This is a genomic window from Streptomyces sp. NPDC008150 (genome assembly GCF_042956945.1).
Lineage (GTDB): Bacteria > Actinomycetota > Actinomycetes > Streptomycetales > Streptomycetaceae > Streptomyces.
On record NZ_JBIBHJ010000004.1, the window covers coordinates 115,072 to 172,742 of the forward strand.

Genomic DNA, 57,671 nt, shown 5'->3' on the forward strand with positions numbered 1-57,671 from the left:
GCGCCCAGAAGAACGGACCCATGTCCAGCGGCAGTCCGGCGGCCACCAGGGTGTGCGCCACGATCGGGGGCACCCCCTGCCGGGACACCGCGGCCTGCTCGAACCGGAAGACGCCGGGCCCGAAGGCCGCCGCCAGTTCCTGCGCGACACCCTCCGGCGGGAGCGGCGGCGCCGGCGGCACGTGCGGCAGCGGCGCGCGCACCGGGACGAGCCGGGCCGGACCGTCCGCGACCTGGTGCAACTCGCCCTGGTGCGCCAGGAGTTGCTGCATGCCCTGCTGACGGCTCGCGTGGTCCGTGCCGTACGGGGCGATGCTCGCCAGCCGCGCCTGCGGCCACTGCTCGCGGATCATCCGCGCGCAGTAGGCACCGGGCAGTTCGCAGGACTCCAGCTCCGTGTGGAGTTCGAGGACCTGGTCCGGCGGGACGTTCATGGCGCGCAGCTCGTGGAAGATCTGCCACTCCGGGTGCGGCGTGCCCGGCGCGGAACGCCGGATCAGCTGCTGCTCGGAACCGTCCTGCGCGCGGTAGCGCAGGACGGCCTGGTAGCCGGGTCCCACGGTCGGCACACCGGCCTGCTGCGGATAGCCGTACGCGGGTGCCTGCGCGCCGGGCGGCGGCGGGACGGCACCGGGCGGCAGGTTCTGCGGCAGGCCCCGGGGCACGCCGGGCGGCGGCGGGGGCGCGCCGGGGCCGCCCGGCACGGGCGGGGCGAACACCGTCTCCGCGTGGTGCACGGCACCCGGCACCGACTGCGCACCGGGCACACCGGGGGCGCCGGGAGCACCCGGGGCGCCCGGCGGCGGGAAGCCGCCCGCCTGCGGGCCGGGGTCGGCGAACATCGTCGCCGCGTGGTGCACCCCGCCGCCCGGAGGCGTACCGGCACCGCCGGGAGGAGCGGGCGGACCGGGGGGCGCGGGCGGACCGGGGGGCGCGGGCGGACCGGGCGGGTTCGGCGCGCCGGGTCCCTCGGGACCGAGCGACGAGACCAGCTGGGTCGGCTGGTACCCCCCGGCGGGCGCGCCGGGCGGCGGCACCGGCGGGCCCGGTTCGGCGGGCGCGGACGGCCGGGCGCCCGGGACGCCGGGGGCGCCGGGCGGCGGCGGGGTGGTCGAGACGCCGCCCCGCCTGGCGCGCGGCGGGGGTGCCGCCTTGCTCGTGGCGGCGTCGGCGATGTCCCCGGCGTTCGGCGCGAGGTGCCGCGCGGGAGCGGCCGGAGGCGGCGGCGTCCCCTGCGGGGCGCCCTGCGGATACCCGTACGGCGCTCCGGGCCCCGGCGGGGGCGGGGGCGTCTGTCCCGGGAGCGGAACGGGGGGCGGCGGCGACTGCGGCGGCGACTGCGGCTGCGGCTGCGCGAAGGCCGGGTCGCCGACCGCGGGTGCCAGTGCGGTGGGCGGCAGTTGGCTGCCGCCGGCGATCAGCGCCGTACGGTCGTCGGCACCGGCGGGCGGCGGTGTGCGGTCCGGGCGGACGTCCACCGGCTGGGCCGCGAACACGGTCTGCGGCAGGGGCACCGAACGGTCCTCGCCGGAATCGGCGTTGGTGTCCGTCCCGGCCCACGGGGTCGCCCCCGGCGGCACACCGGGAACGTCGGGCGCGGCCGCGGGGGCCGGCACCGCCGCCGGGGCGGCGCCCGGACCCGTACCCGCCCCGGGGGAGGCGGAGCTGCCCGCCCGCCGGTCCGGGATCCCCAGCCGGTCCGCCGCCTCCTGGAGCCACTCGGGCGGGCTCAGCAGGAACGACGTCTGGTTCAGGTCCACCCGGGCCGGCGGCGCGGGAGGCGCGTCCTCGATCTCCCTACGGCCGTACTCCTCCTCGTAGCGCCGGATCACCTCGCCCACCGGCAGGCCCGGCCACAGCGAGGCCTCGCCGCTGTCGCGGGCCAGCACCAGGCGCTGGGCGCCCCCGTCGGAGCGCGGACCGTCCGCGCGGTCCTCCGCCCACACCACGAACCCGAGGTCGAACTCCCGTACCCGCACCTCGCGGTGCTGGTACGCGGGCAGGTCCCCGTTGATCCACTCCTCGGCGCGCTCCTGCGCCTGCGCGTACGTCACCATCGCGTCGTCACTCCCCCACCGTCGACAGCGGCACGGCGCGCGCGAAGCCGCCGTCCACCATCAGGTTCGCCACGGTCTCCAGCTCGGGCGGACTGCCCGCGAGCCGGGACAGGAACTGGTCGAAGTCGTCGCCGCACGGCAGCAGCAGCCGCTCGACGCGCTCGGCCGGCGGCATCGCCGGGTCGGTGTCGCGCACGTCGTCGTACAGGCAGAACCAGACCGAGCCGAGCCGTTCGCCGCGCACCTTCACGGCGAGCATGCCGCCCTGCACGAACGACACGCACAGGTAGTCCTTCGTGAGGTGGTCGCGCAGGCACTTGTTGACGTACACCAGGTCGTTGACGGCGGCCTCGTCGCGCACCGTGAAGAACGGCTGGTCGATCAGCATCCCCAGCTCGGCGTCGAGCGCCGTGCCCACCGGGGCGCAGCCGCCGGCCGCCTTGAGGAACGACCGGTACGCGCCCGGGAGGCGGTAGCCGAGGTCCTCCTCCACGCCCTGCACCTGGGCCTCGGTCACCGCGACCGACGCCTTCGGCAGCGCGAAGTGCGCGGGACGGGTCTCCTGGAGCGGGCGGGTGCCGCGCTTGGCGTGGTCGACGCGGGCCGTCGCGATGCCGCCGTGGTGGCGCAGCAGCGCCTTCACCTCGACGGGCACGAGTTCGAGACGGCGGCCGCCGGCCACGTGGTGCCAGGTCCAGCCGTGCGGGGTGGCGACCGAGGGCACCGTGTCCCACAGTTCGTGGCCCGACGCGGACAGCGCGGCGTTCGCCGACACGTAGTCCGTCAGGCGCAGTTCGTCGACGCCGAAGCCCTCCGGGGGCTCGGCGATCTCCACCGCCGCGCGCGCGTAGGGCGAGAAGTCCGGGTAGCCGTGCTCGTCGACACGTACTCCCCTGGGGTGTCGCCCGGCCCGTACGGGATCGGGGAAGTGCACGTTCTGTCCGGCGTACGCCGCGTTCGGCGGCGCGGTCCGGTCACCGGCCTGGCCGCCGGGAGGAGCCCCCAGCCCGAGCCGACCTGTCGTCATGGCGGTTGCCCCCTGCGGCACTCTGTACGAATCCGTGACGGCACCATCGGCCCGCCCCGGCCCGTATCGACTGACTCCAACGCGTTGACCGCACGCACGGCCGTGCGGGACAGCCTATGCGGTACGACGGCACCGGTCACCGGCCCTCCGTTCGAGTGACCGCCCGTCACAGCGCCGTGACAGCGTGCCCGGAACGGACGTCCCACGCGCCCCCAGCTACCGCACCAGCCACGCGGTTTGGCAGTCTGGTTCCTCCCAGGGGGACGCACGGGAGGGGAGAACGACCATGACCGGGACGCAGACAGAGCCCCCGACATCGCCGCGAAAGGGGACGTCGGGAGACCCCAGGATCGGCTGGAGCACCACGGAAACCCCGCATGCTCCCGTACTTCTCCACCGCCGTGACGGCATCCTTCCCACGGTCGCCGCGGCGCTGTCCGTGCACGGCGCGACGCTCACCGGGACCGCCGCGCGCGGTGACCAGCCGCCCGCGCTCCACCCGTTGGTGCAGGACTTCCTCGACACCCTCACCAGCGCGCAGCGCGACCGGTTCACCGGCCGGTGCGCGGAGGCCGTCCTCGTCTCCCGGCACCTGACCGCCGCCGACACCGCCCGCAGCAAGCGCGCCGCGCGCAAGCCGATGACCAACGGCGAGGCCCGCAAGGCGCTCAAGCACGGCAAGCTGACGACCCGGCGCATCCGGGAGGACGGCGACCCGCTGCACGGCACGTTCGCCGCCCCGTGCCGCGCCTGCGCCGCGCTCTGCGCGCACTTCGGCGTCCGTGTCGTCGACCCGACGCCCGAGGACGGCTCCCCCGGTTCCTGAACGCCCGACGCCCCCGATCCGTATCTCACCGTCGAGACCGCGGACCCCGACGAACCAAGGACAGATGCACCCCGAGCGCACCACCACCCGCTTCCCCGCACCCGTCGACGCCGCGCTGCGCGCCGCCGGCTGGCAGCCCGGACGCTGGGACATAAAGCAGGCCGAGATCTGGGCGGACACGCTGCGCGAGCACACCTCGCCCGCGGGCCACCGGCACGCCGTGTTCCCCGCCGCCGTCGAGGCGTGGGCGGAGTTCGGCGGCCTGCGCCTGGGCCCGGCGGGCACGGGCCGTCAGGTCGCGCCCGCACGGCTGCACCTCGACCCGCTGCACGGCCTGCACCTGGCGCGCACGCTGGGCGACCTCGGCCGCGCGCTCGGCACGGAACTCAGCCCGCTGGGCGAGGAGACGGACTCCCGGGCCCTGCTGGCCATCGACACCGAGGGCCGCGTCTACACGCTGGACCACACCGGCGACTGGTACGTGGGCCCGGAGATCGACACGTCCCTGGCCGCCCTGGTCGCGGGCACCGAACCGTCCCGCCTGACGACGGCCTGACGGCACGCGCCCCCCCGCGCCGGGCCGGGCCGGCGGCCCGGTGACTCAGCCCGCCCCGGCGGAGCGCTACGCCGCCGGGATCACCGCCGACACCCGGAAGCCCCCGGCGTCCGTCGGGCCCGACACGAAGACGCCGCCCAGCGCGAGGACCCGCTCCCGCATGCCGAGCAGGCCGTTGCCGCCCGAGGGGAGGCGGGCCGCCGTCACCGAGGCGGGTTCCGGGGGCGGTTCGTTCTCCACCTGCATCGCGATCTCCGCGCCCCGGTGCGCGAGCCGTACGTGCGTCTTGGCGCCCGCCGCGTGCTTGTGGACGTTGGTCAGCGCCTCCTGGACCACGCGGTACGCGGTCTGCTCGATCCGCGCCGCGTACCCGCGCAGCTCGCCCTCCACGGAGAGGTCCACGACCATGCCCGCTGCGGCCGACTGCCCGACCAGTTCGTCCAGTTCCGACAGGCACGGCCCGCCGTCGCCGCCGGCCGGCGCGGGCGCGTCCGGGTCGGCGCGGTACGCCGCCGCGGCGGCCGCGGCGCCCACCGCCGCGAGCGGCACCTGGGAGCGGTCGCGGGCCGGCGGGACCCTGGTCGCGCCGCCGCCGTCGTCGCCGCTGCGCCGCAGCACGCCCAGCATCTCCCGCAGTTCGGTGAGCGCCTGGCGTCCCATGTCGCCGACGAGCGCCGCGTTGCGCACGGCCTTCTCCGGGTCCTTGCGGGCCACCGCCTGGAGGGCCGCCGAGTGCACCACCATCAGGCTGACGCGGTGCGCGACCACGTCGTGCATCTCCCGGGCGATCCGGGTGCGTTCCTCGTTGCGCGCCCACTCGGCGCGCTCCTCGGCGCGCTCGGCGAGCAGTTGCAGTTCGCGTTCCAGGCTGTCGGCGCGCTCGCGCAGACTCTCCATCAGCCGGCGCCGCGCCCCGAAGTACATGCCGAGCAGCACCGGCGGCGCGGTGAGCCCGAGCGAGGTGGCGAGCGCCGCGAACGGCACGAACCAGTCGCCCAGCGTCAGATCGCCGCTCGCCATCTCCTGGCGCACCCGTACGAACGTCACGATCAGCGTCCCCACCAGGGACATGCCGGCCAGCACGCCGATGATGCGGCGCGGCAGTTCGGCCGCCGCCAGCGTGTAGAGGCCGACGGCCCCCATCAGGAAGCCCATCTCGGCCGGTGTGACGGCGATGGCGACCAGCACCACCGCGATCGGCCACTTGCGCCGGATCAGCAGCACGGACCCGGCCAGTACCCCGAAGACGACACCCGCCGCCAGCGGCAGGCCCGCGTCCCGCGCGAACGGGACGCCCTCCGCGCCGCACTCCGCGGCCGACACCAGCGCGAGGCCGGCGTCGAACACGGCGCTTCGCCACCGGTCCCACCACCACGGCCCGGCGTGGGCCGCCGTGTGCTCTTCCCCCGTCGTGGTCATGCGTCCAGCGTACGGGCGGGGGCGCACGGATTTCCGGGCAGTTTCGCCGACCGGTCCACACCACTCCCGGGGGACCGCGCGCGGGGGAGGCTCCCTCTGCGTTCCCGGCGGACGCCGCGCACCGGGCCGCGACGCCCGCCGTCCGTCCCGGGCACCGGCGGAGGCATCGGTTCCGCGGCGCGCGCGGGGCACTTTCCGGCCACCGCGCGCGAGGCGTCGCGAGGACCCCGGCGACCGGGCACCGGGCCCCGCGGGCCGCACCGCCGCCGCGCCCCAACTGCCGTGCGCGGGGCGGCGACCCGGGCCGGCGGCGACGGCCGGGGCGGTGCTCCGGCGACCGTCCGGGGAGGTTCCGTCGCACGCGGGGGGCGCGGTACGGCATAGTAGGGGCTGCACTCGTCGGGGTCCCCTACAAGGGACACTTCGGGCAGGCCCTCCCGGGTCGTCTAATGGCAGGACAAAGAGTTTTGGTCTCTTGAATGAGGGTTCGATTCCTTCCCCGGGAGCTTCCGGAAGGCGCATGTCGCCTCTATCACGTACACACCGCATTCGGGCCCCGACAGCTCCGTCGGGGCCCGCTCCCATGTCGTCTCCGAAACGCCCCGGTATCCTGCGGATGTCCGTCCCCACCCGTCGTCCACAGCCGAAGGACATCTCCGTGAGCGCCATTCGCCCGGCAGCCGTCGTCGTACTCGCAGCGGGTGAGGGCACCCGTATGAAGTCGGCCACACCGAAGGTCCTGCACCAGCTCTGCGGCCGGACCCTGGTGGGTCATGTGCTCGCCGCGGCGGGCGAGTTGGCGCCGGAGAACCTCGTCGTGGTCGTCGGGCACGCCCGCGAGCAGGTGACCGCGCACCTCGCCGAGCACCCGGGCGGCGTGCGCACGGCCGTGCAGGAGCAGCAGAACGGCACCGGGCACGCCGTGCGCCGCGCCCTGGAGGAGCTGGGCGGTGTCGTGGACGGCACCGTGGTCGTGGTGTGCGGGGACACCCCGCTGCTGACCGGCGCGACGCTGGACCGGCTGGCCCGCTCGCACGCCGAGGACGGCAACGCGGTGACCGTGCTGACGGCGGAGGTCCCGGACGCGACGGGCTACGGACGGATCGTGCGCGACGGCGCCTCCGGCGCGGTGACGGCGATCGTGGAGCACAAGGACGCCTCGGACGCGCAGCGTTCGATCCGGGAGATCAACTCCGGCGTCTTCGCGTTCGACGGCCCGCTGCTCGCGGACGCGCTCGGCAAGGTCCGCACCGACAACAGCCAGGGCGAGGAGTACCTCACCGACGTCCTCGGCATCCTGCGCGAGGCCGGGCACCGCGTCGGCGCGTGCGTGGCGGGCGACCACCGCGAGATCGCCGGCATCAACAACCGCGTGCAGCTCGCCGAGGCGCGCCGCATCCTCAACGACCGGCTGCTCACCGCCGCGATGCTGTCCGGCGTGACGGTCGTCGACCCGGCCACGACCTGGCTGGACGTCACGGTGACGTTCGGCCAGGACGTCGTGGTCCACCCCGGCACCCAGCTCCAGGGCACCACGCACCTGGGCGAGGGCGCGGAGGTCGGCCCCAACTCCCGCCTGAAGGACACCGCGGTGGGCGCGGGCGCCCGCCTCGACAACACCGTGTCCGACGGCGCCGAGGTCGGCCCGGAGGCCACGGTGGGCCCGTACGCGTACCTGCGTCCCGGGACCCGGCTCGGCGTCCGCTCGAAGATCGGCACGTACGTCGAGACGAAGAACGCGACGATCGGCGAGGGCACCAAGGTGCCGCACCTGTCGTACGTCGGGGACGCGACGATCGGCGACTTCACGAACATCGGCGCCGCGAGCGTGTTCGTCAACTACGACGGGCAGGACAAGCACCACACGACCGTGGGGTCGCACTGCAAGACCGGTTCGGACAACATGTTTGTGGCACCGGTCACCCTCGGGGACGGCGTCTACACCGCCGCCGGGTCCGTCATCACCAAGGACGTACCGGCCGGTTCGCTGGCCGTGGCCCGGGGCCAGCAAAGGAATATCGAGGGCTGGGTGGCCCGCAAGCGTCCGGGAAGCGCCGCGGCGAAGGCCGCCGAGGCGGTGTCCCGGGAGGCGTCGGACGAAAGCTGACCGGAAACAGGCACGTCGCGGACGGCGTACCGTGATAAACGCACAATCCGCACCACACAGCTGAGACGCGCTCTCTTGCCCAGCTGCGAGACCTCTGAGGAGAAAGTGCTGTGACCGGGATCAAGACGACCGACTCGAAGAAGTTGATGTTCTTCTCCGGCCGTGCCCACCCCGAGCTTGCCCAGGAGGTCGCCCACCAGCTGGGTGTCGGCGTCGTTCCGACGAAGGCCTTCGACTTCGCGAACGGCGAGATCTACGTCCGTTACGAGGAGTCGGCACGCGGCGCGGACTGCTTCCTGATCCAGAGCCACACGGCTCCGATCAACAAGTGGATCATGGAGCAGCTGATCATGATCGACGCGCTGAAGCGCGCGTCGGCCCGCTCCATCACCGTGATCGTGCCCTTCTACGGCTATGCCCGGCAGGACAAGAAGCACCGCGGCCGCGAGCCCATCTCGGCCCGCATGATCGCCGACCTGATGAAGACGGCGGGTGCCGACCGCATCCTCACCGTCGACCTGCACACCGACCAGATCCAGGGCTTCTTCGACGGACCGGTGGACCACCTGTTCGCGCTGCCCCTGCTGGCCGACTACGTGGGCCACAAGGTCGACCGCGACAAGCTGACGATCGTCTCCCCGGACGCCGGCCGCGTGCGCGTCGCCGACCGCTGGTGCGACCGTCTCGGCGCCCCGCTCGCGATCGTGCACAAGCGGCGCGACAAGGACGTGGCGAACCAGGTCACCGTCCACGAGGTCGTCGGCGAGGTCAAGGACCGGGTCTGCGTCCTGGTCGACGACATGATCGACACCGGCGGCACCATCTGCGCCGCGGCGGACGCGCTGTTCGCGCACGGCGCGGAGGACGTCATCGTGACGGCCACGCACGGCGTGCTCTCGGGTCCGGCGGCCGACCGCCTGAAGAACTCCAAGGTGAGCGAGTTCGTGTTCACGAACACGCTGCCCACCCCCGGCGAGCTGGAGCTCGACAAGATCACGGTCCTGTCGATCGCCCCGACCATCGCCAGCGCGGTGCGCGAGGTGTTCGAGGACGGCTCGGTCACGAGCCTCTTCGACGAGCACTAGCGGTACCCGCGAGGGCGCCCGCGAGCCGGGTTCCCTTGATCGATTTTCCTGCGGCCTCCCTGGCCGAGTACCCTGACCAGGTTGCTCGGCGAGGGAGGCCGTACCGCTTCAGTGAGGCGGACCAGGTTCTCCGTTATCGACGCGCTCTTCGTAGCAGGCCGTTCGTGGCCGGGTGACCACGTCCGTACCTGTAGCACGAGGAGTGAACATGTCCGAGATCAAGCTTGCCTCCGAGACCCGCAGCGAGTTCGGCAAGGGCGCCGCCCGCCGCATCCGCCGCGACCACAAGGTCCCCGCGGTCCTCTACGGGCACGGCACCGAGCCCGTCCACCTGGTGCTCCCGGGCCACGAGCTGCTGCTCGCCCTGCGCACCTCGAACGTCCTCATCGAGCTGGACGTCGAGGGCAAGTCCGCGCTGGCCATCCCGAAGGCCGTCCAGCGTGACGCCGTGCGCGGCACCCTGGAGCACGTCGACCTGCTCCTCGTGAAGCGCGGCGAGAAGGTCACCGTCGAGATCCCCGTCCTCGCCGAGGGCGAGCTGGCCCCGGGTGCCTTCATCCTGGAGCACGTGCTGTCGACCCTCACGGTCGAGGCCGAGGCCACGCACATCCCCGAGTCCGTCTCGGTCTCCATCCAGGGCCTGGAGGCCGGTGCGGCCATCCACGCCAAGGACATCGAGCTGCCCAAGGGCACCACGCTGGCCATCGACGAGGACGCCGTCGTGCTGCAGGTCCTGGCCGCGCAGGCCGAGGAGCCGGCCGCCGACGCGGACGAGGCCGCCGAGGGCACCGAAGAGGCCTGATCCCCCGGGATCACCGATTGCCGCGTCAGCCGCTGTCCCCGTACGGGGGCGGCGGCTGGCGCGTGTCAGGACCGCAGAGCCGGCGACAGAGCGGAAGAAGGAAGACACGTGACGGCTGACCCCGGCACCCCCTGGCTGATCGTCGGCCTGGGCAACCCCGGCCCCGAGTACGCGGCGAACCGGCACAACGTGGGCTTCATGGTGGCCGACCTGCTGGCCGGCCGGATCGGCGGGAAGTTCAAGCGCGCCGGCAAGGCGCAGGCCCAGGTCCTGGAGGGCCGCATCGGCCCGCCCGGCCCCGCGAGCCGCCGCGTGGTGCTGGCGAAGCCGACGTCGTACATGAACCTGTCGGGCGGCCCGGTGAACGCGCTGCGCGACTTCTACAAGGTCCCGTTGGCGAACGTGGTCGCGGTCCACGACGAGCTGGACATCGACTACGGCGTGCTGCGCCTGAAGCTCGGCGGCGGCGACAACGGCCACAACGGACTGAAGTCGATGACGAAGGCGATGGGCCCCGACTACCACCGGGTCCGCTTCGGCATCGGCCGCCCGCCGGGCCGCATGCAGGTCGCGGACTTCGTCCTGAAGGACTTCTCGGGCACGGAGAAGAAGGAACTGGACTACTTCGTGGACCGCGCGGCGGACGCGGTGGAGGCCCTGATCGCGGAGGGCCTGGAACGGGCGCAGGGCACGTACAACTCCTGACGGCGCACACCGGCGGGTCCCCGCAACCGGGCGCCCGGCAGCCTGAGTTGACTCGCCGCACATCCATGGCCAATGATCACCGCCATGCCTTCCGCCGTCTCCCCGCCCGCCAAGCGCTCGAACCCCGTGCTGCGGGTGAGCCGGGTCCTGGGGACGCTCGCGGTCGTGCTGCTGATCCTCGTCGCCGGCGTCTGGGCGTCCTGGCACAACGCCCAGCAGGTGATGCTGACCAAGGGCCGCGAGAGCGGCACCCTGACGGTCACCCGGTGCGCCGACGACCTCTGCACCGGCCCGTACACCCCCCGGTCGGTGGGCTCCACCGCGCGGCCCCGGGTGGTCATCGACAGGTCCGTCGCCGTGCGCAGGGGTTCGACGTACGACGTGATCGTGAAGCCCGGCACGAACGAGGTGCTGCGGTCCGGCACGGGCGGCGTGCTGCTGGCCTGGCTGCCCTTCGGCGGGGCGCTGCTGCTCGCCGCGGTGCTGGTGGCGGGCGGACTGCGCAAGTCCGGGCTCGCGAAACTGCTGGGTCTCGCGGGCGCCCTGCTGGTGACCGTCACCTTCTTCGCGCTCTGAACTCCCGCCACCGGCACGGGACATGACGAGATGACGGTGCCCCCGGCCCGTACCGCGACCGGGGGCACCGTCAACAGCCCGTCGGTCAGCCGGTGTTGCGCAGGCCGGCCGCGACGCCGTTGACCGTCAGCAGCAGTGCGCGGGAGAGGACCGGGTCGGCCTCCTCCTCGGCCGCGACCGCGTCGCGCTGGCGCTTGAGCAGCGCCACCTGGAGGTAGGAGATCGGGTCCAGGTAGGCGTCGCGGATGGCGAACGTCTGCTTCAGGTCGGGCTGCGCGGCGAGCAGTTCGGACTCGCCGGTGACGTTGAGCACCTCACGCACCGTCAGTTCGTGCTCGGCCTTGACGACGTCGAAGACGTGCTTGAGGTGGTCGGGCACGAGGGTGTCGACGTAGTGCCCGGCGATGCGCAGGTCCGTCTTCGCGAGCGTCATCTCGACGTTGGAGATGAAGTTCCGGAAGAAGTGCCACTGGTCGCGCATCTCTTCGAGCACCGTGTCGAGACCGGCCTCGCGCAGCGCCTTGAGGCCGGAGCCGACGCCGAACCAGCCGGGCACGATCTGCCGCGACTGCGTCCAGCCGAACACCCACGGGATGGCCCGCAGTCCGTCGAGGGAGACGCCCGAACCGGGGCGGCGCGAGGGCCGCGAACCCAGGTGCAGGTCGGCGAGCTGGTCCACCGGGGTGGACGCGAGGAAGTACGACGGCAGGTCGGGGTCCTCGACGAGCGCGCGGTACGCGTGGTGCGCGGCGTCGGAGACCACGTCCATCGCCGCGTCCCAGCGCGCCAGCGCCTCGCCGGACTGGCGGGGCGCGGTGTGCAGGGCGGAGGCCTGGAGGGTGGCCGCGATGGTCAGCTCCAGGTTCTCCCGGGCCAGCGACGGGATCAGGTACTTGTCGGAGATGACCTCGCCCTGCTCGGTCACCTTGATCTCGCCCTCCAGCGTGCCCCACGGCTGCGCGAGGATCGCGTCGTGAGTGGGGCCGCCGCCGCGGCCGACGGTGCCGCCGCGGCCGTGGAACAGGCGCAGCCGCACCCCGTAGCGGTGCGCGACGTCGCGCAGCCGGCGCTGGGCGCGGTGGATCTCCCACTGCGAGGTGGTGATGCCGCCGAACTTGGAGGAGTCGCTGTAGCCGAGCATGACCTCCTGGACGTCGCCGCGCAGGGCCACGAGCCGCCGGTAGGAGGGGTCGGACAGCATGTCCTCCAGGATCGTGTCCGCGGCCTTCAGCTCGTCGGTCGTCTCCAGGAGCGGCACGATGCCGATCTTCGCCCAGCCCGCGTGCAGGTCGAGCAGCCCGGCCTCGCGGGCGAGCACGGCGGCGGCGAACACGTCGTCGGCGCCCTGGCACATCGAGATGATGTACGACTCGATGACCTCGGGGCCGAAGACCTCCAGGGCCCGCTTCACCGTCTGGAAGACGCCGAGGGTCTTCTCGCCCGCCGCGTCCACCGGCGCCGGGGACGGCGCGAGCGGCCGGCGCGAGCGCAGCTCCTTGGCGAGCAGCTTCGAGCGGTACTCGCGCGGCATGTCCGAGTAGCGCCAGGACTCCTCGCCGAGCCGGTCGAAGAGCTGGCCGAGGGCGTGGTGGTGGGCGTCGGCGTGCTCGCGGACGTCCATCGTGGCGAGCTGGAGACCGAACGCGGCGAGCGTGCGGATCGTGCGGTTCATCCGGCCGTCGGCGAACAGGCCGCCGCGGTGCTCGCGCAGCGAGGTCTGGATCAGGGTCAGGTCGTGCAGCAGGCCCGCGGTGCCGAGGTAGTCGCGGCCCGGCACGTGCGGGGTGCCCTTGGCGAGGCGCTCCTTGGTGTTCTCCAGCTTCTGCCGGATGCACGTGGCCTTGAGCCGGTAGGGCTCCTCGGCGTTGAGCCGCTTGTAGCGGGGGCTGATCTCCGGCAGCCGCTCCAGGTCCTCCTGGAGCGAGGTGAGGAGTTCCTCGGTGGCCCCGGTGTAGCGGACCGAGTTGGACAGGAAGCCGCGGAGCTCGTCGATCGTGTCCAGGGCGTCGTTGATGCCGTGCTCGTGCTGGAGGATCAGCACGTCCCAGGTGACCTGCGGGGTGACGTTGGGGTTGCCGTCGCGGTCGCCGCCGATCCAGGTGCCGAACGTCAGCGGCCGGGTGCCCGGGGGCAGCGTCACGCCGACGCGCTCCAGCTCGGCGGTCAGATCCTCCAGGACGTCGCCGACCGCGCCGGCGTGCAGCTCGTCCAGGTAGTAGATCGCGTTGCGGGCCTCGTCCGCGGGTTCCGGGCGGACCACGCGCAGCTCGTCGGTCTGCCACACCAGGTCGATGTTCTCGGCGAGCCGGGTGTCGTAGCGGCGGCGGTCCGCCTCGGTGACCGGGGTCTCCAGGAGTTCGCCGACGCGCCGCAGCTTGTTCAGCACGGAGCGGCGGGCGGCCTCGGTGGGGTGGGCGGTGAACACGGGGCGGACGGTGAGGTGTTCCACCGTCTCGCGCAGGTGCTCGGGGTCGGCGTCCTTGAGCCGGTCGGCGGTCTGCGCGAGCAGGCTGCCCTCGGCGGCCCGGCGGGCGCGCAGCTCGCGCCCGCGGTGCACCTGCTCGGTGACGTTGGCCAGGTGGAAGTAGGTGGAGAAGGCGCGGACCAGCTTGGCCGCGGTCTCCAGTTCGGTGCCGCGCAGCAGCTCGGCGGCGGCTTCACCGTCCTCGCGCGTGAGGCGGCGGACCTTCTCGACGAGATCGAGGAGCTCGGGTCCCTCCTGCCGCACCAGCGTCTCTCCGAGGAGGTCGCCCAGGCGGCGGATGTCGGCCCGCAGCTCGCTGCCGGTCGTCGTGGTCTGGTCGTCGGCACTGCTCACAGGTGCGGCTCCTTGCAGTGTTGAAGCTCGTCTGGGAGGGAACCCGAACGGTCGGCCGCGCAAGCGGTCCTCGTATCACGGAACGGCCGTCCGGGAAGAAATCGAGCGGACCGCGCTGTCCGACCACGTCCAAGGATAGGTCGCCCGACGACGCCGCAGGCTCTCGGGCTCTTGCCGCCGGTACGGGCGCTGCCATACTTACGATGCCGTAGGTTACGGAACCGTAGGAAACGGCACGCGTTTTCCACGGCCCGGCTCCCGCTCATACCCTCGACCCCACAGGGGACGCCCATGACCACGAGTTCCGATCTGATCGAAGACGCGCCGCAGGCGCCCGACGGTCCGACCCCCGTCGCCACCCTGGGCGGCGAGCAGAAGCGCTCGGTCGAACAGATCGCGCTCCTCCTCTTCATCATCATCCCGTTCCTCGCTCTCGTCGCGGCCGTGCCGCTGGCCTGGGGCTGGGGTGTGAGCTGGCTGGACCTCGGCCTGATGGTGTTCTTCTACTATCTCGGCTGCCACGGCATCACGATCGGCTTCCACCGGCATTTCACCCACGGTTCGTTCAAGGCCAAGCGACCGCTGAAGATCGCGCTGGCGATCATGGGCTCGATGGCCGTCGAGGGCCCGCTGGTGCGCTGGGTCGCCGACCACCGCCGCCACCACAAGTTCTCCGACGCCGAGGGCGACCCCCACTCGCCATGGCGCTTCGGCGACGACCTGCCCGCCCTGATGAAGGGCCTGGCCTGGGCACACATTGGCTGGATGTTCGACGAGGAGCAGACGCCGCAGGAGAAGTACGCCCCGGACCTGGTCAACGACCCGGCGATGCGCGCGATCTCCCGTCAGTTCATCCTGTGGACCGCGGTCTCGCTGCTGATCCCGCCGCTGGTCGGCGGCCTGGTCACGATGTCGTGGTGGGGCGCGTTCACCGCGTTCTTCTGGGGCTCCCTGGTGCGCGTCGCGCTGCTGCACCACGTGACCTGGTCCATCAACTCGATCTGCCACGCGGTCGGCAAGCGCCCGTTCAAGTCCCGTGACCGCTCGGGCAACGTGTGGTGGCTGGCGATCCTGTCGTGCGGCGAGTCCTGGCACAACCTGCACCACGCCGACCCGACCTCCGCGCGGCACGGCGTGGAGCGCGGCCAGCTCGACTCCTCGGCCCGCATCATCCGCTGGTTCGAGCAGCTCGGCTGGGCCTACGACGTGCGCTGGCCGTCCCGCTCGCGCATCGATTCCCGCCGCGACGCGGACCCGAGGCGCTCCCGGCGCGAGACGGAGACCGTCAAGGCGGCATGATGGTCGGCGTGGCGACCGACTCCAGCAGCACCGAGGGCAACGACAAGCCGCGGCGCGCGCGCCGCACCCGGATGACCGGGGCGGAGCGGCGCCAGCAGCTGCTGGAGATCGGACGCACCCTCTTCGCCGCGAAGGGCTTCGAGGGGACGTCGGTGGAGGAGATCGCGGCGCAGGCCGGGGTCTCCAAGCCGGTGGTCTACGAGCACTTCGGCGGCAAGGAGGGGCTGTACGCGGTCGTCGTCGACCGCGAGATGCGGTGCCTGCTGGACATGGTGACCGGCTCGCTGACGGCCGGCCATCCGCGCGAACTGTGCGAGCAGGCCGCCTTCGCGCTCCTCGACTACATCGAGGAGCGCACGGACGGGTTCCGCATCCTCGTCCGCGACTCCCCCATCCCGCAGTCCACCGGCACGTTCGCGTCGCTGATCTCCGACATCGCGACGCAGGTGGAGGACATCCTCGGCCGCGAGTTCAAGAGCCGCGGCTTCGACCCGAAACTGGCCCCGCTGTACGCGCAGGCGCTGGTGGGCATGGTCGCCCTGACCGGCCAGTGGTGGCTGGACGTGCGCCGCCCCAGGAAGTCCGAGGTCGCCGCCCACCTGGTCAACCTGGCGTGGAACGGCCTGGACGGCCTGGAGCAGAAGCCGCGGCTGATAGGGCACCGGAAGACCTGAGCCCACCGCACGGAACCGGCCGCGGTCCTTGTCGCCGCCGTGCGTGCCGGACCCCGCGTCCGCGGGCCGGGCCGACGACAGCCCCTAGCCCCTGCCCGGCTCCAGGAACTCCAGCCGGTTGCCCACCGGGTCGGTGCTGTAGAACCGGCGGTGGCCCGGCAGGTCGCCGTCCCAGACCACGTCCGCGCCGTGCGTGGCGAGGCGGTCCGCGAACGCGTCGATGTCCGCCACCCGCAGCCCCGGGTGCGCCTTCGCGGACGGCCGGAACCCCTCCTCGATGCCCACGTGCAGCCGTACCGCGCCCGCCCGGAACCAGCAGCCGCCGCGCGCCGCGAGCACCGGCGGCTTGGGCTCCTCCGTCATCCCGAGCACGCCGGTGTAGAAGGCGCGCAGCAGGTCCTCCGTGCCGGGCGGCGCCGCGAGCTGGACGTGGTCGACGGCGACGAGCACGTCAGGCCCCCTTCCGGGCGACCGCGAACAGCCGGCGGAAGGGCAGCACCGTGCCGTACGCGGCACGCGGGTACGCGGTGCGCAGCAGGTCCCGGTACTCGGCCACGAAGGCGTCCCGCGCCCCGGGGTCGCCGTCGAGCGCGGTGAGCGCGGGGCGCAGCCCGGTGCCGCCGACCCAGTCGAGCACGGCGTCCTCGCCGTCCAGCACGTGCAGGTACGTCGTCTCCCACACGTCGGCCGCGCAGCCGAGCCCGGCCAGCCGGTCCAGGTAGACGGCGGGGTCGTGGACGGAGTCCGCGGCGCGCAGCACCCCGCCGAGCCGCGCCTTCCAGCCTGGGCCCTCGGCGAGTTCGCGCATCAGGACGTGCAGGGGCGCGTCCATGTTGTGCGGGACCTGGAAGGCGAGGGTGCCGCCGGGCGCGAGCCCGTCCAGCCAGGCCGGGAACGCGTCGAGGTGGCCGGGGACCCACTGGAGCGTCGCGTTGGACACGATCAGGTCCCAGGCGCCCTGCTCCGGCGTCCAGTCGCGCAGGTCGGCGTCGGTGAAGTCGATCCGGCCGCCGCCGGGCGTGGGACCCGCGTGGGCGGCGGCGTCGGCGAGCATCTGCGGGGAGTTGTCGTAGCCGGTGATCCGCGCGGCGGGCCAGCGCTCGGCCAGCGTCGCGGTGACGTTGCCGGGACCGCAGCCGAGGTCGGCGACGCGCGGCGCGCTGCCGGGCAGGTCGCCGACGCGGGCCAGCAGGTCCGCGAACGGGCGGGCCCGGTGTCCGGCGTGACGTAGGTACTGGGCGGGGTCCCAGACGGGAGGGGTGGTGGGCACGGGCGCCTCCGGGAGATCGTCGGTGATCGTCGCGCCTCCAGCTTCACACCCCAACTATCTTGACGTCAAGAGACTTGAGATCAAGAGGCATCACTTCAAGAGACTTGAGATCAAGAGGCATCACTTCAAGAGACTTCACGTCGACACAACAACTACACTGATCGTCATGGAGGACGAGGTCGATCGGCTGGTCGCAGCATGGCGCCGGGAGCGCCCGGACCTCGACGTGGAACCGCTGGAGGTGCTGAGCCGCGTGAGCAGGCTCGCCCGGCACCTCGACCGGGCACGCCGACTGGCCTTCGCGGAGCACAGCCTGGAGCCCTGGGAGTTCGACGTCCTGACGGCGCTGCGGCGCGCGGGCAGCCCCTACCAGCTCTCACCGGGCCAGTTGCTGACCCAGACGCTCGTCACCTCCGGCACCATGACCAACCGCATCGACCGGCTGGCGAAGAAGGGCCTGGTGGAGCGGCTCCCCGACCCCAGCGACCGGCGCGGGGTACTGGTGCGCCTCACCCCCGACGGGCGCAACCGCGCCGACGAGGCACTGGCGGGCCTGCTCGACCAGGAACGCGCCCTGCTGGCCGAGCTGTCACGCGCCCAGCGTGGTGAACTGGCGGGACTGCTACGCCAGTTGACCGCCCCGTTCGACAACATCCCCGGCTAGGTCGACGGGACCCACGCCCGCCCGGCGCGCGAGCGCGACCGCGGCGAGGGTGGAGTGCACGCCCAGCTTGCCCAGGACGTTCTGCATGTGGGTGCGCACGGTGTGCGGGGACAGGAACAGCCGCTCCGCGACCGCCTTGCGGCCCAGGCCCGCCACCATGCAGCGCAGTACCTCGCGTTCGCGCGGGGTGAGCGACTCCACGAGCCGTTCGCTCTCGGTGCGGTGCTTGCGCGCCGCGGTCAACTCCCGCAGGACGCCGGTGAGAAGGGCGGGCGGCAGATGCGTCTCGTCGCGCAGCACCCCGCGGATGACGTTCAGCAGCCGCGACAGCGAGCAGTCCTTGGCGACCCAGCCCGAGGCGCCCGCCTGGAGCGCGAGCGCGGCCCGGCGCGGGTCGTCCTTCTCGGCGAGCACGACGGTCCGTACGCCCGGGTGCGCGGAACGGACGCCGGCGACCAGGGAGATCCCGTCCACCAGGCCCTCCTCGTTGCCCTCGCGCACGGGCACGGCCGCTCTGCCCGCCGGGACGTTGCCGCCGAGGTCGGCGTCCACGAGCACGACGTCGAACCGGCGGCCCTCGGTCACGGCGCGCTCCATGCAGCGCACCGCGGCCGGTCCCGAACCGGCGGCGGCGACGTCGACGTCCGGCTCGGCGGCCAGCGCCGCGGCCAGTGACTCGGCGAAGATGCGATGGTCGTCCACGACCAGGACTCGGATGCGGATCACGAAACCCCCTTCCCCACACTCCCGAAGAGCAGGGGATACCCCATGACAGGAGACGACGACCCGCACGGGTCCGACGCCCGAAGCCCTCGCGGGTCCTCCGTCCGTCTCAGGTCCCCGAAGCGGGGCCGCCGCGGCCGCACGGCCGCCGCCGTGCAGGAAACTGCTACCCCCACTTCGGGCGTCGTACCCGACTGTCGCGCCCCCTGATGGCACCGGCCCCCACCGGCGCTGTTCATCAGGGTACGGGCGGAATGCGGCAGCGGAAGGCTATTTGCAGAACTGGCGGCGGGGCCGGTTTAGGGTGAGTCGCATGGTGCGTATCGAGGCGGAAGTCGACCGGGACCGGCGCGAACTGCTCAGGACCAGCCTCCTGGACACCAACACGAAGGCGTCCCCGGTGCTGCGCGCGCTGCGCCAGGACCCCGACGGCTCCCGCGAAGTGCCCCTGCACGTATGGGCGTTGGACGAACGCGACGGCGGGACGCTGGGCGGACTCGTCGGCCACACCTGGGCGGGCTGGCTGCACGTGACGTACCTGTGGGTCGCCGCGGAGCACCGCGGGGGCGGGCTCGGCGGGGCGCTGCTCGCGCGGGCCGAGGACATCGCGCGCGCCGAACGCGGCTGCGGGGCGGTGCGGCTGGAGACGTGGGACTTCCAGGCCCCGGACTTCTACCGACGGCACGGCTACGACGTCGTGTGCGTGATCCCCGACTACCCGCCGGGGATCACGGAGTTCACGCTGACGAAGCGACTGGGCTGAGGGCGGGGGCGGCGGGCGCCCCCGCCCGTCCGCTCAGACCAGGCGGTGCGCGCCCGCGGCGGGCACGGCCTCGAACACGCGCGGCGTCCGGAAGCCCGCCGCGCCGAACGCGCCCTCGACCGCCTTCGTGACGGTCTCCGCGTCGGCCTCCTCGACGAGGACGATCGCCGAGCCGCCGAAGCCGCCGCCGGTCATCCGCGCGCCGAGCGCGCCGGAGGCGTTCGCGGTGTCGACGACGAGATCCAGCTCCGGGCAGGAGATGCGGAAGTCGTCGCGCAGCGAGGCGTGGCCCTCGGTCAGCACCGGCCCGATCGCGCGCGGGTCGCCGGCCTCCAGCAGACCCACCACCCGCTCGACGCGCTCGTCCTCGGTGACGACGTGGCGCACCAGGCGGCGCACCTCCTCCTCGTCGCCGAGCCGCTCCAGCGCGGCGTCCAACTCCGCGAACGGCACGTCCCGCAGGGCGTCGACGCCGAGCAGCGCCGCGCCCTTCTCGCAGCCGGCCCGGCGCTTGCCGTACTCGCCGTCGCTGTGCGCGTGCTTGACCCGCGTGTCGACGACCAGCAGCCGCATGCCCTCGGCGGCCAGGTCGAACGGGGTCTGCCGCTGGGACAGGTCGCGGGTGTCGAGGAACAGGGCGTTGCCCGCCTCGCAGCACGCGGACGCCGTCTGGTCCATGATCCCGGTCGGGGCACCGACGTAGACGTTCTCCGCGCGCTGGCACAGCCGGGCCAACTGCCAGCCCTTCAGGCCCAGTTCGAACAGGTCGTTCAGCGCGAGCGCGACCACGACCTCCAGCGCCGCCGACGACGACAGGCCCGCGCCGCTCGGCACCGTCGACGCCAGGTGCACGTCCGCGCCGGTGACCGGGTGCCCGGCCTCGCGCAGCGCCCACACCACGCCCGCCGGGTACGCGGTCCAGGAGCGGTCGGACTCCGGGGCGAGGTCGTCGAGCCGCAGCTCGACGACGCCGTCGCCCTCGGCGCCTCCGTCGACGTCCGCCGAGTGCAGCCGCAGCAGCCCGTCCGCGCGGCGCGAGACCGCGGCGACCGTGACGTGCGGCAGCGCGAACGGCATCACGAAACCGTCGTTGTAGTCGGTGTGCTCGCCGATCAGGTTGACCCTGCCGGGCGCCGCCCAGACCCCCTCCGGGGCCGTCCCGTACAACCCAGTGAAACGTCCGGCGACCTCGCCGGCGTCAGCCTCGCCCATCCCCTGACCCCTGACCTTCCGTACCTGTACTCGTGCCCGGCCGGCGGTCGCCGGCCGGTGGTCACTTGCGGCGCTGCGCGAACTCCCACGCGTCCGCGACGATGCCCGCGAGGTCCGCGCGCGAGGGCTTCCAGCCGAGCCGGTCGCGGGCGACGGCCGCCGAGGCGACCAGCACCGCCGGGTCGCCGGCGCGCCGGGGGGCGGTGACCTCGGGCACCGGGTGGCCGGTGACCTCGCGGACCGTCTCGATCACCTCGCGCACGGAGAAGCCGTTGCCGTTGCCCAGGTTGCAGATCAGGTGCTCGCCGGCCTTCGCGGCGCGCAGCGCCAGCAGGTGCGCCTCGGCGAGGTCCGCGACGTGGATGTAGTCGCGCACGCAAGTGCCGTCCGGGGTCGGGTAGTCGTCGCCGTACACCGAGATCGACTCGCGGCGGCCCTGCGCGACCTGGAGGACCAGCGGGATCAGGTGCGACTCGGGGTCGTGCCGCTCGCCGCACTCGCCGTACGCGCCCGCGACGTTGAAGTAGCGCAGGGAGACCGCGGCCAGGCCGTGCGCCGCCGCCTCACCGGTGATCATGTGGTCGACGGCGAGCTTGGTCGCGCCGTACGGGTTGGTCGGCTGCGTCGGCGCGGTCTCGACGATCGGCACCTGGTCGGGCTCGCCGTACGTGGCGGCGGTGGAGGAGAAGACGAGGGTGCGCACCTCGGCGTCGCGCATCGCGCCGAGCAGCGCCATGGTGCCGCCGACGTTGTTCGCCCAGTACTTCTCCGGCTTCACGACCGACTCGCCGACCTGGGAGGACGCGGCGAAGTGCAGGACGCCGTCGAAGGACGCGTCGAGCCACCGGCCCGCCTCGCGGATGTCGCCCTCCACGAACGCCGCCCCGGCGGGCACGCCCTCGCGGAAGCCGGTGGAGAGGTTGTCCAGCACGACGACCTCGTGGCCGGCCTCCAGCAGATGCTGGGCCACCACGCTTCCGACATAACCCGCACCACCGGTGACCAGGTACTTGCCACTCATGAACTCGCTACCTCCCGCAGTCGCTGAGCCGCGCGTTCCGGCGGCACGTCGTTGATGAACACGCTCATGCCGGACTCGGAACCCGCGAGGAACTTCAGCTTGCCGGAAGTACGGCGCACGGTGAAAAGCTCGAGGTGGAGGGCGAAGTCCTCGCGGTTGACCCCGTCGAACTCCTCCAGCGCGCCGAACGGCGCCTGGTGCCACCCGGCGATGTAGGGCGTCGGCGGCTGCCCCTCGCCGAAGATCCGGTCGAAGCGCCTCAGCAGTTCCAGGTAGACCTGGGGAAACTCCGCGCGCGCGTCCTCGTCCAGCGCCGTCAGGTCCGGCACGCGGCGGCGCGGGTAGAGGTGCACCTCGTACGGCCAGTGCGCCGCGTACGGCACGAAGGCGACCCAGTGTTCACCCGACAGGACGACCCGCTCACCGGCCTCTTCCCGGGCGAGCACGTCGTCGAAGAGATTGCCCCCGCCCGTCGACTCCTTGTGGGCCGCGAGAGAGCGCAGCATCAGGGCGGTACGAGGGGTGGTGAAGGGGTAGCCGTAGATCTGCCCGTGGGGGTGACCGAGCGTCACACCGATCTCCTCGCCACGGTTCTCGAAGCAGAAGACCTGTTCCACGGAGGGCAGATGAGACAGCTCGGCGGTGCGGTCGGTCCAGGCGTCGAGCACCAGCCGCGCCTGTTCGTCCGTCAGGTCGGCGAAGGAGGAGTCGTGGTCGGAGGTGAAGCAGACCACCTCGCACCGGCCGGAGTCGCCGGCCAGGGAGGGGAAACGGTTCTCGAAGACCGCGACGTCGTAGGACGAGTCCGGGATCTCGCTGAGCCTGCCGTCCCGCGTGGGGCACAGCGGGCACTCGTCGGCCGGCGGGTGGTAGGTGCGGCCCTGGCGGTGGGAGGCGATCGCCACCGCGTCGCCGAGCAGCGGGTCGCGGCGGATCTCCGAGCTGGTGACCGTCGGCTCCAGCGGGCGGTGGTCCACCGCGTCGCGGACCGTGGCGTCACCGAGGTCGTAGTAGATGAGTTCTCGGCCGTCCGCCAGCCGGGTCGAGGTCTTCTTCACGCCGGACTCCTCCGCACCAGGACACCGTCAGAGCGCCCCACCATGTCCCGTCACTCAACACAATCAAACATAACACACCATAATCGATCACGATCATTCTGCGGCCAAGTTCATCACGATCGAACAAAGAACACCACCAGAAGTGTTCAGATTCTGAAAGCGGACGCGTAGGTTCCGGTCAGTTAAGTTCGCGCGACGAAGCGAGTTCTCATGCAAACCCCCACATACCTGGCCGCCGGACTGCGGCTTCCCACCAACTGGCTCGACTACACGATCCTCGGGATCTACTTCGCCGTCGTCCTCGGCATCGGCCTCGCGGCCCGCCGCTCGGTGAAGACCAGCCTCGACTTCTTCCTCTCCGGCCGCTCCCTGCCGGCCTGGGTCACCGGCCTCGCCTTCGTGGCGGCCAACCTGGGCGCCACCGAGATCCTCGGCATGGCGGCCAACAGCGCGCAGTACGGCGTCTACACCGTGCACTGGTACTGGATCGGCGCCATCCCGGCGATGGTCTTCCTGGGCCTGGTGATGATGCCGTTCTACTACGGCTCCAAGGTCCGCTCGGTGCCCGAGTTCCTGCTGCTGCGCTTCGACAAAAGCGCCCACCTGCTGAGTTCGGTCCTGTTCGCCTTCGCGGCCATCCTCATCGCCGGCGTCAACCTGTACTCCCTGGCGATCGTGGTCGAGGCCCTGCTGGGCTGGCCGCAGTGGGTCGCGATCGTCGTCGCCGGTCTCTTCGTGCTCGCCTACATCACGGTCGGCGGCCTCTCCTCGGCGATCTACAACGAGGTGCTCCAGTTCTTCGTGATCCTGGCGGCCCTCATCCCGCTGACCATCCTCGGCCTGAAGAAGGTCGGCGGCTGGGACGGCCTGTCCGACTCCCTGACCAAGGGGCACGGCAGTGACTTCGTCTCCGCGTGGGGCGGCACCGGGATCGGCAGCGAGAACCCGCTCGGCGCCAACTGGCTGACGATCGTGCTCGGCCTCGGCTTCGTGCTGTCCTTCGGCTACTGGACGACGAACTTCGCCGAGGTGCAGCGCGCGCTGTCCGCCAAGAACCTCTCCGCCGCCAAGCGCACCCCCCTCATCGCGGCGTTCCCGAAGATCTTCATCGTCTTCCTGGTGATGATCCCGGGCCTGGTCGCCGCCGTGCTGGTCCCCAAGATCGGCACCTCCGGCTCCGGGCTCCAGTACAACGACGCGATCCCCTACCTGATGCAGGAGCTGCTGCCCAACGGCGTGCTCGGCATCGCGGTGACCGGCCTGCTGGCCGCGTTCATGGCGGGCATGGCGGCCAACGTCTCGTCCTTCAACACGGTGTTCACCACGGACATCTGGCAGAAGTACGTGAAGAAGGACGAACCGGACGCCTACTACCTGAAGTTCGGCCGTCTGGTCACGGTGGTCGGCGTGCTCGCCTCGATGGGCACGGCGTTCCTCGCCTCGTCCTTCTCGAACATCATGAGCTACCTCCAGACGCTGTTCTCCTTCTTCAACGTGCCGATGTTCGTGGTCTTCATCGTCGGCATGTTCTGGCGCCGCGCGTCGGTCAAGTCCGGCTTCTGGGGCCTGCTCGCGGGCACGGTGACGGCGATGGTGAACTACTTCGTCTTCTACAAGCAGGGCATCATCTCCATCCCGTCCGACCAGGGCGCCAACTTCGTCTCCGCGATCGCGGGCTTCGTGGCCGGTGCGGTGGTCATGGTCGCCGTGTCGCTGTTCACCCGGCCCAAGCCGGCCGAGGAGCTCAACGGCCTTGTCTACGGCACCCGTTCACCCGGTATGACGGAGGCGCCCGCGAAGGGCGACGACGCCTGGTACCGCCGTCCCGCCCTGCTGGGCTGGGGTGCCGTGGTGCTGGCCGCCCTCTGCTACGTCCCGTTCTCGTTCTGACCGCGCAAGGATGGATCACCCCATGTCCGAGAACCCCGAGAACCGCGAGCGGCCCGAGTCCGCGGAGAACGCCCTCCAGCGGGAGGTCGCCGAACTCCAGGAGAAGTCGGCGACGGCCGCGAGTCTCTTCGACATCCGCCGCATCATCGGCGGCCTGTTCGTGCTCTACGGCCTGATCGTCGGCATCACGGGTCTGACCGACTCCGACGCCGCCATCGACAAGGCACAGGGCGTCAACATCAACCTGTGGACCGGCCTGGGCATGCTGGTCCTCGGCCTGCTGTTCCTGCTGTGGCTGTTCCTGCGGCCCACCGTGCCGCCCACGGCGGACGAACTGGCGCAGGTCGTCGCCGAGTCCCACGAGGGCCCGAAGTCCGGCGAGTGAGGACGACACCCGAGGGGGCCCGGCGCGACGTGCGCCGGGCCCCCTCGGGCGTCCGGCCCGTGTCCCCGGTACGGGGCCCGCGCGCTCAGCCCTCCGGCGCCGGCTCGTCGTGCGCCGCCGCCGCGTGTGCCACCGGGCCCGCGCGGTCCAGCAGTCCGGTGCGGGCGGCGAGGGCGGCGGCCTCCAGTCGGGAGCCGACGCCCAGCTTCATCAGCACCCGCTGCACGTGCGTGCGGGCGGTGCTCGGCGCGATGCCCATGCCGGCCGCGATGAGCCGCGTGTCTTCCCCGTCCGCGACCCTGACCAGCACCTCCGCCTCGCGCGGGGTGAGCATCTGGAGCAGCCGCTGCCCCTCGTCGTCGGGCTGCGCGACCGGGTTGAGCAGCTCGCCGAAGGCGCCCTGGAGCAACTGCGGCGCGACGGCCGCCTCGCCGGCCCGCGCCTTCATGATCGCCCGCTCGACGCCCTCTATCCGCTCGTCGTGCCGCACGTAGCCCGAGGCGCCGGACGCGAACGCCGCCGCGATGCCGCGCGGACTGGGCACCGGCCCGAGGACGAGGACCTGGACCTGCGGGCGCTCCCGCTTGATCCGTACCACCGGGTCGAAGATCCCCGGCTCGGCGGGCGTCGCGGTGCCCAGCAGGCACACCTCCGGGGCGCGGCTGATCACCAGTTCGGCGGCCCCCGCCGCGGGCGCGGCCGCGGCCAGCACCCGGTGTCCCCGCAGTTTCAGAGCCGAGGCCAGCGCCTCGGCGAGCAGTCGGTGGTCGTCGACCACCATCAGCCGCACTCCCATCGAGCGATCCCCCGTCCCCCTGGATGCCCATCCCGGCCCGGACGCCCGCCCCGGCCGGATGTCCACCGGTCGGGATGCCCACCGGTCCGGACGGACCCGGCCACGGCACCCCCCGCCCTTCGTGTTCCCCGGAAGCTACACGCTTGTTCGACGTTGCGCTCCCCCTACTGGCGAGAAGTGCCCCGGATCGCCGAATTTCGCGTACACACGGTTGCGGAGGAGTACGCGAACGGCCCCGCCCCAGTTCAGGGGCGGGGCCGGGGCGTTGCGGCCGTACCGGTCGATCGTGTTCGGGAGCGGTCAGGCGCCGGTACCGAAGGCGATCGCGAGGTATTCCTTCTGGTCCGCGGACGACGGCTTGTGGGCGAAAACGGCCGACATGTACAAGTGGCCCTGGGAGTAGAGGATTTCGGCATAGTCCGGAAGCATCGTCGACTCCGCGTCGTGGGACTCGCCGGTGGCCGGGTTCTCCAGCAGCTTCGTCTGCTTGAAGGTGCCGCCGTCGATGCTCACGATCTGGCCGCCCTTGTCGTAGGGCGGCTTCTTGTACGCGATCAGGTTGGCGCCGTCCATCCGCAGCGGGGTGATGGTGTACCCGTCCCCGGCGTCGGCGCGCTGGCCGGTCTCCTTGCCGGTGGCCAGGTCGAAGGCCACGACCTCGTTGGTCTGGCTGTACTTGGCCTTCCCGTCGTGCTCCTCGGTCGGCACGTACAGCCGGTCCTTGCCGACCGCGAGTCCGCTGCACTCCTCGATGCGCGTGATGCCGTCGCAGCGCGCCGCGTAGTCGTCGCCGGGCGCGGAGATGCGGGCGAGCAGCTTGCCCGTCGCGTTGTCGACGGAGAAGAAGTCGGAGATCCCGCTGCCGTCGCCGGCGCTGTCACCGACGTCGGCGGCCACCACCAGCGGGTCGGTCGACACCACGCTCGCGTACTCGATCCCTCCGGGCATCTGCCACTCGGAGATCACCTTGCCGCTCTTCGGGTCGATGGTCTGGATGTGCAGCACGCGCTGGTCGTACGGCCCGCACTTGCGCACCGCGACGAGCTTGGCGCCGCCGCCGTACCCGGCGTCGTAGCAGGTGTCCGCGGGCTTGGGGGCCCACAGCGCCTTGCCGGTCGTGAGGTCGAACGCGGCGCCGCCGCTGGTGGAGCCGACCGCGACCGTGCTCGCGCTGACGGTCACGTTGTCCAGGTTGACCACCTGGTCGCCGTTGGTGACGTTCTTCGTCCAGAGCTTCTTGCCGGCGTTCAGGTCGATCGCGGAGACCTCGGTGCAGCCGTGCGAGGGCTTCGCCTTGGTCGGCATCGCCGGTTCGTAGAGGATCGCGGTGAGGCCCGCGGAGCTGGCCTGCCTGCTGGCCTCGCACACCGGCCCCGGCAGCTTGACCGTCCACAGCTGGGCGCCCGAGTCGGGGTCCCTGCCGACGATCTCGGCGACGCCCGACTTCGCGTACACCTTGTCGGTGAGCCAGGAGCCGGAGACGGTCACGGTGTCGTCGTCGGACACCGCCGGCATCGGCACCGTGAACAGCGGCTTGGCCGCCGGGTCGGACGGCGCCTTCTCCGTGCCGCCGGACGCGGTGCCGCCGGTGCCGCCCTTGTCGTCGCCGGTGCTGCCGCCGCCGGTGGGTCCCGCCGAACTGACCTGCGGGGAGTCGTCCTTGCTCGACGAGTACCAGAGGCCGCCGCCGACGATCAGCGCGATGGCCACGACGGCCGCGACGACGATGTACATGCTGGTCCGCGAGCCGCCGCCCTTGCCGGGCCCGGCGGCGGGGTGCGCCAGGGACGGCTGGTTGTAGCCGTGGCCCGGCGGCTGCTGGCCGTACGGGTACTGCTGCCCGTACGGGTTCGGGTTCTGGCCCGGCGGCTGCCCGTACGGGTTCGGGGGCGGCGGCTGCTGGCCGTACGCGGGAGCGGCCGGCGGCTGCTGGCCGTAGCCCGGTGCCGCCGGGGGCTGCTGCGCGTACGGGTTCGGCTGCTGCGGCGCCTGCGGGTAGCCGTAGCCGGGCGGCTGCTGGGGCGGGCCGGACGGCGGCGCCGGGGCCTGCGGCGGCTGGGGCGCGGGCTGCTGCGGGGGCGGCGGGCCGAAGCCGCCGCCCGGGGCGGGCCGCGGGTCCTGGGGCGTGTCCGAACCGCCCTGCTGCGGGGGCTGGTTGGGGGGCGGCGGCGGGGGCTGGGTCATGACGTGCACCTCGTGGGGACGGGGAGGGAAGCGGCGGACGGACGGGGCGGACGGGCCGACGGGGCCGGGCGGGGCCCCTCGCGGCGGCTCACTTGCCGTAGACGATCATCAACTTCTCCTGCGCGGAGTCGTTTCCGGTCAGCCTGGTCGTGGAGAGGTAGAAACGGCCGCCCACCCAGGCGATGTCCCGCGAGTAGAACCCGCTCTCGATCTGGGCCGTGCCCTTCGGGTTCTGGAGCAGTTTCACCGGCGTGTGCGAGGTGCCCGTCGTCGGCACCGACACGATCCGGCCGCCCGCGTCGTAGGACGGCTCGACGTACGCGACGAGCTTCCCGTCCGCCGCCTGGAGCGGCATCATCGACTCGTCGGCGGGGGACTTCACCCGCCACTTCTCCTTGCCCGTGGACAGGCTGATCGCGACGACCTCGTTGGGTCCGGTCGTCGCGGACGTCGGCAGGTACAGGGTGTCCGCGTCGGCGGCGACGCCCTCGCAGCCCTGGAGGTCGCGTTCGAGGATCGCGAGCCCGCACTGCGGCGCGAACTTCTCGTCGACGCCGACCTCGGACCGGAAGGAGCCGTCGGCGTTGAACGTCGAGATGTTCCACGCCTTCTTGTCCTCGTTGGTCAGGTACACCACCAGCGGGTCGACCGAGTAGACGCGGGAGACCTGCCAGCCCTTGGTGACGGGCTGCGTCCACTTCGCGTGGCCGGTCCTCGGGTCGAACTGCTGTATCTCGTCGTGCTCGTTGGTGCCGCCCGCGTCGCAGGAGGCGACCTCGATCAGCCGCGAACCGCCCGCGAAGGCGGCCGGGAAGCACGCGCTGCCGTACTTCTTCTTGTCGAAGAGCTTCTTGCCGCTGTCGACGTCGAACGCGGTGCCCGACTGGGAGCGGCCCACCATCACCGTCCGGCCGCTGAGGGTCAGCTCGACCGAGATGGTGCTGTCGAACAGCGCCCCGTCGGCGACCTTGGCCGTCCAGCCCTTCTTGCCGGTGTCCAGGTCGATCTCCTGGAGCTGGTTGCACTTGGCGCGGTCGCTGGTGCCGCTCATGTACGCCACGACGATCTTGTCGTCCGACGTCTTCTGCGGGGTGGCCGCGCAGATCTTCTGCGGCAGGGTGATCGTGTCCCAGGCCGGCTTGCCGTCGGCGACGCCGAAGCCGAGGACCTGCTTGTACGCCGCCTTCACCGCGGTCTTGCCGGTGATCCACATGCCGGGGGCGTCGGCGCCCGAGGCCGGGGCGTCCGGGGCGCCCTCGTACCAGAGGACCTTCGCCTCGCCCGCCTGGCGGCCGTCGTTGAGGTCGTCCGGGTCGTCGCCGCCGTTGCCGCTGCCGTCGCCGGGGTCGACCGACGCGTCGCCCGACGGCGACGCGGAGGCCTTGGCGTCGTCGCTGCTGCCGGCCACCGGCTTCTTCTCGGCGCCGCCGCCGTCACCGCTCGTGACGGCGAACGCGATGCCGCCGACGACGAGGAGCGCCGCCACCGCCGCCCCGATGATCACCGCGGGGCGCCCCTTGAAGGGGTTGCGGGAACCACCGGACGGCGTGCCGTTGCCACCGGGCCCGAACGGGCCGCCGGGGTACGCCTGTTGCTGCGGGTAGCCGTAACCGGCCTGCGGCGGCTGCCCGTACGGGCCCGGCTGCTGCGGCTGCCCGTAGGGGCCGGGCTGTTGGGGCTGCCCGTACGGCCCCGGCTGCTGCGCCGGCTGCCCGTAGGGGCCCGGCTGCTGGGGCTGCCCGTACGGGCCGGGAGCGGGCTGCTGCGGCTGTCCGTACGGGCCGGACTGCGGCTGCTGCGGCGGCTGTTGGGGGTACCCGTACGGTCCGGGCTGCTGCTGCGGGTAGCCGTACGGTCCCGGCTGCGGGGCGCCCGGCGGCGGTCCCTGCGGTGGCGCGGAGGGCGGTGGGGGCGGCGCGCCGTGGCCCGAACCCGGTGCCGAACCCGGCCTCGGTTCGGGCGAGTTGTCCTCTGGTGCGCCGAATCCGCCCTGCGGCGGCGTGCTGGGCGGCTGAGACATCAGCGCGCTCCCCCCGTTGTCACTGTTTTCTCGCCATGTCCCTGAGGTACGGACGGAGCCGGAGCCGGTCTCGGACAGTTCTCAGGCGGCTCTTTCTATCACCCGCCCGCACATGTGCACGGGCCCGTTCCGCCCCTGTGCCCAAGGGAGAACCGGCCCGTGATGCCGTCGTTACGCGCCTTCACGCCCCCTTCACGCGACGTACGCCGGGCCCCCGCGCGCCCGTCGCCCGGTTCGCTCAGGCGTCCTCGGCGAGTTCCAGCCAGCGCATTTCCAGCTCCTCGCGCTCGTCCGTCAACCCGCGCAGCTCCGCGTCGAGTTCGGCGACCTTCGCGAAGTCCGTCGCGTTGTCGGCGATCCGGGCGTGCAGCTTGGCCTCCTTGTCGGAGACGCGGTCCAACTGCCGCTCGATCTTCTGGAGTTCCTTCTTCGCGGCCCGCTGGTCGGCGGCGCTGCGCTCGGGCACGGCGGTGGCGGCGGCGGCCACCGGTGCCGGGGCGGCGGCCGCGGCCTGCTGCTCCATGCGCTCGCGCCGCTCCAGGTACTCGTCGATGCCGCGCGGCAGCATCCGCAGGGTGGCGTCGCCGAGCAGCGCGTACACGTTGTCCGTGGTGCGCTCGACGAAGAACCGGTCGTGGGAGATCACGATCATCGACCCCGGCCAGCCGTCGAGGAGGTCCTCCAGCTGCGTCAGCGTCTCGATGTCGAGGTCGTTGGTGGGCTCGTCGAGGAAGAGCACGTTGGGTTCGTCCATCAGCAGCCGCAGCAGCTGGAGCCGGCGGCGCTCACCGCCCGACAGGTCCCCGACGGGCGTCCACTGCTTCTCCTTGGAGAACCCGAACGTCTCGCAGAGCTGCCCGGCGGTCATCTCGCGCCCCTTGCCGAGGTCGACGCGCTCGCGCACCGCCTGCACGGCCTCCAGCACCCTGAGCGCCGGGTCGAGTTCGGCGACCTCCTGGGAGAGGTAGGCGAGCTTGACCGTGCGGCCGACCTTGATCCGGCCGGCGGCCGGCTGCTCGTCGCCGTCGGTGCGGGCGGCCTCGCGCATGGCGCGCAGCAGCGACGTCTTGCCGGCGCCGTTCACCCCGACCAGACCGACCCGGTCGCCCGGACCGAGCTGCCAGGTCACGTGCTTGAGCAGCGTCTTCGGACCGGCCTGGACGGTCACGTCCTCCAGCTCGAACACGGTCTTGCCGAGCCGCGACGACGCGAACTTCATCAGCTCGGAACGGTCGCGCGGCGGCGGCACGTCCGCGATCAGCTCGTTGGCCGCCTCCACGCGGAACCGCGGCTTGGACGTCCGGGCGGGCGCACCGCGCCGCAGCCAGGCCAGCTCCTTGCGCACCAGGTTCTGCCGCTTCGTCTCCTCGGTCGCGGCGATGCGCTCGCGCTCGGCGCGGGCGAAGACGTAGTCGGAGTAGCCGCCCTCGTACTCGTAGACGTCGCCGCGCTGCACGTCCCACATGCGGGTGCAGACCTGGTCGAGGAACCACCGGTCGTGGGTGACGCAGACGAGCGCCGAGCGGCGTGTGCGCAGGTGCCGGGCGAGCCAGGAGATGCCCTCGACGTCGAGGTGGTTGGTGGGCTCGTCGAGGACGAGCAGGTCCTGCTCCTCGATGAGCAGCTTCGCGAGCGCGATGCGGCGGCGTTCGCCGCCGGACAGCGGCGCGATCACGGTGTCGAGGCCCTGCGGGAAGCCCGGCAGGTCGAGCCCGCCGAACAGGCCGGTCAGCACGTCCCTGATCCGGGCGTTGCCCGCCCACTCGTGGTCGGCGAGGTCACCGATCACCTCGTGCCGGACCGTCGCGGCCGGGTCGAGCGAGTCGTGCTGGGTGAGCACCCCGAGCCGCAGACCGCCGGAGTGGGTGACCCGCCCGGTGTCGGCGTCCTCCAGCTTGGCGAGCATCCGGATCAGGGTGGTCTTGCCGTCGCCGTTGCGTCCCACCACGCCGATCCGGTCCCCCTCGGACACCCCGAGCGAGACACCGTCCAGCAGCGCACGGGTTCCGTACACCTTGCTGACGTTCTCGACATTGACCAGATTGACGGCCATTACTCTCCTGCTGCCCGGGGGATGGATCGGCCTTCCAGGGTAGTCGGCGCGGGCGCCCCGCCCGGCGGGCGGAGGGGGCGGCCGGCGCGGGGCGGTCCGGCCCCGCGGTCCGGCCCCGCGGCCCGGCCCCGTGCGGGCGCGTTCCTCAGGCGTGGTGGGTGACGGTGGCGCCCCGGGCCGGGGCCGAGGTGGTGCGAGTCGTGCGGCAGGTGGCCGAGGCGGCCAGGGCCCCGGCGACACGGGACGCCGCGTCGGGGTCGCTCACCAGGAACGCCGTCGTCGGGCCCGAGCCCGAGACCAGCGCGGCCAGCGCGCCCGCCCGCAGGCCCGCGTCGAGCGTGGCCGCCAGCTCCGGGTACAGGGAGAGCGCCGCGGGCTGGAGGTCGTTGGAGTGCGGGAGGGCCGCCGCGAGCGCGTCCGTGTCGCCCTTCGCCAGCGCGGCGAGCAGGTCCTCGGACGCCACCGGCGCGGGCACGTCCGTGCCCGCCGTGAGCCGGTCGAACTCGCGGAACACCGCCGGTGTCGACAGTCCCCGGTCCGCCATCGCGAACACCCAGTGGAAGGCGCCGCCGACCGGCAGCACCGTGAGCCGCTCGCCGCGACCGGTGCCGAGGGCCGCCCCGCCGACCAGGCTGAACGGCACGTCGCTGCCCAACTCGGCGCAGATTTCGAGGAGTTCGTCGCGGGAGGCGCCCGTGCCCCACAGCGCGTCGCAGGCCAGCAGCGCGCCCGCGCCGTCCGCGCTGCCGCCCGCCATGCCCCCGGCGACCGGGATGTCCTTGACGATGTGCAGGTGGACGTCCGGCTCGATCCCGTACCGCGCGGCGAGCGCGAGCGCGGCGCGCGCCGCCAGGTTCGTCCGGTCCAGGGGGACCAGCGCCGCGTCGGGGCCCTCGCAGGTGACGCGCAGTTCGGCGGCCGGGGTCGCGGTGACCTCGTCGTACAGGCCGACCGCGAGGAAGACGTTGGCCAGGTCGTGGAAGCCGTCGGCGCGGGCGGCGCCCACGGCGAGCTGCACGTTGACCTTGGCGGGGACCCGCACGGTCACGCTCGCGCTCACCGCTGCCCCCGCTCGCCCTCGGCGGCGGTGCGCACGGCCGGGCGCTGGTGGGCGCCGCGGAGGTCGTTCCGCGGGGCGTCCGCGGGCCGGTGCTCGGCGATGCGCGCGAACTCCTCGACCGTCAGCGCCTCCCCGCGCGCCTGCGGGGAGACCCCGGCCGCGACGAGGGCGGTCTCGGCCGCCGCGGCGGAACCGGCCCACCCGGCGAGCGCCGCCCGCAGCGTCTTGCGGCGCTGCGCGAACGCCGCGTCGACCACCGCGAAGACGTCCTCCTTCGCCGCCGCCGTCGGCACGGGCTCGGCGCGGCGCACCAGCGCGACCAGTCCGCTGTCGACGTTCGGCGCGGGCCAGAAGACCTTGCGGCCGATGGCACCCGCCCGCTTCACGTCGGCGTACCAGTTCGCCTTGACGCTCGGCACCCCGTACACCTTCGAGCCCGGTTCGGCGGCCAGCCGGTCGGCGACCTCCGACTGGACCATCACCAGGGTGCGTTCGATCGTCGGGAAGGTGTCGAGCATGTGCAGCAGCACCGGCACGGCGACGTTGTACGGAAGGTTCGCGACGAGCGCGGTCGGCGGCGGGCCGGGCAGCTCGCGCACCTGCATCGCGTCGGAGTTGACCAGCGCGAACCGCTCGGCCCGCCCCGGCATCCGCGCGGCGATCGTCGCCGGCAGCGCCGCGGCCAGCACGTCGTCGATCTCGACCGCCGTGACCCGGTCGGCCACTTCGAGCAGCGCCAGGGTCAGCGAGCCGAGCCCCGGGCCGACCTCGACGACGACGTCGTCCGGGCGGACCTCCGCGGTGCGGACGATGCGGCGGACCGTGTTCGCGTCGATCACGAAGTTCTGGCCGCGCTGCTTGGTGGGGCGGACACCGAGGACGGCCGCGAGTTCACGGATGTCGGCGGCGCCCAGCAGGGCTTCGGAGGAGGTTTCGGGGGTGGGGCTGCTCACGGCCCCAAGAGTACGGGGCCCCGCGCACCCCTCCGCGCAGTCGCGGCCCCGGGTGGGTCAGCGCAGCCGCGCCCCGCAGTGCGGCCAGGGGCTGGGCCCGCGCCGTACGTACAGCTTCTTCGCGCGGAACGTCTGCTCCGCCGCCGGGGCGTCCTGCGGGCGGCCCGAGCCGCCGAGGCCCTGCCAGGTGCGGGTGTCGAACTGGTAGAGGCCGCCGTACGTGCCCGACGGGTCCACCGCGTCCGGGCGGCCGCCCGACTCGCAGGCGGCCAGGCCCTGCCAGTTCAGGCCGTCGGCGCCGCCCACCGACGTCGGCATCGGCCTGGTGCCGACCTTCACCACCCGCGCGCGCGGCTCGCGCACCACCTCGGCCCGCACGCGGTGGGGCCGCTGCCGCACCCCGTTGACGGAGCGCAGCGTGTACGTGATCCGGCGCAGCCCCGGCCGCCCCGGCTCCTCGACCGACTCGGTCCCCCGGAAGATGGTGGGGTCCTCGACGCGCCGCACCGCGAAGGGGATCTGCTCCTCGCGGACCTCCTGGGTCCCGGTGATCCGCAGCACGGTGACGGTCTGCCCGTCGCGCGGGAAGCTGCCGGCGGCGACCGACGTCGTGTCCTCCCCGCGCAGGGTGATCCCGGCCTCCTCGATCGCCTCGCCGACGGTCGCCGCGTTGGTGCGGACGGTCCGGGCGCGGCCGTCCGCCATGATCGTCACGGCCCGCTCGGTGCGCACGTCGAGCGCGAGCCCGGCGCGGCCGATCGGCTGGGAGCGCGACGCCGACAGGTACGCGCCCTCCGCACGCACCCCCAGCTGCCGGAGCGCCCCCTCCACGGTGTGGGCCGTGGTCCACACCTCGCGCGGGTGCCCGTCGATGGTGAGCCGGACGGGACGCCCGTAGTGGACGGCGACCTCGTCCCCGCCGGCCAGCTCGGTGCCGGGGGCGGGCGCCACCACGTCGTGGGCTCCGACGCGCACGCCCTCCTCGGCGAGCAGTTCGGTCACGTCGTCGGCGAAGGTGTGCAGGGTGCGCGGCCTGCCGTCGACGCTGAGCTCGATCGCCTTGTCCTGCGCGACGAACGCGGTGGTCCCGCCGGCGAGGAACGCCACGACCAGCGCCTGCGGCAGCAGCCGTCGCATGCTCAGGTCGGCGCGCTCGGCGGGCCGCGCCCTGCGCCGGCGTGCGGCGCGCCCCCGCGCGGCGTCGTCCGCGAGCGGTGCGCCCGCCTCCCCGGCCCGCGCGTCCCCCGCCTGGCGCGGCAGCACCGGGCCGGGGTCGCCGGGGGTGCCGGGGGTCTCGTAGGCCGGCCGGTACGTGTCCGCGTACGGCGGCTCGCCGGCGCCGGGGGCACCGGGATCCGCGGCGGCCGGGACGCCGGGCACCCCGGGCGCGCCGAAGGCGTAGGGGGCGCCCGCGGCGGCGTGGGCGCCGTAGGGCAGCGTCTGCGCGCCGTGCAGGCCCGCGTACGCACCGGCGCCGTGGTCGGCGTACGTCTCGGTGTACGCGCCGTCGCCCGCGCCCGGCAGGCCGGGGTCGAGGGCGTGGCCGGGGTCGGCCGCACGCGGGTCCGCGGCGCGCGGGTCCTGCCCGTGCGCGCCGAGGACGCCGCCGTACGCCGCGGGGCCGGGCTCCGGGCCCGCGCCCTGCCCGTGGGGCGCGTACGTCTCGTACGTCTCGAACTGGGAGTTGCTCACGCCGACACGCTCCAGGGAGCCAGAGGGGTCCGGATCGGGCCCCCAGAACCTAGCGGAGCCGCCGTGACTCTCCAAAGCGACGCGACCACGGAGGGTCACGCCGCGGACCTCCGCCGGTGCGCGCGGGCCTCCGGGGCGGGCCGGGTCAGTAGTCGAAGGCGCGGGCGGTGTTCGCCGAGAGGGCCTCCGCCAGTGCGTCCTCGTGGATGCCGCGCACCGCGGCCATGGCGCGCACCGTGACCGGAACGAGATACGGGGCGTTGGGCCGTCCGCGGTACGGCGCGGGCGTCAGGAAGGGCGCGTCCGTCTCGACCAGGACGAGTTCCAGCGGGGCGACGGCGAGCGCGTCGCGCAGGTTCTGCGCGTTCTTGAACGTGACGGTGCCGGCGAACGACATGAAGTAGCCCTTGCGCGCGCAGATCCGGGCCATCTCGGCGTCGCCGGAGTAGCAGTGGAAGACGGTGCGCTCGGGGGCGCCCTCCTCCTCCAGCACGCGCAGCACGTCCTCGTGCGCGTCCCGGTCGTGGATGACCAGGGCCTTGCCGTGCCGCTTGGCGATCTCGACGTGGGCGCGGAAGGACCGCTCCTGCGCCGCCCTGCCCTCGGGGCCGGTGCGGAAGTGGTCGAGTCCGGTCTCGCCGACGCCGCGCACCTGCGGGAGTCCGGCGAGGCGGTCGATCTCGGCGAGCGCGTCGTCGAGCGCCCCGTGGCCGCCGGGCACCCGGGCGCCCTGCCGGGACCATCCGTCGGGGTCCCCGAGGACGATCCGGGGCGCCTCGTTGGGGTGCAGCGCGACGGCGGCGTGCACGTTCTCGTGCGCCGCCGCCGTCTCGGCCGCCCATTGCGAGCCCTTGAGGTCGCAGCCGACCTGGACGACCGTCGTCACGCCCACCGCCGCGGCCTTCGCGAGGCCCTCCTCGACCGTTCCGGACTGCATGTCGAGGTGGGTGTGGGAGTCGGCGACCGGCACCCGGAGGGGCTCCGGGAGCGGCGGTGCCGTGGTCTTGTCGGCGTTCGAAGGCATGCCCCGATCCTACGAAAGGGCGTGCCCGCCCCGGCCGGCCCCGGTCCTGCCCGCCGGGGCCGGCGGCAACGGGGTCAGCTCGCCCGGCGCTGGAAGGGGTGGAGGAGGTCGGACAGGTGCCAGGGCTGGCGCTCGCGGCGCACGTCGGCGAGGACGGTCGTGGTCGCCCCGCCGTCGGCCGGGGCGTCCTCGGCGGCCGGGGCGTCCGGCACGCTCCGGGTCTGCTGCCGGTGCAGGTGGTGCTGCACGGACGACACCTGGCCGGCCCGCATGATGCGGACGACGTGACCGTCGCAGTTCTGGCACGCGGGGCGGCTCAGCGGCGACGGCACGACCCGGCCGTCCGCGACGTACACGACGAACTGGTCGCCGCCGGCGTCCGTGTGGTGCTCGATCTCGTACGACTGCTCCCAGCCGTGCCCGCACCGCATGCAGGCGAAGGAATAGGACTCGTTGACGACGGCGTCCGCCGCGCCGCGGATGCCGGTCTGCCCTGCGATCTCACTCATTCCAGCTCCAGTTGTCCGCTGGACAAGCACCCCCTGCGGGGGGATTCCCCCCGGAATCCCGTGCGTCCCGACGGAGGTGCGGGACGGGTGCGTCCCTGTCTCCAGTGGACGCCTCCGCCGACCGGAAAGCAGCAGGCCTGTCGTCTGTTGGAGCCGATTTGGACTTTCCTTGCCAAACCGGCCCCGGAGGGGCCCCGGCGCTTTGCGTTCGGGGACGGCCCTTTGCCCCCGCATGGGGCGTGCGCTCAGCGGAGGAGCGCCCTGCTCAGCCGGGGCGCCGGGCCGCGCCGGACCGGTCCCCGCCGCGCCCCGCTCAGCCGCCGGCCCCGCCCTTCTCCGCGTTCTTCGCGGCGACCACCGCGTCGAAGACGTCCCGCTTGGGCAGCCCCGCGTCGGCGGCGACCGCGGCGATCGCCTCCTTGCGCCGCTCGCCGGCCTCCTCGCGCACGCGGACCCGGCGCACCAGTTCCGCCGCGTCCAGTTCCTCGGCGCCCTTGTCGGGGGCGCCCTCGACGACGACGGTGATCTCCCCGCGCACGCCCTCGGCCGCCCACGCGGCCAGCTCGCCGAGGCCGCCGCGCTTGACCTCCTCGTACGTCTTGGTCAGCTCGCGGCAGACGGCGGCCCTGCGCTCCGCGCCGAAGACCTCGGCCATCGCGGCGAGGGTGTCGTCGAGGCGGTGCGGGGCCTCGAAGAAGACCAGGGTGCGGCGCTCGTCGGCGGCGTCCCGCAGCCGGGTCAGCCGCTCGCCCGCCTTGCGCGGCAGGAACCCCTCGAAGCAGAACCGGTCGACGGGCAGCCCGGACAGCGCCAGCGCGGTGAGCACGGCCGACGGGCCGGGGACGGCGGTGACCCGGATGTCCCGCTCGACGGCCGCGGCGACGAGCCGGTAGCCGGGGTCGGACACGGACGGCATCCCCGCGTCGGTGACGAGCAGCACGCGCGCGCCGCCGAGCAGTTCGTCGACGAGTTCGGGGGTACGGGCCGACTCGTTGCCCTCGAAGTAGGAGACGACCCGTCCGGTGGTCTGCACGCCGAGCGCCTGGGTGAGGCGGCGCAGCCGCCGGGTGTCCTCGGCGGCGACCACGTCGGCGGCGGCCAGTTCCCCGGCGAGCCGGGGAGGCGCGTCCGCGACGTCGCCGATGGGGGTTCCGGCCAGTACAAGGGTTCCAGTCACACCGCCCATCCTCGCAGGGCCCGGCGCGCCGGACCGCATCCGCCCGAACCGTGCCCGACCGGGGCGGACCCGCCCGAACCGCGCCCCCCGCCGCGCCGCGCCGCGGGCCGCCGCGCAACCGCCACGACGCCCCGCGGGGGCACGCGCGGGCCCGCGGCGGCCCGCGGAGGGGGTCAGGTACCGGACGCTTCGGGACGGGTCGGGCCATGCACGGGACTCACACAGAAGGGTTCCCTACGATGGCGCGGTGACGAGTACCGCGTCCTCGACGGACACCCGGCAGGACCAGGCCATGCGGGAGCAGCGGCCGACGTGGCAGCAGCGGCTGCGCCGTTTCGGATACACGGCGCGCCCGCACACCGACGTCCGCGACCGGCTGGTGCCGCCGTACGCGAAGCCGGGCCCCCGCCTGTGGGCGTCGCTGGGGCTGCCGCCGGTCCTCGTGGACCGCCTCACGCGCTGGTCGGGCTGGGGCGGGCCGCTGCTCGTGACGCTGATGGCGGGCGTGATGCGGTTCTGGAACCTGGGCAGCCCGAAGGCGGTGATATTCGACGAGACGTACTACGCGAAGGACGCGTGGGGGCTCGTCCACCGCGGCTTCGAGGTCAACTGGGACAAGAACGCCAACGACCTGATCCTCCAGTCCGGCGGCCACGTCGCCGTCCCGACGGACGCCTCGTACGTGGTGCACCCGCCGGTGGGCAAGTACGTCATCGGGCTCGGCGAACTCGTCTTCGGCTTCGACCCGTTCGGCTGGCGCTTCATGACGGCGCTGCTCGGCACGCTGTCCGTGCTGATGCTGTGCCGCATCGGCCGCCGCCTGTTCCGCTCGACGTTCCTGGGCTGCCTGGCGGGCGGCCTGATGGCCGTGGACGGCCTCGCGTTCGTGATGAGCCGCACCTCGCTGCTCGACGGCGTGCTGATGTTCTTCGTCCTCGGCGCGTTCGGCTGCCTGCTGATCGACCGCGACAGAGCGCGCGCGAGACTCGCGGCGGCACTGCCCGCCGACGAGGACGGCCGGGTGCGCCCCGACGCGCACACCGCCGACACCCTCCGGCTCGGACTGCGCCCCTGGCGCTGGGCGGCCGGCGTCATGCTGGGCCTCGCGATCGGCACCAAGTGGAACGGCCTGTACGTCATGGCCGCGTTCTGCGTGATGACGCTGCTGTGGGACGTCGGCGCCCGCAAGGTCGCCGGCGCGCGCCGGCCGTACCGGACGGTGCTGGTCCGCGACACGGGGCTCACGTTCGTCGCGGTGGTGCCGGTGGCGATCGCCGTGTACCTGGTGTCGTGGATCGGCTGGATCGTCTCCCCGACCGACGGCACCGGCGGCTACTTCCGCAACTGGGCGGCCACCGACGGCAAGGGCGGCAACTGGACCTGGCTGCCGGACTGGCTGCGCAGCCTGTGGCACTACGAGCACGAGGTCTACGAGTTCCACGTCGGCCTCACCTCGCCGCACACCTACCAGTCCAACCCGTGGAGCTGGCTGGTCGACGGCCGCCCCGTCTCGTACTTCTACGAGTCGCCCTCCCCCGGCACGGACGGCTGCCCCGTCGACGCGGGCCAGAAGTGCGCGCGCGAGGTCCTGGCGCTCGGCACCCCGCTGCTGTGGTGGGCGGCCTGCTTCGCGCTGCTGTACGTGCTGTGGCGCTGGGCGTTCCGCCGCGACTGGCGCGCGGGCGCGATCGCGTGCGGCGTCGCGGCCGGCTACCTGCCCTGGTTCATGTACCAGGAGCGCACGATCTTCTACTTCTACGCGGTCGTCTTCGTGCCGTTCCTGTGCCTGGCGGTGGCGATGATGATCGGCGCGATCGTCGGCCCACCGGGCGCGAGCGACACCCGCCGCGTCGCGGGCTCGGTCGGCGCGGGCGTCCTGGTCCTGCTGATCGCCTGGAACTTCATCTACTTCTGGCCGCTGTACACGGGCACGGCGATCCCCCTCGACTCGTGGAGATCCAGGATGTGGCTGGACACCTGGGTGTAGCTACGAAGACTCACCAGGAAGGCGCGGCAGACAGCCGCGCCCTCCTGGTCGTTATTGGTCACTGATGGTCCCTGCCGGCCGCCCTCGGACGGCCCGGCGACGGCCCGTTTGCGACACCACGGCGGACTTGGAGTCAGCCCATAGTCCGCACAGAGCGGTACGCCCGACCTGCCCCAAGGGCAGTCCCGAGCGCTCCGCGAGGGTTCCCGGGCACGAATCGTCCATATTGCTATCTTCTCCAGGCGTTCAAGGGGCCTTCTGCAGGAGCGATCAGTCATGCGCTCCGCGCGCTACCCATCTAAGGGCTCGCAGAGAATCAACGTGTTGCTTCGCGTGATGCGGCTCGTTGGTCTGGTATAGGCGTCTCGGATGAAGTTCGTGGTCAACTCGCTGTGACGTTCGGGGTGCTGTTGCCGCATCTGGACGAGCGGCAGCGGCGACTGCTGATGGGTGCCGAGGCCGGCACCACTACCCGGCCGCCACCCGTCTGGCGGTCACTGCGGACGCAGGCGGTTCCAACGGCTACCGCACCCGCGCTTGGAAGACCGACCTCGCAGTCCTGGCCACCGAGACGGTTCTGGACATCACGGTCTGCCACATGCCGCCCGGCACCTCGAAGTGGAACAAGATCGAGCATCGACTGTTCTCCCACATCTCCATGAAATGGGCGAGGCCGTCCGCTGACCAGCCACGACGTCATTGTGAACAGCATCGCGGCGACCACCCGCAACGGGCTGACCGTCCATGCCGAACTCGACCCGGGCACCTACGACATCGGCATCAAGGTCACCGACAGCGACATCGACATCGACGCCCTGCCTATACACCGGCACGGCTTCCGCGGCGACTGGAACTACACCCTCCATCCACGACCTCGCGACACCGCCCGCGCAGCCCAGAACCTGCGGCTGGCAGGCGGCCCCTCCCCGCAGCCCTGCACATGGCGTCTGCGAGACCCGGCGCTGACCGGCATGCCCGAACCGGAACTGGACAAACTCATCGACCACCTCGCCTCGAAAGTCGACGAGTTACGCGAGCAGAAACGGCTCCAGCAACGAGCAGGCGAGCGCGTCCGAGCTCGCGGCGCCGGGGCGAAGGACAAGCTCACCGCCACCGACAGAGTCCTGGCGACCGTGCTCTATCTACGCAAACTCGGACTCTTCGGAGTCAACGGCAGCAACTCTGACCAAAGCCGTTCACCAAAACCAGCCCCTCCTGGCCGAGCACGGCTACACTATTCCACCCTCGACAGCCAGGTTCCGCGCACCGGCTGACGTCACCACGTTCCTCGCGAACAGCAGCACCGCAGAGATCAAATCAGCATGTTGATTCTCTGCGAGCCCTTACAGCGGCTAACACAATGAGGGGGGTCGGTGCTGCTGGCCGTTTCTGTGCCGGGAGTTGAGCATTCAGTTGGGCATGGGGACGTCGCCGTGGATCGTGCCGGATGAACTGTGGGATCGCCTGGAGCCGCTCCTGCCGCAGCGACTCAGGAGGTTCAGGTATCCGGGCGGAAGCCGCTGCCGGACCGGAAAGTGCCGTCCGGGGTCCAGTGGGAACACCTCCCGCAGGAGTTGGAGTTCGGGTCGGGGATGACGTGCTGGCGGGCGGCTGCGTGACTGGAACGAGGCCGGCGTGTGGCAGCGCCTTCACGAAGTGCTTCTGGCCGAACTGAACGCGGCGGCACGCCTCGACTGGTCGAGGTGCGTGGTCGACTCCTCGCACGTCAGGGCACTAAAGGGGGGTCCACACCGGCCCGTCACCGGTCGACCGGGGCCGGCCGGGATCGAAACACCACGTGATATCGGACGGGCATGGCACCCCGCTCGCCGTCTTGTTGACAGCGGCAACCGCAACGACGTCACCCAGCTGATGCCCCTGCTCAACGCGGTGCCGCCCGTGCGCGGCAGGGTCGGACATCCGCGCCGCAGGTTCGACTCGCTGTTCGCCGATCGCGGTTACGACCACGACATCTACCGCGACCAGGTCCGCGCCCGCGGCATCGTTCCCGCCATCGCCCGGCGCGGAACTCTCCGCGGCACCGGCCTCGGCATCTACCGATGGGTGGTCGAACGGACCATCGCCTGGCTCCACGGCTACCGTCGGCTGCGCATCCGCTGGGAGAGACGAGCCGATATCCACGAAGCGTTCCTCAAACTCGCTTGCTGCCTGATCACCCACCGACAACTCAAGTCATTGCGTTAGCCCTTGTAAGCCCCCAGGCAGCACATGCGCTGTAAAGTGAGGTCCGACACTGGGGAGGGTCATGCTGGGGTGGGAGTCCATCGCACTCAAACTGGCTGGTAGTGCGCTCAGGGCGGCAAGCACGGCAATCGTGCGGGCAGTCACTGCGCCTAATCATGGAGCGCTCACGGCGCGACATCCGGCTGGGAGTCGGATGGTGAACAAGGTCATCCCGGCTCGGCAAGTCCACGAAAAGGACATTCTACACTTCTCCAAGTTCGTAACATCAGCACTCGAGCCCGTAATCGCCACAGAATTCCGGGGAATTCCGGATTACGAAGTTACGTCCGCAGCCGAAGCCGCCAGTGCAGCATTCGCTGCTACTAAGGTCGACATGTTCGACTGCAGCTTGGACCCGGCAACCTTCGCAGACACCGTAATCAAGGAAGCCGAGGCGCACACAGGCAGTCGAAAGCTGAGTGAAAAAGGCGAACAGCTCTACCAGCGCATGATCTTCGAGTGTTCCGCGCAGGTAATACACTTCGTCTCAACTTGGCCCTCCTTCCTGGCAGTGGTCAGCAAAGAGCAACTTGCGCGAATCAATCAACTTCTGATCGAGACAGATCGCGTCCGTTGGGCGGTTAGTGGCGAAAAAGACACACATATCCGCCGGTTCGAAAGCAGATACAAGCGGTATGTGGTTCAGAAGCTCGACCAATTGGAACTTTTCGGCCTAACTCTTGCCAACCCCGATGCCAGGGCTTATCCGCTAAGTACCGCTTACATCAGCCTGGCCCTTGCCGACGCTGGAGAAAAGGCGCACCCGGGTGTCATCGACGGAAGTCTGGCATTCGTCAGTAAGGCCAACCGTCCGGGAACGAGTGACGTTTCCGGAACGCCAGGGAGCCTACGCTCTGAGGCCGCCATTGCTACATTCCCACGTGTGCTGCTCCGCGGAGATGCTGGATCGGGGAAGAGCACTCTACTCTTCTGGCTTGCAGTTAATGCTGCGCGAGGAACGCTTGAAGACGAGTTGCAACCGCTCGCTGAACATATTCCCTTCGTGCTACCACTCCGCCGTTTTGCTGACAGAGAGCTGCCAGCACCCGAAGAGTTTTTGACGGAAATTGGCAGAAATCTGGCCGGGGAAATGCCTGGGGGTTGGGTTAACTCAGTCCTTCACACCGGGCAAGCCCTAGTCCTGATAGATGGAGTTGACGAGCTCCCCGAGGTACGCCGCGAAGAGGCAAGAAAGTGGCTTCAGGACCTGATCTCCGTCTATCCGCAGTGCCGCTACATCGTAACTTCTCGTCCTGCCGCCGCCGAGGAGAAGTGGTTGGCGCGAGAGGGCTTTGTCGCCCTTGACCTTCTACCTATGGGTAAAGGAGACATCGAAAGCTTTATTCAACATTGGCACCAAGCGGCTCGTGAAGCTATGGGCTCCAACGCGGAAAAAGACGACGACAACGATCTCAACACATTTCAAGCGGAGCTAGTCACACAAGTTAACACTCAGCGCCAACTGCGGCGATTGGCGTCTAATCCGCTTCTTTGCGCTCTTCTTTGCACGCTCAATCGTGACAGGCGAATGCAGCTTCCGCGCGGCCGCATGGAACTTTACGCAGCAGCTCTAGAGATGCTGCTCGTGCGAAGAGACAACGAAAGGAAAATCGCCCACCCCAACGCTCCAAACCTCACTCTTCACCAAAAGAAGCGCATTCTAGGAAGCCTAGCCTATTGGCTGCTTAGGAACGGCTGGACAGACTGCACCAACACACAGGCTGTCGAGCAGACACAGACTGCTCTTAGCACGATGCCTGCGGTACACGACGACGCCGAGAGCGTCTATAGGTATCTGATGGTACGCAGCGGCGTACTGCGGATGCCGGTCGAGGGGCGGGTTGACTTTGTCCACCGCACCTTTCAGGAATACCTTGCGGCGGAGAACCTGATAGCACTTAACGATATTGGCGTTCTAATCGAGCATGCTCATCTAGATCAATGGCACGAGGCAGTAACTATGGCTATCGGCCATGCCCGCCCGAGTGAGCGGAAAAAAATTCTATCGGACCTTCTAGATCGAGGGGACCGAGAACCTCAGTTCACAACACGTCTGCATTTGCTCGCCGCAGCCTGCCTTGAGAATGCCGACGAACTCGACCCGGAAACCTATCGACGAGTGCGTGAGAGCGCCGAGCGCCTGATTCCGCCAACCAAATTTTCGGAGGCGAAAGAACTCGCCGCAGCCGGCGAGACAGTTCTGGCGCTTCTCCCGCGTTCACACAAGGGCGTTAAAGTCAATCAAGCTGCCTCCACGGTACGGGCCGCAGCGCTAATCGGCGGTGACGCTGCTCTTGAGTTGATTTCTTCATACGGTCCCGATAGCCGAGTCGCTGTCCAAAGAGAACTTGCCCGAAGCTGGAACCAGTTCGACGCTCGAGAATACGCCGTTCGCGTGTTGTCGAAGTCCCCTACTTTCAGGAGGGCACTCGACCTGAACTCCCCCGAGGTGCTTGACGTCATCGAGCACTTTAGCGATCTGGTTTTTCTGAACATCGGTTTTGCGATAAAAGACCTGAACTGGGCCAAAAAGATTCCCAGCCTCAAGAATCTACATATCTCGTCATACAGCGGTCGATTTAACGATGACGAAATGACCTCCATAGCCCCCCTGCGCTCTTTGAGTATCCAGTTTTCCAGTGAGGAGGTGCTGAACAGCTGCATGCCGCGTATGGACCGCTTGCAGACGCTTACCTCCCTGACAGTGCGGGGTAGTTTCAACAGAACAGCGTCCCCCATTCATCTTGGGGCTCTCCCAGTCATGACTGGCCTCAAAGAAATAAGCTTGATCCGATGCGCTGAGCGACCTCTGACGGGGAAAGCGGACCGCTTTCCGGAACTTGAAGAGTTGTCCCTCCATTCGATCAGAAACCTCGACCTACGAGGGATTAGCGCCTTCACCGGCGTTAAGCGACTGTCGATGCAGTTCTTCGAAAAGGTCGAAAATGCCGAAGAGCTGCGACGCCTTGAGTCCCTCGAGACGGCCACCGTGATGCTGCACTACGGAACCAAGGCCTCCTTGCATGAAATTGCGGCGCACGCTCACTCATTGCGCTTCTTGCATGTGAGGGTTTTTTCGCCCAATTCATCAGTTGTAGACCTCGACCTGTCATGCTTTTCTAAGCCTCGCGAGCTCAACATCAGCGTAATCGCATACGGTCCCGCTGACGTGCACACAACTGGCGTCGGCGAGGGTATTAAGGTCCATGTGACTCATCGAAAGTGGTGAGGCACGTACGGGCAGCAATGTGGCTGGACACCTGGGTGTAGCGCGACGTGCCCGGCGCCCCGGCACCCGCGGAGTCGTGGGGCGACCCGTCTCGGCCACCTGATCTCTGTTCGGCCAACATGGGTCGACACCTCTCACGGTTTTCCCTCCCGCCACTTACAGTGCGGGGACCACGGGGAGGGGCTGCGCCATGCGCAAGGGGGTCAAGGTCGCCGTCACGGGCGGGGTGTTCACCGCGATGGTGGCCGGGGCGGGGTACGGCACGTACAACGTCGTCAACGGGCTGAGCGGCGGGGACGGCGGTGTCGGCACGACCGCCGCGGCGGGGCCCGCGGACGTGCGGACGGGGCCGCCGGGCGCCTCCGAGATCGAGGAGACGTCGGCGAAGTTCTTCGCGGCGTGGGAGCAGGACCGGCCCGCCGACGCGGCGGACCTGACGAACAACGCGGCGGGCGCGGTGCCACTGCTCACGGGGTACGGCCAGGACGCGCACATCACCAAGGTGCACATCACGCCGGGCGTCGCGACGGGCGCCACCGTGCCGTTCTCGGTGCGGGCGACGGTGTCCCTCGACGGCAGGACGAAGCCGCTCGCCTACGACAGCCGGCTGACCGTCGTGCGCGGCGAGACGACGGGACGGGCGCTCGTCGACTGGACGCCCTCCGTGCTCCACCCGGACCTGCGCGCCGACGGCGACACCCTGGTGACCGGCGAGTCCTCCGCGGCGCCGATCGAGGCGGTGGACCGCGACGGCGCGGTGCTCACCAAGGAGAAGTACCCCTCGCTGGGGCCGATCCTGGACGCCCTGCGGGAGAAGTACGGGGCCAGGGCCGGCGGCACCCCGGGTGTCGAGCTGAGCGTGCACCACGCGGACGCGGCCGTCGCGGACACTCCGCTGGTCACCCTGGCGAAGGGGCGCGCGGGCACGGTCCGCACGACGATCAGCGCGAGCGCGCAGGCCGCGGCCGAGACGGCGGTGAAGCAGTACGCGGAGTCGTCGGTGGTGGCGGTGAAGCGGTCCACCGGCGAGGTGCTCGCGGTCGCCAACCACCGTGGCGACGGCTTCAACGCGGCGTTCCTCGGGACGCTCGCGCCGGGCTCCACGATGAAGATCATCACCGCCGCGACGCTCATCGACAACGGCATCACCACGTCCACCGGGCCGGCCCCCTGCCCGGACACGGCGACCTGGCAGAGCGAGACGTTCCACAACCTCACGGGCATGGCGCCCAGCGAGAACGCCACGCTCTCCGAGAGCTTCGCCCGCTCCTGCAACACGGCGTTCGTGAAGTACGCGGACTCCGTGAAGGTGGACTCGCTGACCGACGAGGCGCAGAACCGCTTCGGGCTCGGCCGCGACAACTGGAAGGTCGGCATCCCGTCGTTCGACGGCTCGGTGCCGGCCTCCGGCGGTCCGAACACCGCGGCGAACATGATCGGCCAGGGCGAGGTCCAGATGAGCCCGCTGGACATGGCGTCGGTGACGGCGACCGCGACCACCGGTGTCTTCCGGCAGCCCGTGATCGTCGGGCGCGGCCTCGACGACCGCCGGGTGGCCACCGCCCAGGGGCTGCCGGCGAGCACCGTGGGGCAACTTCGCGCCATGATGAACCGCACCGCGACCAGCGGCACCGCGTCCGCCGTGATGGCGGGCCTGAGCGGCAGCATCGGCGCGAAGACCGGTTCCGCGGAGGTCGACGGGCAGACGAGGTCCAACAGCTGGTTCACCGGCTACCGCAACGACGTCTCCGCGGCCGCCATGACCCAGGAGGGCGGGCACGGCGGTGACGCGGCCGGCCCGATCGTGGCCGCGGTGCTGCGCGCGAGTGGCTGAACTCACGCCCCCGCGAAGGGACTCTAGGCTGATGCCGTCGTTGGGCACCGCGAGGGCAGTGCGCGCGGCGACGGCGGCGGGGGCTGTGGGGGCTGTGGGGGCTGCGGGGGCCCCGGGGAATTCGCGGAGGAACGAGTAGCAGTGGGCAAGAGAAGACGTGTCGCCGAGCGGCGCACGAAGAAGCCCGCCGTGGTCGGCGGGGTCGTGGCGGTCGTCGTGGGCGGCGCGGGGGTGGGCTGCTGGGCGCTGTACGACGGCGGAACGGCGGCCGACGACCGGCCGCGGACGGCCGCCGCGGCGGCGCAGGAGGCGGTCGAGACCGGACCGCTGACCGCCCAGGAGGTCGGCACCGCGGCGAACGCCTTCCTGACGGCCTGGCAGCAGGGGAACGTCGCGGGGGCCGCGTCCGCCACCGACGACGCGGCGGCGGCCTCGGCGCTGCTGACCGGCTGGACCAAGGACGCCCACATCAAGGACGTCACGCTGACGACCGGGACGGCGACGGGCGCGAAGGTGCCGTTCTCGGTGCGGGCGACGGTGGCGTACAAGAACCTCACCAAGCCGCTGGCGTACGACAGTTCACTGACCGTGGTGCGCCGTGCCGAGGACGGCGCGCCCCTGGTCGACTGGCACGCCGCGGTCGTCCACCCGGACCTGAAGGACGGCGACACGCTCGTCACGGGTGCCTCGGGCACCCCGCCGGTCACGGCGCTCGACCGCGCGGGCAACGAACTGACCACCGCCGCCTACCCGTCGCTGGGGACGGTGCTGGACGGGCTGCGCGAGAAGTACGGCAAGACCGCGGGCGGCACCGCCGGCGTCGAACTGCGCGTGGTGCGCGGCAGGTCGTCGAAGTCCTCGAAGGCGTCGGACAAGACGCTCCTCGAACTCAGCGAGGGCACGCCCGGCACGGTGCGCACGACGCTGGACGCGGCCTTCCAGAAGGAGGCCGAGCGGCAGGTCGCCCGGCAGTCCCGCGCCAGCGTGGTGCTGATGCGGCCCTCGACGGGCGAGATCCTCGCGGTGGCGAACTCCTCGGCCGGCTTCAACACCGCGCTCCAGGGTTCGCTGGCGCCGGGTTCCACGATGAAGATCGTCACGTCGTCGCTGCTGATCGACAAGGGCCTGGCGACGGCGGACGGCGCGCACCCGTGCCCGAAGACGGTGACGTACGGCGGCTGGAAGTTCCACAACGACGACGACTTCTCGATCAAGGGCGGCACCTTCAAGGCGAGCTTCGCGCGGTCCTGCAACACGGCCTTCATCAGCCAGGCGAAGAAGCTCGACGACGACGACCTGACCAACCAGGCGCAGCGGTACTTCGGGCTCGGCATGAACAACTGGGCGATCGGCGTGCCGTCCTTCGACGGTTCGGTGCCGGTGCAGAGCGCGGCGCAGATGGCGGCCTCGCTGATCGGCCAGGGCGGGGTCCGGATGAACCCGCTGAACATGGCGTCCGTCGCGTCCACCGTGCGCACCGGCACCTTCCACCAGCCCTACCTGGTCTCCCCGTCGGTCGACCACCGCGCGCTCGCCACCGCGTCGGGGACCCTGCCGGCCGCGACGCTGTCGCAGCTGCGGGAGCTGATGCAGTACACGGCGGCGTACGGCACGGCGGCCGAGGCGATGAGCGGTCTGGGGCCGGACTACGGCGCCAAGACGGGCTCGGCGGAGGTCGACAACCAGAAGCAGCCCAACGGCTGGTTCACCGCCTACCGCGGTGACCTCGCCGCGGCGGGCGTGGTGCAGGCGGGCGGCCACGGCGGCGACACGGCGGGACCGATCGTGGCGTCCCTGCTGCGGATGGGCGGCTGAGGCACGCGCGCGGGGCGCGGTCGGGTCGTACCTGCCCGACCGCGCCCCGCGCGCGTACCGGACGAGCTCCGGTGCGCGGGCCGGGGAGCCACGGCGGCGCGGCTCAGTGCGGGACCGGCTCCACCGCCATGTAGGTGCGCCGCAGGAACCGCAGCAGCGCCTTGCTCTCGATCTGCACCACGGACGCGCCCTGCGCGGAGTGGACCTCGATCACCGTCTGCACGCGCCCGCACGGCCACACCCGCACCTCGCCGGTCCCGGTGGGCGCCCGCAGCCCGCGTTCCAGCAGGTCGCGGGGGAAGGAGCGGGCCTGGCCGCCGGGCAGTCCGATGCTGACGACGCGGGGATCGGCCGCGGAGTCGTAGCGCAGGACCACGGGGATCGTGGCCTGGTCCTCCTGGACGTCCGCGTCCGTGACGATGCGGGCTCGCGCGTACTGTTCGACTACGGACATCGTCAAGCCCCTTACGCTGCGTGACCTGTGCGAAAGCTGTGTGCCCGGCTCCTCTCCAATGTCGCACATTTCCGGCCGCGCGCCCGTTGCGCGTAGCGGCTCGAACACGGTCCGAACACCCCTGCGGCCCGCCTCCGGAGCGCCCCCGTGCGACCCCGCCCACTCCCGGTGCGCCCCGCGACGTCCCCGCGTACGACACCCTCGCTCTTGCAAGTCGTTCGCAACAAGGCTCTATGATCTGTCCCGTGCATGTGCCTGACGGATTCATCAACGCCCCCACGTCCGCCGCGACCGGAGTCATAGCCGCCGGCGCCATAGCGGTCAGCCTGCGCGGCGCGCGCCGCGAACTCGACGAGCGCACCGCGCCGTTGGCCGGTCTGGTCGCCGCGTTCATCTTCGCCGTGCAGATGCTGAACTTCCCCGTCGCCGCCGGGACCAGCGGCCATCTGCTCGGCGGCGCGCTGGCCGCGATCCTGGTCGGCCCCTACACAGGTGTCCTGTGCGTCTCCGTGGTCCTGCTCATGCAGGGCATCCTGTTCGCCGACGGCGGCCTGACCGCGCTCGGCGTGAACATCAGCGACATGGCGATCACGACGACCGTCGTCGCGTACCTCGTCTTCCGCGGGCTGCTCAAGGTGCTGCCCCGCAGGCGCCGCTCGGTGACCGTCTCGTCCTTCGTCGCCGCCCTGGTCTCCGTCCCGGCCGCCGCCTGCGTCTTCACGCTGATCTACGCGATCGGCGGGACCACCGACGTCCCCATCGGCAAGGTCGCCACCGCGATGATCGGCGTCCACGTCCTCATCGGCATCGGCGAGGCCGTGATCACCGCGCTCACGGTCGGTGCGGTGATCGCGGTGCGGCCGGACCTGGTGCACGGCGCGCGCGGCCTGGAGCAGCGGCTCAAGCTGCGCGTCAACGGTGAGCTCGTCGACGCGCCCGCCGCCCCCGCCGCGCCGCCCGTGCCGGTCGCCGCGCGCTCGCACCGCAAGGTGTGGATCAGCGGTCTGGTCGCCTCCCTCGTGCTGGCCGGTTTCGTCAGCTTCTACGCCTCCGCCAACCCCGACGGCCTGGAGAAGGTCGCGCACGACCAGGGCATCGACAAGAAGGAGGAGCCGCACGGTTCCTCCGACTCCCCGCTGGCCGGCTACGGCGTCAAGGACATCACCGACGCCCGGCTCTCCGGCGGCCTCGCCGGCGTGATCGGCGTCGGCGCGACCGTCGTCGTGGGCAGCGGCGTCTTCTGGGCCGTGCGCAGGAGGCGCGCCGCCGCGTCCCCGTCGCAGTCGGCCGGACAGGCGGTCTGAGGCCATGGGCGCCGGACACGCGCACCGGCTGTACCGGCACGGGCACTCGCCCGTGCACGGACTGCCGCCCCACACCAAGCTCGCCGCCACGTTCGCGTTCGTCGTCGTGGTGGTGTCCACCCCGCGCGAGGCGATGTGGGCGTTCGCGCTGTACGCGGTGCTGCTCGCCGCGGTCGCGCATCGCGCGCGGGTTCCGGCCGGCTACCTGCTGAAGCGGCTGCTGATCGAGGTGCCGTTCGTGGCGTTCGCGGTGCTGATGCCGTTCGTCGCGGAGGGCGAGCACGTGCGCGTGCTCGGCGTCTCGCTGAGCGTCAACGGCCTGTGGGGCGCCTGGAACGTCCTCGCCAAGGGCACCCTCGGGGTCGCCGCGTCCGTACTGCTGGCCTCCACCACCGAGCTGCGCGAACTGCTGCTCGGCCTGCAACGGCTCAGGCTGCCGTCGCTGCTGGTGCAGATCGCGTCGTTCATGATCCGGTACGGCGACGTCATCACCGACGAGATGCGGCGCATGCGGATCGCCCGCGAGTCGCGCGGCTTCGAGGCCAGCGGCGTACGCCACTGGGGAGTCCTCGCGAAGTCGGCGGGCGCCCTGTTCATCCGGTCCTACGAGCGGGGCGAGCGCGTGCACCTGGCGATGGTCAGCCGCGGCTACGCGGGGTCCATGCCGGTCATCGACGAGGTGACCGCGTCCCGGGCGCAGTGGTCGTCCGCGCTGGCCCTCCCCCTCGCCGCCCTCGTCGTGTGTCTGCTGGGATGGTCCCTGTGACTGACGTGACTGCTCCGGCCCCCTCCCTGGAGGTCTCCGGCCTCGCCTTCGCCTACCCCGACGGGCACCAGGCGCTCTTCGGCGTCGACTTCGCCGTCGCGCGCGGCGAACGGGTCGCCCTGCTCGGCCCGAACGGCGCCGGCAAGACCACCCTCGTCCTGCACCTGAACGGCATCCTCGGCGGCGGCGCGGGCACCGTGCGGGTGGCCGGGATGCCCGTCGGCAAGAAGCACATGGCGGAGATCCGGCAGCGGGTCGGCATCGTCTTCCAGGACCCCGACGACCAGTTGTTCATGCCCTCGGTGCGCGAGGACGTGGCGTTCGGCCCGGCCGCGGCGGGCGTGCGGGGCGCCGAGCTGGAGGCCCGGGTGGACCGGGCGCTGACGCAGGTCGGCATGGCGGAGTTCAAGGACCGCCCGCCGCACCACCTGTCGTTCGGCCAGCGCCGCCGGGTCGCGGTGGCGACCGTGCTCGCGATGGAGCCGGAGATCCTGGTCCTGGACGAGCCGTCCTCGAACCTCGACCCGGCCTCCCGCCGTGAACTGGCCGACATCCTGCGGTCGTTGGACGTGACGGTGCTGATGGTCACGCACGACCTGCCGTACGCGCTGGAGCTGTGCCCGCGTGCGCTGATCCTCAGTGACGGCGTGATCGCCGCCGACGGCCGGACCGCGGACGTCCTGTCCGACGAGGACCTGATGCGCGCCCACCGCCTGGAACTCCCCTTCGGCTTCGACCCCCGCTCGGTGACGGCCACGCCCTGAGGCGGCCGGGCCCCGAGGCGCCGGGCCGCACGCCGTTCCGCCCGCCGCCGCCGCCGTCGCGGCCCCCCGCGACCGACGTCACGGTGCCGGGCGGAAGAATGCCCGGCACAGGGCGCGTTGACGGCGGAGCCGGACGAATCGGCGGAGCCGGGGCAAGGAGATCGGGAACGTGACGGTGGACGAGGTCGGGCACGTCGGCGCGGACGCCGGCGCAGGACCCGGTGCCGCGGTGAACGGCACCGTGGCGGAGGGCTTCGAGGCCGTGCGGGAGGCGTTCGCGCGGAACTTCACGGCCCGCGGCGAGCGCGGCGCGGCGGTCACCGTCTACCGCCACGGCCGCAGGGTCGTCGACCTGTGGGGCGGCACCCGGGACGTCGACGGCACGGCGCCGTGGGAGCCCGGCACCGCGCAGGTGGTGCGGTCCGCGACGAAGGGCGTCGGCGCGGCCGTCGTCCTCCTGCTGCACCAGCGCGGCGAACTGGACCTGGACGCGCCCGTGACCGAGTGGTGGCCGCGGTACGGGGCGGCCGGCAAGGAACACACCCTGGTGCGGCACCTGCTCGCGCACCGCGCGGGCGTCCCGGTGCTCGACCGCCCGCTGACACCCGCGGAGGCGATGGACCCCGCCGTGGGCGCGGCGGCCGTCGCGGCACAGGCACCGGTGTGGGAACCGGGCACCGACCACGGCTACCACGCGCACACCTACGGCTGGCTGACCGGCGAACTGGTGCGGCGCGTCACCGGCGTCTCCCTCGGCACGTGCGTGGCCCGCGACGTCGCCGGTCCGGCGGACGCCCGCCTGTGGGTGGGGCTCCCGGCGGCGGAGGCGGCCCGCGCGGGCCGGGTCGGGCCGGTCGAGCCGCCCGCGGACCCGGCGGGCGGCGGCCTGCGGATGCGCCCCAAGCGGGCGGTGTCCGCGGCGTACGCGGACGCCGGCTCGCTGACCCGCCGCGCGTTCGGCGCCATCACGCCCGCCGCCGACGAGAACGACCCCGCCTACCGCGCCGCCGAACTCCCGGCCGCCAACGGCATCGCGACCGCGGACGGCCTGGCCCGCTTCTACGCCTCCCTGATCGGTGAACTCGACGGCGGCAGGCGGCTGTTCACCCCGCACACGGTCGAACTCGCCCGCGGCGAACAGTCGTCGGGCGCCGACCGCGTGCTCATGGTGCACACCCTCTTCGGCCTCGGCTACATGCTGCACGGCCCGGCGTCCCCGCTGCTCGCCCCCGGCTCGTTCGGACACCCGGGCCGCGGCGGCTCCCTGGGCTTCGCCGACCCGGAGTCCGGCATCGCCTTCGGCTACGTGACGAACGGCTTCCGCAAGACCGTCACGGCGGACCCACGCGCCCAGTCCCTGATCCGCGCGCTGCGCACGGCACTGGCCACCCCGGCGAACTGACGGACGAGCGGCCCCCGTTGACCGGGCACCACCGACCGGAAACCCGACGGCCACGACACGCGGCGCCCCGCTCCGCTCACGGAAGAACACCGCCCCGACCGCAGCGCCACCGGGGCCGGTGCGCTCCGCACCGGGCCCTCCACCGCCGCGAACTGACGCACGTGCAGCCCCCATTGGCCGGGCGCCACCGACCAGGAACCCGACGGCCACGACACGCGGCGCCCCTTCGCCGGGCGCCGCCCGTCCGACCGCCCGGCACGGCGTCCCGAACCGCTCACGGAAGAACACCACCCCAACCGCCGCACCACCGGGGCTGGCACCATCCGCACCCTCCACCCCCGCGAACTACCGGACGGGCGGGCACCATTGGCCGGGCGCCGCCGACCAGGAACCCGACGGCCACGACACCCGACACCCCTTCACCGGGCGCCCCCGCGCCCGACCGCACGGATCCCCCGAACCGCTCGCGAAAGAACACCGCCCCGACCGCCGCACCACCGGGCCAGGTGCGATTCGCACCGCATCCTCCACCGCCACGAACTCACCGACGAGCGGCCCCCCTTCACCGGGCGCCACCCGCACTCGACCGCCCGGCAAGGGCACCCCGCACCGCACACGGAAGAACACCACCCCGACCGCCGCACCACCGAAGATCGACGCCTCCCGCAGCACCGCCACCGGAGCCAACGCGCTGCACACCGCACCCTCCGCCACCGCGAACTCACGGAAGAGCGGCCCCCCTTGGCCGGGCGCCACCCGCACCCGACCACCCGGCACGGGCGCCCCGCACCTCAGCCGTGCAGCATCAGCCCGATCCCGGCCACCAGAAGCCCGGCCGCCACGACACGCGGCGCCCCGAACCGCTCGCGGAAGAACACCGCCCCGATCGCCGCGCCGACGATGATCGACGACTCCCGCAGCGCCGCCACCGGGGCCAGGTCCGCGCGGGTCTGCGCCCACAGCACCAGGCCGTACGCCAGGACGGACAGCGCGGCGCCGAGCATCCCGACGCCGGCGTACGGGCGGACCTCGGCGAGGGTCGCGCCGCGCCAGCGGTACAGCGCGAGGGCCGGGACCACCAGGCCCTGCGCGGCCATCAGCCACGCGATGTAGCCGAGGGAGGAGCCCGACGCCCGTACGCCCAGCCCGTCGACGACCGTGTACCCGGCGATGGACAGACCGGTGGCGAGCGCCGCGCCGATCGCCCGCCAGTCGGGCCGCCGGCCGCGCAGGCCCCACAGCGCCACCCCGGTGAGCCCCGCGCACGACAGCCCCACACCGGCGGCGGCCCGGCCGTCGGGCACCTCGTGGGCGAACACCGCCGCCAGCACCGTGACCACCAGCGGGGCGGTGCCGCGGGCCAGGGGATAGGCCAGCCCGAAGTCGCCGAGCCGGAACGACGTCATCAGCAGCAGCGTGTACGCGACGTGGACGACGGCGGACGCCGCGAGGTACGGCCACGCACCGGCCGCCGGGAAGGCCGCGAAGGGGGCGACGGCGACCCCGATGAGCAGGCCGCCGCCCGCGATGAGGGTGAACGCGACGAGCTTGTCGGGGATGCGGTGGGCGAGCGCGTTCCAGCAGGCGTGGGTGACGGCGGCGACCAGGACGGCGAGCACGACCGCGGGAGTCACGCGGCTCCTCCGCCCGGCGGGAGACCGGCCCGTGTGGTTGTCATGAACGAAACGATAACGGCGGCCGGCGGCCCCAAGATCGGCTTCCGGACAGGCCCGCCCGGCGCCCGCCCGCCCCGCACGACGCGAACCGCCGCCCGCCCCGAGGGGCGAGCGGCGGCTCGGAGGACGTGACCCCGCCGGCGGTGGCCGGCGGACGGTCAGACGTGGGCCAGGGTGCGGTCCTCGTCGCCGTCCTTGCGGGTCTCGTCGAAGGTGCGCAGACCCTCGCCCTCGACGTCCACGTTGGGCAGGATGCGGTCCAGCCACTTCGGGATCCACCACGCGCGCCTGCCCAGCAGGGCGAGCACCGCGGGGACGATCGCCATGCGGACCACGAACGCATCGAAGAAGACCGCGATCGCGAGGCCGAAGCCCATCATCTTGATCATGGACTCGCTGGACCCGATGAAGCCCGAGAAGACGGCGATCATGATGACCGCGGCGGCGGTGACCACGCGGGCCCCGTGCCGGAAGCCGGTGACCACGGCCTGGTCCGCCTTCTCGCCGTGCACGTACGCCTCACGCATGCGGGTCACGAGGAAGACCTCGTAGTCCATCGCGAGGCCGAACACCACGCCGACCATGAAGATCGGCATCAGGGACATGATCGGCCCGGTCTCGTGGACGCCGAGCAGGCTCGCCAGCCAGCCCCACTGGAACACCGCGACGACGGCGCCGATGGCGGCCATGACGGAGAGCAGGAAGCCGAGGGCGGCCTTCAGCGGCACGAGGACCGACCGGAAGACGACGATCAGCAGCAGGAACGCGAGTCCGACGACGAGCGCCAGGTACGGCAGCAGCGCGTCGTTCAGCTTCTGCGAGATGTCGATGTTCATGGCCGTCGACCCGGTGACGTACACGTCGGCGTCGGTCTTCCGCGTGATGTCCTCGCCCGCCGAGCGGATGGACTTCACCAGGGTCTCGGTGGTGACCGAGGACGGCTTGGAGTCGGGGACCACCGTGATGATCGCGGTGTCGCCGCCCTTGTTGTACGTGGCGGGGGCGACGGAGACGACGTCCTTGAGGTCCTTGACCTCGTCGCTGACCTGCGTGACGGCGCCCTTGGGGTCGTCGCTGCCCTTGGCGTCGACGACGAGCATGAGCGGACCGTTGAAGCCGGGGCCGAAGCCGTCGGACAGCAGGTCGTAGGCGCGGCGCTGAGTGGTGGACGTCGGCTGCGAGCCGTCGTCGCCCATGCCCAGTTCCAGCGAGGCGGCGGGCAGTGCGATGGCGCCCAGGCCGATGACACCGAACAGCAGCACGACGAGCGGGCGGCGGACCACGAAGCGGGCCCAGCGGGTGCCCATGTTGGGCTTGGCGGGGGCCCCGGGGTTCTTCGGCTTGCGGCCACCGCCGAGCAGGCGGCTCTTCTTGCCCGCCGGCTGGACGCGGCGCCCGGCGAAGCCGAGCAGCGCCGGGATCATCGTGAGGGCGATCAGCACGGCCACGGCGACGGTGCCGGCCGCCGCGATGCCCATCTTGGTCAGCATCGGGATGTTGACGACGGACAGGCCGACCAGCGCGATGACGACGGTCAGACCGGCGAACACCACCGCCGAGCCCGCCGTGCCGACGGCCCGGCCGGCCGCCTCCTCGCGTTCTCGGCCCTCCGCGAGTTCGCCCCGGTACCGGGAGACGATGAACAGCGCGTAGTCGATGCCGACGGCGAGGCCGATCATCATGGCGAGCGTGGAGGTGGTGGAGCCGAGGTCGAGCGGGTTGGCCAGCGCGGTGATGCTCGCGACGCCGATGCCGACGCCGATCAGCGCGGTGAGCAGCGGCAGCCCGGCCG

At 71.9% G+C, this 57,671-nt stretch carries 45 protein-coding genes, 1 tRNA gene and 1 pseudogene (2 of these 47 only partly in view); 24 read left to right on the plus strand and 23 right to left on the minus strand.

Annotated elements, in window-relative coordinates; genetic code table 11:
- Both ACFZA0_RS12245 and ACFZA0_RS12250 read right to left on the minus strand, forming a co-directional pair.
- A protein-coding gene (locus ACFZA0_RS12245; RefSeq protein ID WP_391014613.1) for an SUKH-4 family immunity protein crosses the window boundary here: on the minus strand, positions 1-2,056 show its 5' portion. 407 nt of this gene lie to the left of the window's left edge; 2,056 of the gene's 2,463 nt are visible here — the first part of the coding sequence; its start codon is at positions 2,054-2,056; its stop codon lies beyond the left edge, outside the window.
- Positions 2,057-2,063: 7 nt separating this feature from the next.
- The gene (locus tag ACFZA0_RS12250; RefSeq protein ID WP_391014615.1) at positions 2,064-3,083 is read right to left on the minus strand and encodes an HNH endonuclease; all 1,020 of its coding nucleotides are present in this window, start codon (positions 3,081-3,083) and stop codon (positions 2,064-2,066) included.
- 286 nt (positions 3,084-3,369) lie between these two features.
- Between ACFZA0_RS12250 and ACFZA0_RS12255 the strand changes: the two genes are divergently transcribed.
- Complete coding sequence (locus ACFZA0_RS12255) at positions 3,370-3,909, plus strand: YwqJ-related putative deaminase (protein ID WP_391014617.1); 540 nt, start codon at positions 3,370-3,372, stop codon at positions 3,907-3,909.
- 64 nt (positions 3,910-3,973) lie between these two features.
- On the plus strand, positions 3,974-4,465 hold the full coding sequence (locus ACFZA0_RS12260) for an SUKH-3 domain-containing protein (protein WP_391014619.1): 492 nt from the start codon (positions 3,974-3,976) through the stop codon (positions 4,463-4,465).
- A gap of 66 nt (positions 4,466-4,531) precedes the next feature.
- Here ACFZA0_RS12260 and ACFZA0_RS12265 read toward each other — a convergent pair whose 3' ends face one another.
- A complete protein-coding gene (locus tag ACFZA0_RS12265; RefSeq protein WP_391014621.1) occupies positions 4,532-5,884 on the minus strand; it encodes a histidine kinase in 1,353 nt (450 codons plus the stop codon).
- Between the two features lie 435 nt (positions 5,885-6,319).
- On the opposite strand from ACFZA0_RS12265, the gene ACFZA0_RS12270 reads away from it, so the two are divergent.
- The 6 genes from ACFZA0_RS12270 to ACFZA0_RS12295 all read left to right on the plus strand — a co-directional run bounded on the left by ACFZA0_RS12270 (position 6,320) and on the right by ACFZA0_RS12295 (position 11,159).
- Positions 6,320-6,390 (plus strand) — tRNA-Gln (locus ACFZA0_RS12270).
- Between the two features lie 152 nt (positions 6,391-6,542).
- Positions 6,543-7,991: a bifunctional UDP-N-acetylglucosamine diphosphorylase/glucosamine-1-phosphate N-acetyltransferase GlmU gene (glmU, locus tag ACFZA0_RS12275; RefSeq protein WP_391014623.1), complete on the plus strand. Its 1,449-nt coding sequence runs from the start codon at positions 6,543-6,545 to the stop codon at positions 7,989-7,991.
- A gap of 110 nt (positions 7,992-8,101) precedes the next feature.
- Positions 8,102-9,076, plus strand: coding sequence for a ribose-phosphate diphosphokinase (locus ACFZA0_RS12280; protein ID WP_391014625.1), 975 nt, complete (start codon positions 8,102-8,104; stop codon positions 9,074-9,076).
- A 208-nt stretch (positions 9,077-9,284) separates the two neighbouring features.
- On the plus strand, positions 9,285-9,878 hold the full coding sequence (locus ACFZA0_RS12285) for a 50S ribosomal protein L25/general stress protein Ctc (protein ID WP_391014627.1): 594 nt from the start codon (positions 9,285-9,287) through the stop codon (positions 9,876-9,878).
- Positions 9,879-9,986: 108 nt separating this feature from the next.
- Entirely contained in the window at positions 9,987-10,583 is a 597-nt protein-coding gene (gene pth / locus ACFZA0_RS12290) for an aminoacyl-tRNA hydrolase (RefSeq protein WP_391014629.1), read from the plus strand.
- A gap of 84 nt (positions 10,584-10,667) precedes the next feature.
- Positions 10,668-11,159, plus strand: a complete 492-nt coding sequence (locus tag ACFZA0_RS12295; RefSeq protein WP_391014631.1) for a hypothetical protein — start codon at positions 10,668-10,670, stop codon at positions 11,157-11,159.
- An 85-nt stretch (positions 11,160-11,244) separates the two neighbouring features.
- Here ACFZA0_RS12295 and ppc read toward each other — a convergent pair whose 3' ends face one another.
- Positions 11,245-13,977 (minus strand): phosphoenolpyruvate carboxylase, encoded by a 2,733-nt coding sequence (gene ppc, locus ACFZA0_RS12300; protein ID WP_391014632.1) that lies wholly within the window; start codon positions 13,975-13,977, stop codon positions 11,245-11,247.
- 291 nt (positions 13,978-14,268) lie between these two features.
- Here ppc and ACFZA0_RS12305 point away from each other — a divergent pair, with 291 nt between their 5' ends.
- Both ACFZA0_RS12305 and ACFZA0_RS12310 read left to right on the plus strand, forming a co-directional pair.
- Positions 14,269-15,276: a fatty acid desaturase gene (locus ACFZA0_RS12305; protein ID WP_391014634.1), complete on the plus strand. Its 1,008-nt coding sequence runs from the start codon at positions 14,269-14,271 to the stop codon at positions 15,274-15,276.
- On the plus strand, positions 15,273-15,950 hold the full coding sequence (locus ACFZA0_RS12310) for a TetR family transcriptional regulator (RefSeq protein ID WP_391014636.1): 678 nt from the start codon (positions 15,273-15,275) through the stop codon (positions 15,948-15,950). Before ACFZA0_RS12305 ends, ACFZA0_RS12310 begins: the two co-directional genes overlap by 4 nt.
- 84 nt (positions 15,951-16,034) lie before the next feature.
- Here the strand turns inward: ACFZA0_RS12310 and ACFZA0_RS12315 are convergent, their stop codons facing one another.
- Positions 16,035-16,400 (minus strand): VOC family protein, encoded by a 366-nt coding sequence (locus ACFZA0_RS12315; protein ID WP_391014637.1) that lies wholly within the window; start codon positions 16,398-16,400, stop codon positions 16,035-16,037.
- A gap of 1 nt (position 16,401) precedes the next feature.
- Entirely contained in the window at positions 16,402-17,220 is an 819-nt protein-coding gene (locus ACFZA0_RS12320; protein ID WP_391014639.1) for a trans-aconitate 2-methyltransferase, read from the minus strand.
- 166 nt (positions 17,221-17,386) lie between these two features.
- Between ACFZA0_RS12320 and ACFZA0_RS12325 the strand changes: the two genes are divergently transcribed.
- Positions 17,387-17,884, plus strand: a complete 498-nt coding sequence (locus ACFZA0_RS12325; RefSeq protein ID WP_391014640.1) for a MarR family transcriptional regulator — start codon at positions 17,387-17,389, stop codon at positions 17,882-17,884.
- Here the strand turns inward: ACFZA0_RS12325 and ACFZA0_RS12330 are convergent.
- Entirely contained in the window at positions 17,843-18,610 is a 768-nt protein-coding gene (locus ACFZA0_RS12330; RefSeq protein WP_391014642.1) for a LuxR C-terminal-related transcriptional regulator, read from the minus strand. The genes ACFZA0_RS12325 and ACFZA0_RS12330 overlap by 42 nt on opposite strands.
- Positions 18,611-18,920: 310 nt before the next feature.
- Between ACFZA0_RS12330 and ACFZA0_RS12335 the strand changes: the two genes are divergently transcribed.
- Positions 18,921-19,370, plus strand: a complete 450-nt coding sequence (locus ACFZA0_RS12335) for a GNAT family N-acetyltransferase (RefSeq protein WP_391014644.1) — start codon at positions 18,921-18,923, stop codon at positions 19,368-19,370.
- A gap of 33 nt (positions 19,371-19,403) precedes the next feature.
- On the opposite strand, the gene galK is transcribed toward ACFZA0_RS12335, so the two are convergent.
- The 3 genes from galK to galT form a co-directional block, all read right to left on the minus strand.
- On the minus strand, positions 19,404-20,582 hold the full coding sequence (gene galK / locus ACFZA0_RS12340) for a galactokinase (RefSeq protein ID WP_391014646.1): 1,179 nt from the start codon (positions 20,580-20,582) through the stop codon (positions 19,404-19,406).
- A gap of 61 nt (positions 20,583-20,643) precedes the next feature.
- A complete protein-coding gene (gene galE / locus ACFZA0_RS12345; RefSeq protein ID WP_391014648.1) occupies positions 20,644-21,603 on the minus strand; it encodes a UDP-glucose 4-epimerase GalE in 960 nt (319 codons plus the stop codon).
- The gene (galT, locus tag ACFZA0_RS12350) at positions 21,600-22,661 is read right to left on the minus strand and encodes a galactose-1-phosphate uridylyltransferase (protein WP_391014649.1); all 1,062 of its coding nucleotides are present in this window, start codon (positions 22,659-22,661) and stop codon (positions 21,600-21,602) included. The genes galE and galT overlap by 4 nt, the downstream gene beginning before the upstream one ends.
- Before the next feature lie 210 nt (positions 22,662-22,871).
- Here galT and ACFZA0_RS12355 point away from each other — a divergent pair, with 210 nt between their 5' ends.
- Both ACFZA0_RS12355 and ACFZA0_RS12360 read left to right on the plus strand, forming a co-directional pair.
- Positions 22,872-24,551, plus strand: coding sequence for a sodium/solute symporter (locus tag ACFZA0_RS12355; RefSeq protein ID WP_391014651.1), 1,680 nt, complete (start codon positions 22,872-22,874; stop codon positions 24,549-24,551).
- Between the two features lie 22 nt (positions 24,552-24,573).
- Positions 24,574-24,936: a hypothetical protein gene (locus tag ACFZA0_RS12360; RefSeq protein ID WP_391014653.1), complete on the plus strand. Its 363-nt coding sequence runs from the start codon at positions 24,574-24,576 to the stop codon at positions 24,934-24,936.
- Between the two features lie 85 nt (positions 24,937-25,021).
- On the opposite strand, the gene ACFZA0_RS12365 is transcribed toward ACFZA0_RS12360, so the two are convergent.
- From ACFZA0_RS12365 to rsmI, 10 genes are all read right to left on the minus strand, one after another.
- Positions 25,022-25,732 carry a LuxR C-terminal-related transcriptional regulator gene (locus tag ACFZA0_RS12365; RefSeq protein ID WP_391014654.1) on the minus strand — a complete coding sequence of 237 codons (711 nt, stop codon included), beginning with the start codon at positions 25,730-25,732 and terminating at the stop codon, positions 25,022-25,024.
- A gap of 300 nt (positions 25,733-26,032) precedes the next feature.
- Complete coding sequence (locus ACFZA0_RS12370; protein ID WP_391014655.1) at positions 26,033-27,916, minus strand: PQQ-binding-like beta-propeller repeat protein; 1,884 nt, start codon at positions 27,914-27,916, stop codon at positions 26,033-26,035.
- Positions 27,917-28,004: 88 nt separating this feature from the next.
- A complete protein-coding gene (locus tag ACFZA0_RS12375; RefSeq protein ID WP_391014657.1) occupies positions 28,005-29,936 on the minus strand; it encodes a PQQ-binding-like beta-propeller repeat protein in 1,932 nt (643 codons plus the stop codon).
- A gap of 238 nt (positions 29,937-30,174) precedes the next feature.
- A complete protein-coding gene (locus ACFZA0_RS12380; protein WP_391014659.1) occupies positions 30,175-31,989 on the minus strand; it encodes an ATP-binding cassette domain-containing protein in 1,815 nt (604 codons plus the stop codon).
- 145 nt (positions 31,990-32,134) lie between these two features.
- Entirely contained in the window at positions 32,135-33,049 is a 915-nt protein-coding gene (locus tag ACFZA0_RS12385) for a 4-(cytidine 5'-diphospho)-2-C-methyl-D-erythritol kinase (protein WP_391014661.1), read from the minus strand.
- Entirely contained in the window at positions 33,046-34,002 is a 957-nt protein-coding gene (rsmA, locus tag ACFZA0_RS12390; protein WP_391014663.1) for a 16S rRNA (adenine(1518)-N(6)/adenine(1519)-N(6))-dimethyltransferase RsmA, read from the minus strand. The genes ACFZA0_RS12385 and rsmA overlap by 4 nt, the downstream gene beginning before the upstream one ends.
- A gap of 57 nt (positions 34,003-34,059) precedes the next feature.
- Positions 34,060-35,694 (minus strand): ubiquitin-like domain-containing protein, encoded by a 1,635-nt coding sequence (locus ACFZA0_RS12395; RefSeq protein ID WP_391014665.1) that lies wholly within the window; start codon positions 35,692-35,694, stop codon positions 34,060-34,062.
- A gap of 145 nt (positions 35,695-35,839) precedes the next feature.
- A complete protein-coding gene (locus ACFZA0_RS12400; protein ID WP_391014667.1) occupies positions 35,840-36,718 on the minus strand; it encodes a TatD family hydrolase in 879 nt (292 codons plus the stop codon).
- A gap of 74 nt (positions 36,719-36,792) precedes the next feature.
- Entirely contained in the window at positions 36,793-37,227 is a 435-nt protein-coding gene (locus ACFZA0_RS12405; protein ID WP_391014669.1) for a hypothetical protein, read from the minus strand.
- Between the two features lie 313 nt (positions 37,228-37,540).
- Positions 37,541-38,404: a 16S rRNA (cytidine(1402)-2'-O)-methyltransferase gene (gene rsmI, locus ACFZA0_RS12410; RefSeq protein WP_391014670.1), complete on the minus strand. Its 864-nt coding sequence runs from the start codon at positions 38,402-38,404 to the stop codon at positions 37,541-37,543.
- A 247-nt stretch (positions 38,405-38,651) separates the two neighbouring features.
- On the opposite strand from rsmI, the gene ACFZA0_RS12415 reads away from it, so the two are divergent.
- From ACFZA0_RS12415 to ACFZA0_RS12440, 6 genes and pseudogenes are all read left to right on the plus strand, one after another.
- Entirely contained in the window at positions 38,652-40,391 is a 1,740-nt protein-coding gene (locus ACFZA0_RS12415; protein WP_391014672.1) for a phospholipid carrier-dependent glycosyltransferase, read from the plus strand.
- 454 nt (positions 40,392-40,845) lie between these two features.
- Positions 40,846-41,720 (plus strand): annotated as a pseudogene (locus ACFZA0_RS12420) (ISAzo13 family transposase); the annotation flags it as partial.
- Between the two features lie 282 nt (positions 41,721-42,002).
- On the plus strand, positions 42,003-42,596 hold the full coding sequence (locus ACFZA0_RS12425) for an IS5 family transposase (protein WP_391015341.1): 594 nt from the start codon (positions 42,003-42,005) through the stop codon (positions 42,594-42,596).
- Between the two features lie 61 nt (positions 42,597-42,657).
- Complete coding sequence (locus ACFZA0_RS12430; RefSeq protein ID WP_391014674.1) at positions 42,658-45,864, plus strand: NACHT domain-containing protein; 3,207 nt, start codon at positions 42,658-42,660, stop codon at positions 45,862-45,864.
- A gap of 190 nt (positions 45,865-46,054) precedes the next feature.
- Positions 46,055-47,698 (plus strand): penicillin-binding transpeptidase domain-containing protein, encoded by a 1,644-nt coding sequence (locus tag ACFZA0_RS12435; protein ID WP_391014676.1) that lies wholly within the window; start codon positions 46,055-46,057, stop codon positions 47,696-47,698.
- A gap of 141 nt (positions 47,699-47,839) precedes the next feature.
- Positions 47,840-49,513, plus strand: coding sequence for a penicillin-binding transpeptidase domain-containing protein (locus ACFZA0_RS12440; RefSeq protein WP_391014677.1), 1,674 nt, complete (start codon positions 47,840-47,842; stop codon positions 49,511-49,513).
- 103 nt (positions 49,514-49,616) lie between these two features.
- Here ACFZA0_RS12440 and ACFZA0_RS12445 read toward each other — a convergent pair whose 3' ends face one another.
- Positions 49,617-49,967, minus strand: coding sequence for an SsgA family sporulation/cell division regulator (locus tag ACFZA0_RS12445; protein ID WP_391014679.1), 351 nt, complete (start codon positions 49,965-49,967; stop codon positions 49,617-49,619).
- 245 nt (positions 49,968-50,212) lie between these two features.
- Between ACFZA0_RS12445 and ACFZA0_RS12450 the strand changes: the two genes are divergently transcribed.
- The 4 genes from ACFZA0_RS12450 (at position 50,213) to ACFZA0_RS12465 (ending at position 54,203) form a co-directional block, all read left to right on the plus strand.
- Positions 50,213-51,271: an energy-coupling factor ABC transporter permease gene (locus ACFZA0_RS12450; RefSeq protein WP_391014680.1), complete on the plus strand. Its 1,059-nt coding sequence runs from the start codon at positions 50,213-50,215 to the stop codon at positions 51,269-51,271.
- A 4-nt stretch (positions 51,272-51,275) separates the two neighbouring features.
- Positions 51,276-52,037, plus strand: a complete 762-nt coding sequence (cbiQ, locus tag ACFZA0_RS12455) for a cobalt ECF transporter T component CbiQ (RefSeq protein WP_391014682.1) — start codon at positions 51,276-51,278, stop codon at positions 52,035-52,037.
- A complete protein-coding gene (locus ACFZA0_RS12460) occupies positions 52,025-52,801 on the plus strand; it encodes an ATP-binding cassette domain-containing protein (RefSeq protein WP_391014683.1) in 777 nt (258 codons plus the stop codon). The genes cbiQ and ACFZA0_RS12460 overlap by 13 nt, the downstream gene beginning before the upstream one ends.
- A 169-nt stretch (positions 52,802-52,970) precedes the next feature.
- Complete coding sequence (locus ACFZA0_RS12465; protein ID WP_391014685.1) at positions 52,971-54,203, plus strand: serine hydrolase; 1,233 nt, start codon at positions 52,971-52,973, stop codon at positions 54,201-54,203.
- Positions 54,204-54,994: 791 nt separating this feature from the next.
- Here the strand turns inward: ACFZA0_RS12465 and ACFZA0_RS12470 are convergent.
- Entirely contained in the window at positions 54,995-55,837 is an 843-nt protein-coding gene (locus tag ACFZA0_RS12470) for an EamA family transporter (protein WP_391014687.1), read from the minus strand.
- A 200-nt stretch (positions 55,838-56,037) separates the two neighbouring features.
- A protein-coding gene (locus tag ACFZA0_RS12475; protein ID WP_391014689.1) for an MMPL family transporter crosses the window boundary here: on the minus strand, positions 56,038-57,671 show its 3' portion. Its footprint extends 592 nt past the window's final position; the window shows 1,634 of its 2,226 coding nt (coding positions 593-2,226); its start codon lies beyond the right edge, outside the window; it ends in the stop codon at positions 56,038-56,040.

Coding starts and splice junctions, on each gene's coding strand:
- ACFZA0_RS12400 (WP_391014667.1), bottom strand. CDS start 36,718: ATGCCTTCGAACGCCGACAAGACCACGGCACCGCCGCTCCCGGAGCCC.
- ACFZA0_RS12435 (WP_391014676.1), top strand. CDS start 46,055: ATGCGCAAGGGGGTCAAGGTCGCCGTCACGGGCGGGGTGTTCACCGCG.
- ACFZA0_RS12460 (WP_391014683.1), top strand. CDS start 52,025: ATGGTCCCTGTGACTGACGTGACTGCTCCGGCCCCCTCCCTGGAGGTC.
- ACFZA0_RS12295 (WP_391014631.1), top strand. CDS start 10,668: ATGCCTTCCGCCGTCTCCCCGCCCGCCAAGCGCTCGAACCCCGTGCTG.
- ACFZA0_RS12365 (WP_391014654.1), bottom strand. CDS start 25,732: ATGGGAGTGCGGCTGATGGTGGTCGACGACCACCGACTGCTCGCCGAG.
- ACFZA0_RS12360 (WP_391014653.1), top strand. CDS start 24,574: ATGTCCGAGAACCCCGAGAACCGCGAGCGGCCCGAGTCCGCGGAGAAC.
- ACFZA0_RS12260 (WP_391014619.1), top strand. CDS start 3,974: ATGCACCCCGAGCGCACCACCACCCGCTTCCCCGCACCCGTCGACGCC.
- ACFZA0_RS12370 (WP_391014655.1), bottom strand. CDS start 27,916: ATGACCCAGCCCCCGCCGCCGCCCCCCAACCAGCCCCCGCAGCAGGGC.
- ACFZA0_RS12445 (WP_391014679.1), bottom strand. CDS start 49,967: ATGTCCGTAGTCGAACAGTACGCGCGAGCCCGCATCGTCACGGACGCG.
- cbiQ (WP_391014682.1), top strand. CDS start 51,276: ATGGGCGCCGGACACGCGCACCGGCTGTACCGGCACGGGCACTCGCCC.
- ACFZA0_RS12250 (WP_391014615.1), bottom strand. CDS start 3,083: ATGACGACAGGTCGGCTCGGGCTGGGGGCTCCTCCCGGCGGCCAGGCC.
- ACFZA0_RS12325 (WP_391014640.1), top strand. CDS start 17,387: ATGGAGGACGAGGTCGATCGGCTGGTCGCAGCATGGCGCCGGGAGCGC.
- ACFZA0_RS12285 (WP_391014627.1), top strand. CDS start 9,285: ATGTCCGAGATCAAGCTTGCCTCCGAGACCCGCAGCGAGTTCGGCAAG.
- ACFZA0_RS12430 (WP_391014674.1), top strand. CDS start 42,658: ATGCTGGGGTGGGAGTCCATCGCACTCAAACTGGCTGGTAGTGCGCTC.
- ACFZA0_RS12310 (WP_391014636.1), top strand. CDS start 15,273: ATGATGGTCGGCGTGGCGACCGACTCCAGCAGCACCGAGGGCAACGAC.
- ACFZA0_RS12355 (WP_391014651.1), top strand. CDS start 22,872: ATGCAAACCCCCACATACCTGGCCGCCGGACTGCGGCTTCCCACCAAC.
- ACFZA0_RS12375 (WP_391014657.1), bottom strand. CDS start 29,936: ATGTCTCAGCCGCCCAGCACGCCGCCGCAGGGCGGATTCGGCGCACCA.
- galE (WP_391014648.1), bottom strand. CDS start 21,603: ATGAGTGGCAAGTACCTGGTCACCGGTGGTGCGGGTTATGTCGGAAGC.
- ACFZA0_RS12380 (WP_391014659.1), bottom strand. CDS start 31,989: ATGGCCGTCAATCTGGTCAATGTCGAGAACGTCAGCAAGGTGTACGGA.
- ACFZA0_RS12265 (WP_391014621.1), bottom strand. CDS start 5,884: ATGACCACGACGGGGGAAGAGCACACGGCGGCCCACGCCGGGCCGTGG.
- galK (WP_391014646.1), bottom strand. CDS start 20,582: ATGGGCGAGGCTGACGCCGGCGAGGTCGCCGGACGTTTCACTGGGTTG.
- ACFZA0_RS12335 (WP_391014644.1), top strand. CDS start 18,921: ATGGTGCGTATCGAGGCGGAAGTCGACCGGGACCGGCGCGAACTGCTC.
- ACFZA0_RS12405 (WP_391014669.1), bottom strand. CDS start 37,227: ATGAGTGAGATCGCAGGGCAGACCGGCATCCGCGGCGCGGCGGACGCC.
- ACFZA0_RS12255 (WP_391014617.1), top strand. CDS start 3,370: ATGACCGGGACGCAGACAGAGCCCCCGACATCGCCGCGAAAGGGGACG.
- ACFZA0_RS12305 (WP_391014634.1), top strand. CDS start 14,269: ATGACCACGAGTTCCGATCTGATCGAAGACGCGCCGCAGGCGCCCGAC.